Source organism: Mesorhizobium sp. M0633 (genome assembly GCF_040320645.1).
GTDB lineage: Bacteria > Pseudomonadota > Alphaproteobacteria > Rhizobiales > Rhizobiaceae > Mesorhizobium.
Window position 1 is genome coordinate 1 of the sequence record NZ_JAMYQC010000040.1, and the last position, 54793, is coordinate 54793.

At 60.7% G+C, this 54793-nt stretch carries 49 protein-coding genes and 3 pseudogenes; 26 read left to right on the forward strand and 26 right to left on the reverse strand.

Translation table 11 applies throughout. The annotated features are described in order from the left end of the window. Positions 1-200 (reverse strand): annotated as a pseudogene (locus NKI47_RS29665) (GNAT family N-acetyltransferase); the annotation flags it as partial. 675 nt (positions 201-875) lie between these two features. Here NKI47_RS29665 and NKI47_RS29670 point away from each other — a divergent pair. The 6 genes from NKI47_RS29670 to NKI47_RS29695 are packed head-to-tail and all read left to right on the forward strand — an operon-like array spanning position 876 to position 7203. Next, positions 876-1880: an ABC transporter substrate-binding protein gene (locus NKI47_RS29670; RefSeq protein ID WP_352594563.1), complete on the forward strand. Its 1005-nt coding sequence runs from the start codon at positions 876-878 to the stop codon at positions 1878-1880. A gap of 32 nt (positions 1881-1912) precedes the next feature. Further along, complete coding sequence (locus NKI47_RS29675) at positions 1913-3022, forward strand: ABC transporter substrate-binding protein (RefSeq protein ID WP_352594565.1); 1110 nt, start codon at positions 1913-1915, stop codon at positions 3020-3022. 26 nt (positions 3023-3048) lie between these two features. After that, positions 3049-3606, forward strand: a complete 558-nt coding sequence (locus NKI47_RS29680) for an SCO family protein (RefSeq protein WP_352594566.1) — start codon at positions 3049-3051, stop codon at positions 3604-3606. Beyond that, complete coding sequence (locus tag NKI47_RS29685) at positions 3572-5680, forward strand: sensor histidine kinase (RefSeq protein WP_352594568.1); 2109 nt, start codon at positions 3572-3574, stop codon at positions 5678-5680. Before NKI47_RS29680 ends, NKI47_RS29685 begins: the two co-directional genes overlap by 35 nt. Beyond that, positions 5677-6042 carry a response regulator gene (locus NKI47_RS29690; protein ID WP_352594569.1) on the forward strand — a complete coding sequence of 122 codons (366 nt, stop codon included), beginning with the start codon at positions 5677-5679 and terminating at the stop codon, positions 6040-6042. The genes NKI47_RS29685 and NKI47_RS29690 overlap by 4 nt, the downstream gene beginning before the upstream one ends. A gap of 12 nt (positions 6043-6054) precedes the next feature. Continuing rightward, the gene (locus NKI47_RS29695) at positions 6055-7203 is read left to right on the forward strand and encodes a response regulator (protein ID WP_352594571.1); all 1149 of its coding nucleotides are present in this window, start codon (positions 6055-6057) and stop codon (positions 7201-7203) included. Between the two features lie 188 nt (positions 7204-7391). Here the strand turns inward: NKI47_RS29695 and NKI47_RS29700 are convergent, their stop codons facing one another. Both NKI47_RS29700 and NKI47_RS29705 read right to left on the reverse strand, forming a co-directional pair. Further along, entirely contained in the window at positions 7392-7910 is a 519-nt protein-coding gene (locus NKI47_RS29700) for a recombinase family protein (RefSeq protein WP_502898099.1), read from the reverse strand. 34 nt (positions 7911-7944) lie between these two features. Then, complete coding sequence (locus NKI47_RS29705) at positions 7945-8187, reverse strand: hypothetical protein (protein WP_352594572.1); 243 nt, start codon at positions 8185-8187, stop codon at positions 7945-7947. Between the two features lie 155 nt (positions 8188-8342). Here NKI47_RS29705 and NKI47_RS29710 point away from each other — a divergent pair, with 155 nt between their 5' ends. Both NKI47_RS29710 and NKI47_RS29715 read left to right on the forward strand, forming a co-directional pair. Beyond that, complete coding sequence (locus NKI47_RS29710; RefSeq protein WP_352594574.1) at positions 8343-8627, forward strand: hypothetical protein; 285 nt, start codon at positions 8343-8345, stop codon at positions 8625-8627. Between the two features lie 122 nt (positions 8628-8749). After that, positions 8750-9025: a hypothetical protein gene (locus tag NKI47_RS29715; protein ID WP_352594575.1), complete on the forward strand. Its 276-nt coding sequence runs from the start codon at positions 8750-8752 to the stop codon at positions 9023-9025. Between the two features lie 345 nt (positions 9026-9370). Here NKI47_RS29715 and NKI47_RS29720 read toward each other — a convergent pair whose 3' ends face one another. The 13 genes from NKI47_RS29720 to NKI47_RS29785 form a co-directional block, all read right to left on the reverse strand. Then, entirely contained in the window at positions 9371-10588 is a 1218-nt protein-coding gene (locus NKI47_RS29720; protein ID WP_352594577.1) for an OmpP1/FadL family transporter, read from the reverse strand. Between the two features lie 750 nt (positions 10589-11338). Then, positions 11339-11530, reverse strand: coding sequence for a DUF6494 family protein (locus tag NKI47_RS29725; RefSeq protein WP_023679340.1), 192 nt, complete (start codon positions 11528-11530; stop codon positions 11339-11341). Positions 11531-12332: 802 nt separating this feature from the next. Beyond that, complete coding sequence (locus NKI47_RS29730; RefSeq protein ID WP_352594643.1) at positions 12333-13475, reverse strand: MFS transporter; 1143 nt, start codon at positions 13473-13475, stop codon at positions 12333-12335. Between the two features lie 1223 nt (positions 13476-14698). Next, a complete protein-coding gene (locus tag NKI47_RS29735; protein WP_352594579.1) occupies positions 14699-15736 on the reverse strand; it encodes a YncE family protein in 1038 nt (345 codons plus the stop codon). 569 nt (positions 15737-16305) lie between these two features. After that, the gene (locus NKI47_RS29740) at positions 16306-16632 is read right to left on the reverse strand and encodes a MocE family 2Fe-2S type ferredoxin (protein WP_352594581.1); all 327 of its coding nucleotides are present in this window, start codon (positions 16630-16632) and stop codon (positions 16306-16308) included. 68 nt (positions 16633-16700) lie between these two features. After that, on the reverse strand, positions 16701-17642 hold the full coding sequence (locus NKI47_RS29745) for a substrate-binding domain-containing protein (protein WP_352594583.1): 942 nt from the start codon (positions 17640-17642) through the stop codon (positions 16701-16703). 105 nt (positions 17643-17747) lie between these two features. After that, the gene (locus NKI47_RS29750) at positions 17748-18752 is read right to left on the reverse strand and encodes a sterol desaturase family protein (protein WP_352594585.1); all 1005 of its coding nucleotides are present in this window, start codon (positions 18750-18752) and stop codon (positions 17748-17750) included. A 7-nt stretch (positions 18753-18759) separates the two neighbouring features. Continuing rightward, a complete protein-coding gene (locus NKI47_RS29755; RefSeq protein ID WP_352594587.1) occupies positions 18760-19551 on the reverse strand; it encodes a 3-methyl-2-oxobutanoate hydroxymethyltransferase in 792 nt (263 codons plus the stop codon). Positions 19552-19813: 262 nt separating this feature from the next. Then, positions 19814-20821, reverse strand: coding sequence for a LacI family DNA-binding transcriptional regulator (locus tag NKI47_RS29760; protein ID WP_352594645.1), 1008 nt, complete (start codon positions 20819-20821; stop codon positions 19814-19816). Positions 20822-22244: 1423 nt separating this feature from the next. After that, complete coding sequence (locus NKI47_RS29770) at positions 22245-24521, reverse strand: PAS domain S-box protein (RefSeq protein ID WP_352708787.1); 2277 nt, start codon at positions 24519-24521, stop codon at positions 22245-22247. A 306-nt stretch (positions 24522-24827) separates the two neighbouring features. Continuing rightward, positions 24828-25271 carry a hypothetical protein gene (locus NKI47_RS29775; protein WP_502897023.1) on the reverse strand — a complete coding sequence of 148 codons (444 nt, stop codon included), beginning with the start codon at positions 25269-25271 and terminating at the stop codon, positions 24828-24830. A 191-nt stretch (positions 25272-25462) separates the two neighbouring features. Next, entirely contained in the window at positions 25463-26128 is a 666-nt protein-coding gene (otnC, locus tag NKI47_RS29780) for a 3-oxo-tetronate 4-phosphate decarboxylase (protein ID WP_352594593.1), read from the reverse strand. Then, positions 26125-27102: a LacI family DNA-binding transcriptional regulator gene (locus NKI47_RS29785; RefSeq protein WP_352594595.1), complete on the reverse strand. Its 978-nt coding sequence runs from the start codon at positions 27100-27102 to the stop codon at positions 26125-26127. Before NKI47_RS29785 ends, otnC begins: the two co-directional genes overlap by 4 nt. A 250-nt stretch (positions 27103-27352) precedes the next feature. Between NKI47_RS29785 and NKI47_RS29790 the strand changes: the two genes are divergently transcribed. The 6 genes and pseudogenes from NKI47_RS29790 to NKI47_RS29815 all read left to right on the forward strand — a co-directional run bounded on the left by NKI47_RS29790 (position 27353) and on the right by NKI47_RS29815 (position 32567). Continuing rightward, a complete protein-coding gene (locus tag NKI47_RS29790) occupies positions 27353-28666 on the forward strand; it encodes an MFS transporter (protein ID WP_352594597.1) in 1314 nt (437 codons plus the stop codon). A 29-nt stretch (positions 28667-28695) separates the two neighbouring features. After that, the gene (gene ltnD / locus NKI47_RS29795; RefSeq protein WP_352594647.1) at positions 28696-29643 is read left to right on the forward strand and encodes an L-threonate dehydrogenase; all 948 of its coding nucleotides are present in this window, start codon (positions 28696-28698) and stop codon (positions 29641-29643) included. Positions 29644-29659: 16 nt separating this feature from the next. Next, positions 29660-30472 (forward strand): 2-oxo-tetronate isomerase, encoded by an 813-nt coding sequence (gene otnI, locus NKI47_RS29800; protein WP_352594599.1) that lies wholly within the window; start codon positions 29660-29662, stop codon positions 30470-30472. After that, positions 30469-31749, forward strand: a complete 1281-nt coding sequence (gene otnK, locus NKI47_RS29805) for a 3-oxo-tetronate kinase (RefSeq protein ID WP_352594601.1) — start codon at positions 30469-30471, stop codon at positions 31747-31749. The genes otnI and otnK overlap by 4 nt, the downstream gene beginning before the upstream one ends. Positions 31750-31980: 231 nt before the next feature. Then, positions 31981-32280: pseudogene (locus NKI47_RS29810) on the forward strand (alpha/beta hydrolase fold domain-containing protein); the annotation flags it as partial. After that, the gene (locus NKI47_RS29815) at positions 32265-32567 is read left to right on the forward strand and encodes an alpha/beta hydrolase fold domain-containing protein (protein ID WP_352594649.1); all 303 of its coding nucleotides are present in this window, start codon (positions 32265-32267) and stop codon (positions 32565-32567) included. The pseudogene NKI47_RS29810 and the gene NKI47_RS29815, both read left to right, overlap by 16 nt. A gap of 220 nt (positions 32568-32787) precedes the next feature. Here the strand turns inward: NKI47_RS29815 and NKI47_RS29820 are convergent, their stop codons facing one another. Both NKI47_RS29820 and NKI47_RS29825 read right to left on the reverse strand, forming a co-directional pair. After that, the gene (locus NKI47_RS29820) at positions 32788-33366 is read right to left on the reverse strand and encodes a methyltransferase (RefSeq protein ID WP_352594603.1); all 579 of its coding nucleotides are present in this window, start codon (positions 33364-33366) and stop codon (positions 32788-32790) included. Between the two features lie 503 nt (positions 33367-33869). Next, positions 33870-34535, reverse strand: coding sequence for an alpha/beta fold hydrolase (locus NKI47_RS29825; RefSeq protein ID WP_352594605.1), 666 nt, complete (start codon positions 34533-34535; stop codon positions 33870-33872). A 250-nt stretch (positions 34536-34785) separates the two neighbouring features. Between NKI47_RS29825 and NKI47_RS29830 the strand changes: the two genes are divergently transcribed. From NKI47_RS29830 to NKI47_RS29865, 8 genes and pseudogenes are all read left to right on the forward strand, one after another. After that, entirely contained in the window at positions 34786-35835 is a 1050-nt protein-coding gene (locus tag NKI47_RS29830) for a YihY/virulence factor BrkB family protein (RefSeq protein ID WP_352594607.1), read from the forward strand. A gap of 62 nt (positions 35836-35897) precedes the next feature. Continuing rightward, positions 35898-36460: pseudogene (locus NKI47_RS29835) on the forward strand (transposase); the annotation flags it as partial. 241 nt (positions 36461-36701) lie between these two features. Then, positions 36702-37049, forward strand: a complete 348-nt coding sequence (locus NKI47_RS29840) for a hypothetical protein (RefSeq protein ID WP_352594611.1) — start codon at positions 36702-36704, stop codon at positions 37047-37049. 4 nt (positions 37050-37053) lie between these two features. Then, positions 37054-37449, forward strand: coding sequence for a phage holin family protein (locus tag NKI47_RS29845; RefSeq protein WP_352594613.1), 396 nt, complete (start codon positions 37054-37056; stop codon positions 37447-37449). Next, positions 37446-38324 (forward strand): hypothetical protein, encoded by an 879-nt coding sequence (locus tag NKI47_RS29850; RefSeq protein ID WP_352594615.1) that lies wholly within the window; start codon positions 37446-37448, stop codon positions 38322-38324. Before NKI47_RS29845 ends, NKI47_RS29850 begins: the two co-directional genes overlap by 4 nt. Further along, on the forward strand, positions 38321-39091 hold the full coding sequence (locus NKI47_RS29855; protein ID WP_352594617.1) for a hypothetical protein: 771 nt from the start codon (positions 38321-38323) through the stop codon (positions 39089-39091). The genes NKI47_RS29850 and NKI47_RS29855 overlap by 4 nt, the downstream gene beginning before the upstream one ends. Before the next feature lie 438 nt (positions 39092-39529). Then, positions 39530-39913: a hypothetical protein gene (locus tag NKI47_RS29860; RefSeq protein ID WP_352594619.1), complete on the forward strand. Its 384-nt coding sequence runs from the start codon at positions 39530-39532 to the stop codon at positions 39911-39913. Positions 39914-40308: 395 nt separating this feature from the next. Continuing rightward, on the forward strand, positions 40309-40464 hold the full coding sequence (locus tag NKI47_RS29865) for a hypothetical protein (RefSeq protein WP_352594621.1): 156 nt from the start codon (positions 40309-40311) through the stop codon (positions 40462-40464). 934 nt (positions 40465-41398) lie between these two features. On the opposite strand, the gene NKI47_RS29870 is transcribed toward NKI47_RS29865, so the two are convergent. After that, positions 41399-42931 carry a hypothetical protein gene (locus tag NKI47_RS29870; RefSeq protein WP_352594623.1) on the reverse strand — a complete coding sequence of 511 codons (1533 nt, stop codon included), beginning with the start codon at positions 42929-42931 and terminating at the stop codon, positions 41399-41401. Positions 42932-43403: 472 nt separating this feature from the next. Then, positions 43404-43913 carry a ferritin-like domain-containing protein gene (locus tag NKI47_RS29875; RefSeq protein WP_352594625.1) on the reverse strand — a complete coding sequence of 170 codons (510 nt, stop codon included), beginning with the start codon at positions 43911-43913 and terminating at the stop codon, positions 43404-43406. A gap of 282 nt (positions 43914-44195) precedes the next feature. On the opposite strand from NKI47_RS29875, the gene NKI47_RS29880 reads away from it, so the two are divergent. Continuing rightward, on the forward strand, positions 44196-44633 hold the full coding sequence (locus NKI47_RS29880; RefSeq protein ID WP_352594627.1) for a KTSC domain-containing protein: 438 nt from the start codon (positions 44196-44198) through the stop codon (positions 44631-44633). Positions 44634-44946: 313 nt separating this feature from the next. Here NKI47_RS29880 and NKI47_RS29885 read toward each other — a convergent pair whose 3' ends face one another. Continuing rightward, positions 44947-45135: a hypothetical protein gene (locus NKI47_RS29885; RefSeq protein ID WP_352594629.1), complete on the reverse strand. Its 189-nt coding sequence runs from the start codon at positions 45133-45135 to the stop codon at positions 44947-44949. Further along, a complete protein-coding gene (locus NKI47_RS29890) occupies positions 45122-45424 on the reverse strand; it encodes a hypothetical protein (RefSeq protein ID WP_352594631.1) in 303 nt (100 codons plus the stop codon). The genes NKI47_RS29885 and NKI47_RS29890 overlap by 14 nt, the downstream gene beginning before the upstream one ends. A gap of 175 nt (positions 45425-45599) precedes the next feature. On the opposite strand from NKI47_RS29890, the gene NKI47_RS29895 reads away from it, so the two are divergent. After that, entirely contained in the window at positions 45600-45953 is a 354-nt protein-coding gene (locus NKI47_RS29895; RefSeq protein WP_352456137.1) for a hypothetical protein, read from the forward strand. Positions 45954-46630: 677 nt separating this feature from the next. Here the strand turns inward: NKI47_RS29895 and NKI47_RS29900 are convergent. Further along, complete coding sequence (locus NKI47_RS29900) at positions 46631-46828, reverse strand: hypothetical protein (RefSeq protein ID WP_352594633.1); 198 nt, start codon at positions 46826-46828, stop codon at positions 46631-46633. A 653-nt stretch (positions 46829-47481) separates the two neighbouring features. On the opposite strand from NKI47_RS29900, the gene NKI47_RS29905 reads away from it, so the two are divergent. Further along, positions 47482-47775: a hypothetical protein gene (locus NKI47_RS29905; RefSeq protein ID WP_352594651.1), complete on the forward strand. Its 294-nt coding sequence runs from the start codon at positions 47482-47484 to the stop codon at positions 47773-47775. 483 nt (positions 47776-48258) lie between these two features. Here the strand turns inward: NKI47_RS29905 and NKI47_RS29910 are convergent, their stop codons facing one another. Beyond that, positions 48259-49428, reverse strand: coding sequence for an IS110 family RNA-guided transposase (locus NKI47_RS29910; protein ID WP_352594635.1), 1170 nt, complete (start codon positions 49426-49428; stop codon positions 48259-48261). A gap of 569 nt (positions 49429-49997) precedes the next feature. Here NKI47_RS29910 and NKI47_RS29915 point away from each other — a divergent pair. Beyond that, positions 49998-50636, forward strand: coding sequence for a hypothetical protein (locus tag NKI47_RS29915; protein WP_352594637.1), 639 nt, complete (start codon positions 49998-50000; stop codon positions 50634-50636). Positions 50637-50657: 21 nt separating this feature from the next. On the opposite strand, the gene NKI47_RS29920 is transcribed toward NKI47_RS29915, so the two are convergent. Then, positions 50658-52319 (reverse strand): DNA polymerase/3'-5' exonuclease PolX, encoded by a 1662-nt coding sequence (locus tag NKI47_RS29920; protein WP_352594639.1) that lies wholly within the window; start codon positions 52317-52319, stop codon positions 50658-50660. 106 nt (positions 52320-52425) lie between these two features. Beyond that, positions 52426-54324, reverse strand: a complete 1899-nt coding sequence (ligD, locus tag NKI47_RS29925; RefSeq protein ID WP_352594641.1) for a DNA ligase D — start codon at positions 54322-54324, stop codon at positions 52426-52428. Positions 54325-54793 lie beyond the last annotated feature (469 nt).

Consider the following 54793-nt stretch of genomic DNA (forward strand, 5'->3'; position numbering starts at 1 on the left):
TCTGGCCGTTCTGCCACGAACGACATTTTGTTGGTGTCTGTCAGTTCCGCCGCAATCCGCTGCAGCGTGTGATCTTCATCCGAAATGCGGGCCGCGGTCTCGGCACCCATGATTGGCGAGTACGTCCTGCGCCAAGACTCTCCAATGAGCAGCGATACCGACGGCACGTCCTGCTCAGTCATCGCTCTGATTTGCGTCATCGATAACGTCCCCTGCCGGTCAATTATAGCGTTGCCGGACGGGCCGCTCAAATTCGGAGCGGCGGCCTACCGCCGCTTCATCGCATGGGGGTCACGCCGTTCCCTTACACCTACCATCAGGCATGGTCCGCAGGTCGACTCCTACCGATGAGCTAACGTCCGCTCTGGAGAAGCACCGCGAATGTCTGAACATGGCGCAACTTGCTCGTTCCAATTGACGAGGCGAAGGGCAACATTCCACAGCCAAAACAGAAGTTCGTTCGACGGCGGTCGAATTCAAACCCATGATCCGATGCAGACGATTCGACACGCTGTCGAAGGTCCGAAAAAGAGTACGGCGGACGTTCGGGTGTCGGAGGCTGCGGGGCAGCCGATGTGGCGATCTGTGTTCGCGTGGCTCAGGTAGAATGTGGACCCAAAACGGGCCCCGCTGCTCTAGGTTGTGTTTTGGCAGCGATTGAGCTTTACCCTCGCTCCAAACGCAAATCAGGAGTATATTTGCTTATCGCTGGTTGGGACATTCCTGGTCCGGCGACTGAGAGCGCAAGACTCCCACATCTGGACTGGGCGCGCTTTGACTACTCGGCGCGCTCACGAGACTATCCGCTTCTGCCGGAACCTCTTTTGTTCGTTCCGACTGCAATCTGTTTGCAGCTTGTGGGAGAGCAGCATCCGATGCAGATCCAGAATCGCCGCCATTTCTTAGCCGGCGCTGCGGCAGCTGGTCTCGCGCGCCTTCTCGGCAGAGCGACAAGCGCCCGGGCCGAGCCCCCGCCTGAGACCACCTCCATCCGCCTTGCAAAGATCAGTGGCATCTGCATTGCGCCGCAGTACGTAGCAGAGGAACTGCTGCGGGCAGAGGGCTTCACCGACGTCCGTTATGTGGCAGCGGAAGCAGGCGTCGGGCAATCGGAGAAGATCGCGCGCGGCGAGGTGGATTTCAGTCTGAATTTCGCCGCACCACTCGCCCTTGCGATCGATGCCGGAGATCCGATCACGGTGCTGGCGGGCGTGCACCCCGGTTGCTTTGAACTCTTCGGAAAAGAGAATATCCGCAGCATCACAGACCTGAAGGGCAAGAGTGTCGGCATACAAGGACTGGGATCAACCCCGCATGTGTTCGTGACCAGCATGGCAGCTTATGTCGGGCTCGATCCCGACAAGGACATCAGCTGGGTCTCCAGTCCCTCCGCAAAGCCCATGGAGCTTTTCGTAGAAGGAAAGGTCGATGCGTTCCTCGGCTTTCCGCCCGAGCCTCAGGAGCTGCGCGCCCGCAACATCGGCCGTGTGGTCGTAAATAGTGCTATCGATCGTCCCTGGTCGCAGTACTTCTGCTGCATGCTGGCGGGCAATGCGGAGTTCGTTCGGAACAATCCGGCTGCCACCAAGCGCGTATTGCGCGCCATTCTCAGAGCGGCGGACCTTTGTTTCACCGAGCCACGGCGCGTCGCGCAACAGATCGTCGATAACGGGTTCACCGCCAACTATGACTATGCCCTGCAGACGATGAATGACGTGCCTTATGGCAAGTGGCGCGAATACGAGCCCGAGGACACCGTACGGTTTTACGCCCTGCGCCTACATGAAGCCAGCATGATCAAGTCAAGCCCACAGACGATCATCGCCGAGGGCACGGACTGGCGCTTCCTCAACGAGCTGAAGCGCGAGTTGAAGACGTGAGCAACTAGTAAATATATGGCCTGGAGCTCGCCATGCTGGCATGGCCGACGCTCGGGCTTGTCCACCGGTCAGCGTTCTCGGTGTCACACTGGCCAGCATTTGGAAGGGAGGTTCCCATGCATACCCTATACCCCGGACGATTCAGCCGACGGAGGTTCCTGCGTGGGATAACGCTGGCGGGGACAGCGGGGCTACTGGGGTGGCACCCCAGGCGAGCCGCCGCTGCGGAGCCACCGCCTGAGACGACGCGGATCCGGCTCGTCCGGATTCCCAGCATCTGTCAGGCCCCCCAGTATGTAGCCGAAGAACTGCTGCGCAGCGAAGGGTTCACCGAGGTCACTTACCTCCAAAAAGAGGGGACCGCAGATATCGAGACGGCCCTCGCCTCCGGTGAAGCCGACCTCAATAACCATTTCGCCGCCCCGCTCCTTCTCCGCCTGGAGGCGGGGGATCCCATCGTCATCCTGGCAGGACTCCACGTCGGCTGCTTTGAGCTGTTCGGGACCGATCGCGTCCAGGCGATTCGCGACCTCAAGGGGAAGACCGTGGCCGTGCCGGCGCTGGATTCCAGCCGATACGTCTTTCTCGCCACTATGACGGCGTATGTGGGCCTGGACCTCCACAAGGACATACACTTCGTCACGCATCCGGGATCCGAGTCCATCCGGCTCCTAAGTGAGGGGAAGATCGATGCCTACCTAGGCTTTCCCCCCGAACCGCAGGAGATGCGGGAGCAGCAGATCGGCCATGTGGTCATTAGCAGCACCGTGGACCGGCCCTGGTCGCAATACTTCTGCTGCATGCTGGCTGGGAACCGGGAGTTCGTCCGCACGAATCCGGTGGCCACCAAACGCGCCCTCCGCGCCATCTTGAAAGCGGCGGATTTCTGCGCCAGCGAGCCCGAGCAGTCCGCGCAGTTCCTGTTGGACCAGGGCTTTACTAAGCGCTACGACCTTGCCGTCCAGGTCATGAAGGAGATCCCCTACGGTCAGTGGCGCGAGTATAGCGCGGAGGACACCCTGCGCTTCTACGCCCTGCGCCTACACGAGGTCGGGATGCTCAAGAGCGCCCCCCAGAAGCTCCTGGCCCAAGGCACCGACTGGCGTTTCCTCAACGAACTGAAGCGCGAGTTGAAGATATGAGCAGGTGGCTGGCCGGCGCTCTGCTGTTGGCGCTGCTTGTTCCCTGGCCAGCGCACGCGCACGACGCGCCGCACGACCAGCGCCTGCCGAGGATCGGACCGGCCCCCGATTTTACGCTGACGTCGCAGGATGGAGCGCCCGTGTCGCTCCACGACTTTCGCGGCAAGGTGGTCGCCGTCACCTTCATCTATACTTATTGTCCCGACCTCTGCCCGATGCTGACCGCCAACATGGCGCACGTGCAGGACAAGCTAGGTTGTGCGTTCGGGCCCAGTGTTGCCTTCGTTTCGATCACCGTCGATCCGGAGCACGATACGCCCGAAGTGCTGAAGCAATATGCACAGGACTTCGGCGCTGATCTGGACGGTTGGGCGTTTCTCACAGGCGATCCGACAACCATCCGTGAGGTCGGACGCAAGTACGGCATCTTCGCGAGGAAGGTGGCGAAAGGAGACGTCGATCACACATTCCTGACGTCGCTCATAGACCCGACCGGCACCTTGCGCGTACAGTATCTCGGCGTCCGGTTCGACTTGGAGGAGTTCCGGGGTGACCTTCTCAGCCTCTTGGACGAATCCAAATAACATCACAAACCGGCTGGTGGGCTGGGTTGCGCGGCTGCCGGCGCGCGTGCAGACCAAGCTGCTGATCGCCTTTCTGTCGATCGTCGGCCTGCTGATCGTGCTCGGGGCCGTCGGGTTGCAGGTGTTGAGCGGGATCAACGATCAAACAAATGAGTTGATCAAGCTGCAGCGCCGGATCGCAGCCTACCGCCAGGTTCAGCACGACACGACGAACCAACTCTACAGCATCTCTACCGCGCTCTTGCTTCAGGACGACCGGATGCTGGATGCAGCGCTGCGCCAGCTCAGCCAGTTTGGCTACGACCTCGACCGCATGGAGTTCGTGGCCGAAAGTGAGGCGGCAGTGCTCGGCCAGGTCCGGCAAGAGTACGACCGGTTTACGGCGGGGGTGACACAGGTCGTGGAGCTCATCCGCGCCGGCCGCACGGACGAGGCGCGCAAGGTTCAGCAAACTGAGATCATGCCATTGGCCGAGCGCCTCGAACGGCTGACGAACCAGTTGGTCAACATCGCCGAAGCCGACATGGTGACCGCCATCGAAACGACCAAGGGGGCGTACGGCACCTCCCGGCTGATCGTGGTCTCCTTTGCGGTGGGTAGCATTCTGCTGGCGCTGGCGCTTGGCTACATCATCTCCTGGTCGTTGATCGAGCCGGTCAAGAAGATTGAGACGCGTCTGCGCCAGATAGCAGCCGGCGACTTTGCGCAGCAGGTTGCCGTCGTCAATCGGGACGAGCTCGGAGTGCTTGCCGGCAATGTCAACCAGACGTCCGAGCAGCTGGGGCAGCTATATCAAGAGGTGCAGGCGCGCACGGCCGAGCTTGCGCGATCAGTCGGCGAACTGGAGGCGCTCGGGGAAGTCAGCAAGGCGGTCAATTCGACGCTCGATCTCGACACGGTGCTACAGACGATCGTGGCGAAGGCGGTTCAACTCTCGGACACGGATGCGGGCACTATCTATGTGTTCAGCAGCACCAGACAACAATTCCGCTCACGCGCGACTTATGGGATGGGCGATGAGCTCATTGCCGCGATTTCCGACCAGGCCATCGGGCTGAACGATCCCGGGATTGGCGACGCCGCACGGCGCCGTGCGCCTGTCCAGGTACCCGATCTCAGCGAAGGAACGCCCTCTCCCGCTCAGAAGATCGTCCTCGACGCCGGATATCGCGGCGTCCTGGTGGTTCCGCTGCTCAGGCCGAACAAGATCGTCGGCGCGCTCGTCGTCAGGCGACGCAACCCAGGTGAATTCGACCAGCAAATCGTCCATCTGATGGAAACCTTTGCAGCCCAATCGGTGCTCGCCATTCAAAACGCGAAGCTGTTCCGCGAGATCGAAGAAAAAGGCCGGGAGCTAGAGGCGGCCAGCCGCCATAAGTCTCAGTTCCTCGCGAATATGAGCCACGAGCTGAGGACGCCGCTCAATTCGGTTCTGGGCTTTACCGAACTTTTGGTCGACGGGATTTACGGGGAGCTCCCGGACAAAGCAAAGGCAACCGTGGCGCGCGTGCAAGCAAACGGCCGTCATCTCTTGGGGCTCATCAACGACGTGCTCGATCTTTCAAAGATCGAAGCGGGTCAGCTCACGCTGGCGCTCGAGGATTATTCCGTTGGGCAAATTGTTCGATCGACCGTTACAGCTGTGGAGCCGCTGGCGCGTTCAAAAGGGCTTTCGCTCGCTGTGACCGTCGCCGAAAACCTTCCGCTGGGCCGCGGGGACGAACGCCGCCTGACCCAAGTCCTGCTCAACCTTGCCGGCAATGCCGTCAAGTTCACGGAGAGGGGCGCGATCGACATCCTTGCCGACGCGGTCGACGGCCACTTCGAGATAATCGTACGCGACACGGGTCCCGGCATTGCACCCACAGACCAGGCGCTCATTTTCGATGAATTCCAACAGGTCGACAACAGCAGCACCAGGCAGAAGGGTGGCACGGGTCTCGGCCTGGCGATTTCGAAGCGTATCGTCGAAATGCATGGTGGAACCATAAGCGTCGAGTCCGTGCCGGGTTCAGGCTCGACATTCCGCATGAAGATACCGATCCGAGCGGGAGAGGATGTGAAGGCAGCATGAGGAAGAGAATCCTGATGGTGGAAGACACCGAGGACAACCGGCAGATCGTGCGCGATCTCATCGCCACCACCGAATACGAACTGATCGAGGCCGCGGACGGTGCTGCCGGCGTCGCTGCCGCCGCAGCGCAAAAGCCGGACCTGATCCTGATGGATATTCAGCTTCCGGTGATCGACGGGTATGAAGCTGCCAACCGCATAAAGGCTGACCCGGCGCTCCGGCACATTCCGATAATCGCCGTCACCTCCTACGCATTGTCAGGCGACGAGGCGAAGGCCCTTGCTGCAGGGTGCGATGGCTACATTGCCAAGCCATTCAGTCCGCGCCAGCTGCTTGCCAAGATCCGGGAGTTGCTTTCCTGAGGAGACAGGGCCTTGCACGATCCGCCTCGCATTCTCGCCGTCGACGACACGCCGGAAAATCTCGAAATCCTGCGCATGCGCCTCGAGGCGAATGGCTACGAAGTGGTGACTGCAGCGGACGGCGAAGAGGGGCTTGCCATGGTGCGCAGCCTCAAGCCGGACCTGATCCTCCTCGACATCATGATGCCGAAGCTCGACGGGATAAGCGTCGTGCGCACGCTTAAGGCAGACGTTTCCCTGCGATCGATCCCCGTTATCCTTGTGACCGCAAAAGCCGATACACGAGATGTGGTCGAGGGGTTGGATGCCGGCGGCGATGACTATCTAACCAAGCCGTTCGAGCACAGGGCACTAATGGCGCGCGTACGCTCGATGCTGCGCCAGAAGGCGCTATACGATACCGTGGAGAGCCAGACGCGGCTCCTCGAGGATCAGGCAGCGCAATTGGCTGCATGGAATCGCTCTCTTGAACAAACAGTGGCGGAGCAGGTTACGGAGATCGAGCGAATCGGCCGGCTCCGACGCTTTCTTCCCGCGCAGGTCGCCGACCTTGTCGTTGCGGCAGGCAATGGAGACGCGCTTCTTCAAAGCCACCGTCGCGAGGTGACCGTCGTTTTCTGCGACTTGCGCGGCTTTACAGCCTTCGCCGAGACTGCCGAGCCCGAGGAGGTAATGATGGTCCTTGGCGAGTACCATTCCTGTCTCGGCAAACAAATCGTCCGTCACGAGGGGACTTTGGAGCGGTTCGTGGGCGACGGTATCGTTGTTGTTTTCAATGATCCGCTGCCCTGTGCCGATCACACCGAGAGGGCTGTCTCAATGGCTGCGGCGATGCGTGACGCAATTGACGAGCATTCAGAGCGATGGCGCAAACGGGACTACTTGCTTGGCTTCGGAATCGGTATCGCCCGGGGCCACGCCACCATAGGGCGGATCGGTTTCGATCAGCGCGCGGACTATGCGGTGATTGGCACTGTGTCGAATCATGCGGCTCGATTGTGCGAGGAGGCCAAGTCTCGCCAGATTCTCGTCAGCCAACGGGTTCTTGGTGCCGTTGAATCATTGGTCGAATCCGTTCCAGTTGGCGAACTGAGGCTGAAGGGGTTTCGCCGCCCTATGCTGGCTTACGAAGTTGTCCGGTGGCTTGGCCGGTCAAGTTAGTGATGAACGCAGCCCAATGAGTGACCCGCGGGCGAACCGAGCGACGGCATGAAATGACCGGTGTGGAAAGCGGTCGTTCGTCGGCAGCAAGCGAACGGCAGCAATTGGCGCTTTTTTCTCGTTCCGATCGAGGGAGCTACGGAAGAAAACCACCTCTCGCGACCTTCCCTAGTCGCGAAAACTCCCGATCAAGGCAACGGTTTTGCATGGGACTTTTGCACAGTCGCAGAACTCAACTTTTGCGACAACATTTCCTGCTTCCCGCTTTCCTTCTGATGTCGAGCCCAGACGCGCTTCACCTGCGCTTCGCTGCAGCCGGTCAGCTTCGCCGTCCTGCTGATACTGTTGCCGCCAGACCGGAAGACAATAATGCGTTCGTGTGTCACCAGGTCAGCTTGGCGTCCAGCATATTTCCCGCCCGCCTTTGCCAATTCGATGCCTTGCCTCTGGCGTTCTCGGCGATCCTCGAAGTCGTCTCGAGCCATTTGCAGGGCGAGCTTCAGCAACATTTCCTGAATGGACTCGAGCACGATCTTGGCGACGCCGTCGGCGCTGGCCGCGATGTCGCTAAGATCCACCACACCAGGTACGGTAAAACGAGCACCCTTATTCCGAATTGTTTCGATCAGCTTTTCAGCTTCAGGCAAAGGTAGACGACTGATGCGGTCTATCTTCCAAGACTGGGTCGACATCTGGGCGAAGGCCATACCGGAGAATGGAGGCCGCGCTGGGAGGTTGTTGCTACCAACTCAAAGTGATTGTCCGGGAGAGTTCGGCGATGTCGCCATAGATCATCGAACCTGTGACGAGAAAACATTTATCACCGAGGACTTCGAAGAGTGAGCTTGACGCGGTACAAACCGGCAGGTTCTTCGAATTGGCGTACGTGCCGAGCGTCGCGGTTTCGACCTTACGGTCCTTGGCTTCGGCACAGCCGACACTGATCGCGAGGATTGCGATAGCAATGAGAGTCGCCTTGCTCATATTTTGCCCCTGGAGCCAACTCTTGTCGGGTAAGTCGCGAGATGCATCAAAGTAGCACCGGCCCACGATCGGTTTCATCCATCGATTGGAGGAAGCGGGCTCATCCATAATTAGCAATATCTTGAGTAAGGCGCCGAGCGCACCAGACTCATGGAATGGCGCGGGGCATAGGTATTGGTGACGTGGTGGCGATCACAGCCACAGTCCGCAGACGGATCACTGAGGACCACGTCAGCGTTTCCATCCCGAGCTATAGCTTTCCGCATTCGATCATCGATCATACCAAGGTGAAGAAGGGGCAGCAGATCGAGCTTACCGGACAGATCACGCGCATAGACGAGGAAGGCGGCAGGGTGACCGTCGATCTGGGACCGCTGGTGACGATCGACATCGACAAGGTCAGGCTGGTCGAGAAGTACAGGACGCCAAAGCGCAAGTAGCCGCTGCGCGACATGGTGGATTAGCTCGCGGACCGCCGCTTATCCACGCGACATCGGTACCACTCAAACGAATGGCAATTTTCTGCCTGAATGCGTTTAGGGTCCATGCTCGGAGACCACGCATGGGTATCGCGCGGGAGACAGGTGACTCCCCGTTTCAAGGCGTCGAGATGCTACGAGCACTGAACAGTCAGTTCCTTAGACCTAAAGATCGGGCGATCTGCCAGCGGGTTGTCGACCAGGTAACCGCCGACGCCAAATGGTACAGCACCCCGATAGATGGTCAGATTCTGGCCTCGACCACGCTGAATCTCTTTCAATCAGGGGTCGTAAACGAAACGAATTTGCTGGCACATGTTCGCGCGCGGCGCCACGACTTCACTAAACTGATAGGCTAGTTCTTCACCCTCGCGACATGGGCGCGAAATGCGGCTCCTCGTAGTCCGCCGGCCTATTGTTAAGCAGATTGAGCGCCCGCTTTATGTCCCGATGCAGATGGTCGATCGCTTCCCAATGCTCGCCAAATGGCTTGAGCGACAACTGCGCGTCGCGGAGTTCAGCTAGCTATTACCTTGCCGGAAGTTCTTGGACTTGATCGACTCCTCCGGCGGTGAGCCAAAGGTATTTTTCTGAAGGCTCGCGGAGGCTGCCTGCAAGCGCCTGAAGGCCGAGGCTGCCATCAAAGGACGGCGCGGACCTTGTTCCTGCAGCCCTGCCGAACTGCGCGCCAAGGGATTGAACTCCTATCCGCCGAATTTGTAACGCACGCCGAGCGAGATGATGTCGACGCGGCCGTCGGCCGCACCGGCATAACGAATGTTTGCCGTCGTTTCGTCGACCGGCGCATCGTCTACGAAGAGGTGTGTATAGGCGGCGTTGATCGAAAGCCGCTCGTTCCAGTTGTAGCTCGCGCCAATGCTGGCCCAGACGCGGTCTGCATCCGGCAGGCGCATGGAGCGGTGCTCGTCCGTGGTTGGTGCGATCTCATAGCCGAGACCGGCCCGGAACGTCCAATTGGGATTGTATTTGTACTCGCCACCGAGCGAGAAGAACCATCCATCGTCGAAATCGAGTGCCAAGCTCGTGCGGGCCGGCGAACCGCCGAACGGCACGGTCTGAATGCGGCTCCAATTGGCCCACTCCATGCCGGCCATGACCGTGAAAGCGTCGTTGATGCGCTGACGCACGCCGATCGATACAGTTTCAGGTAGCGTGATGTCGGCGGAGACCGGATAGGTTCCCGCGGGTATCGTGCCGATCGGCGTAACGACGGGGATGCCGAAGGACTGGCTGCCGTTCAGCGAATGCTTGACCATCGAACGGTAGCCGATGCCGATGGTAGTGCCGTCGAAAGGCGTCAACGTCACGCCGGCAACGAAACCGGCATTGACGTCATCGCCCTTAAGCTGTTGCCGTGGCGGCGTGGCGGTCGGTGCGAGCGCCGTTTCGATGTCGACGTCGAAATACTCGATCTGCATGCCGATGCCGACGCTGATCATGTCATTGAGCTTGAAGCCGAGCACCGGAGTCGCGTTGACCGACACCACCTTCGCGTCGAGATGGCTGAACATCCCGACCCATGGCGCGTGCGAAGTCGTAGCGAGGCCATAGGGCGCGGTGACGCTCAAGCCGATATAGAACTCGTCGGTGACCGGCACTGCAAAATAGCCCGCCGGCACGATGCCGGTCTCGCCAACGTTGCCGCCATTGCCTGTAATGCCCAACGCCGTAAGCGTTGAACGCGTGGGGTCGACATCAAGCTCCGAGCGCGGGAAAATGGCTGTCAGATTGCCCTCGATGGTCGGATTGGTCACCGTGGTCACCGCCGCCGGATTCCAGAACATCGAGCTGATCGAATCGCCCGGCGCTGCCATGCCGGCAAAGCTCGAGCCCTGTCCGTAGGCGGATTGCTCGCGGACCGCAAAGCCCCCGGCCTCCGCTGTCGCGACCTCCGCTACCATCGCCACTATCGTCGAAACAAAGGGTATTGAGCGCATCTCGCTACTCTCGATGGCCGCCGGCGCATCGAGGCGACGGCAGTGTCAAGTCAGAAGAAGTAGAAGATCGGAAGCTGTTGTTGGTGTCGACGGCAGGCGGCCAGCACTTCTGGCACGTCAATGATGGAATGAGAGCAAATCTAGGTGCCCTACTTGCCAAACCGTCACGGACAAAATGGCTCAGGCGCATTCAGAGGTCCCCCTCTGCATCATCCAGCCAAGCCCACCTTGATATGAAGGTGAATTATCATTGCGTACCAATCAATTGCTTTTTGACCCGAACCGGCATTGCGTCTTGCTGTGTGACACATCGGCCACAGAGCCACCAACTGATGAGAGTTCGCCGAAGTCATCTTTGCCTGAAAAACCTCCCCGGCCATCCCCTAAGAGAACGGCAGGAGACCAAAAGCTGTGCATTTGAACGCGAAAAGCGGAGCAACTGGTAAATCGGTACGTGCGCTTTTGATGCGGGGTGGCCATCCTGATCAACGGCGCCAGCGGCCTGAAATGGCGCCTCCACGACCTCGCCTGGGCGAATGAGCGTCCGCTTGGGGTCATGGCCGTGAATTGACCCGGAGCGAGCCGTTCCCTCAGAATCGCAAGAGCGTAGGGTGAGCGGTACTACATCGACCCGGCCAAACGCCATTCCAACCGCTGATCCGTCTCGACCGCTTTCGGCCGCGTCGGACGTTTCGCTAGGTCGCTTCGCCCGGCTTATGGAAGTTCGATCTCGCCGTCCACCACGTGGTTGAGGCCGGTGCCTTCCGCCGTCAGCGTCATGCGGACCTTCAGCTTCTTGCCGCCGATTTGCCCTTCGCGCACCGTCTCCTCGATCTTGCGCTGGGAGGTGACGCCGACTTCCTTCAGGAACTTGCGGATCGACATGTTGACGGCGTCTTCGCTCATGGCGGAACTCCTCTGTGTCCGGAAGGGATTGTAAGGGAAGGCAAGGGATCAAGGAAGCAGGACGGTGACCTACGGTTTTATTGAAATAGACCTCGAGCCGGGAGGAGACGTCGGGTCCTTAAACTTGATCGACCCCTGGCAGGAGGAGTGGAACCGATCGACGTCTTGCGCAGAAGGAGCACGATGACGGCCATCTCGGCCTTGATCTGACCGATCAGGAAAAGAGTGATCTGATCGAGTACCTCAAATCGATCTGATCAGCACTCGGCGCTTCTTTGGGTTCGATTGAGAGGAAAGATCATTAAAGAAGATCGTGGTGAGATAAATTGCGGGTCGGCACAACGTGAGCCAGGGCAAGCGCTGTCTCGCCGGAAATTTCTTAAGGTGTCGATGACCGGCGCGGCGATTTGCCGGTGCAGGTGTCCTTCCTGCATGACAGGTCAGCCTGCGGCGCGCGGCGCCGAAACAACCCCAAAGCCTGTGGCGCTTTATTAGGATGTTCCAAACAAAGGTCGCCGCTGTGCCGGGTGCACCCATTTCCTGAAGCCGAATGCATCCGAGATTGTCGCGGGTGAAATCAGCCCCGATGGTTGGTGCCGCTTTTACAAAGCACGGCCTACCTGATCGGCAGAGCCCAGCGGAGACTTTCGTTGTCTGCTGCGCAGCGGGTGATGGTCTGCAGGCATCGCGTCGAGGATGTCGGGTCACATTAGGCATTCGACAAGTCCGGAGTCAGAGCCGAAGTGATCGACGACCTTTCCAACATTTGCCTTCGCGATTGACCCCTCCCGCTCAAGAAATATCAGCGTTCCTCTGGCGGCTTGACGTTCTGGAACTGCATCAGCAGCAGCAGATCATAAATGATTTTGAGTGTGCCGCAGATGAGGAGGGGCCATGCCCGGAACGAGGCAGCGAACAGAGCGCCCGCCAGGGCGGGACTGGCTGCGGCAGCCAAACTGCGCGGGACCGATGTGAAGCTCGCGGCGGCTGCCCGCTCCGCCTCCGTGACGACCGCCATGACGTAAGATGAGCGCGTCGGGACGTCCATCTGCGAAAGCGCGGCACGGATCAGCAGCAGGGCGAGCGCCAGAGGGAGCGTCGGCGCAAGCGCCGCCAGCATCAGGGCGATGCTGGACGGAATGTGTGTGAACACCATCGTGTTGATGAGTCCGATGTGCCGCGACAGCCAGGCGGCAACGGGGAATGAGAACGCCGAAAGGACGCCGGACCAGAAGAAGAAAAAGCCCGCTTCCGAAAGCGACAGGTCGAATTTTTCGAAAAGCCACAGGGCAAGCAGCGACTGGACGAGGAAGCCGCCGGCAAAGGCATCAAGGCTAAAAAGGGCCGCAAGCTTGAAAACGATATTCCGCGAGGGGCCAAGCGCGGACGTGCTGCCAGGGTCCGACGTTGGACGGCGCTGCGGGATCTGCGCGTAAAGGAGACCGCCGAGCAGGCCCAGCAACGCATAGAGCACGAACATCGCCTTGATGCCGGTGAGTTGATCGAGGCCGGCTGGAGCCAGAAGATCAGGTGTCGCCGAAGCGAGCGCGCCAACCGCGGCTGCGAGCGCACCCACAAGGCTGTAGCGCGCGAACATCTTGGTCCGCGCGGCGTGGGTGACTTCGCGTGTGAGCACGGCATGCTCTAAGGGCACGAATACGCTGACGCTGCCGGCCGACGGATTGATGGTGCCTGCGAAGGCGATCACCAAAAGCAGCGCGTAGTCGTGGACCACAGCAAAGGCCACACCCGTGGCGACCATCAGACTGGCGGCGGCAAGCAGGAGTTGGCGGTGATCGTGTCGGGCACCAAGGAGTCCGACGGCGATGGTCAAGAGCGCTGAACCGAGCAGCGATGCGGTTGCAATGATGCCGACCTGCAGAGGCGCGAAGCCTAATGCGAGGAGATAGACCGGCAACAGAACGGCCACGAAGCCGTCGCCCATGTCGCGCAAGGCTCGGGCCGCGAAAAGATAAGTCGCCGGGCGGATCTGCTGCACTGATCTAGCCTGCCCTCATCACCTGCGTTGGCGTCAACGGCTTTGGCAGCGTCGCTCGACAGGGCCGGAAGATCATGACGGAGTCGCGTTAGACTTCCAACGAGGTGAATATCGGTTTCAATCCTCAGGCTGCTGCCCAACAATGCTGAATCATATCGTGTCAACGGCTTGCAACGACCGAAGACGCAACTGGCGCATATTGCGCTTGGCTGTCAAGGTCGGGAATAGGGGCAGAACCTGCCCGTGACCTTGCATACAGGGCGTGCGGACACCAAGCTCCACCCACTTCACCGTGCCGATCGTCATATACACCAACGCGCGTCGCCCCGGTTGTCCTCAGGTCGTCCTCGAGTTGGCCCGCGTGAATTCGCGGCGCGGGACGGTCGGCAACGGAGATGGCGGCGCGCTCTGTCTCGAAGAGGTCCTGCGTCTGTCGCAACTTGAAAAGAAGGCTGCCATCGCGGAAGAAGTTCCGTCAGATCGCGGTCTCGGAAGCGGACGTTGCGTCGCAGTCATGACCAATTGAACCGGACAATCCAACCTACCCACGTCTTACCAAGTTAGGACCGGTGATCCCAGCAGCGCCCTCCGCAACAAATTCGAACCTGGCTATCAAGCGTCACCGCCCTGCGCGGCAGGGAAGATTCGTCACCTGATGCGCGAACACGATCTACAGCCGAGGATCAGGCGGCCCTTCGTCCTCACGACCGGACAGCGATCACGACCGCCCTTCCGCAGTCCCTGTACGACTCACTTGCGAAACGCAGCCGGTGCACGTCTTCACCTCCAGCCTGATGATGCCCTTCAAAGGCTTCGGTGATTTTCTCGTATTCCGATTGCGACATCTCTGGAAGACGTCGGGTAAAGGCCACCATCGCCCATAGCTCTTCCTGGTTGTGCGTTGGACCAAACGCAGGCATCCCGGTCATTTTATGCCGTTTTGCATGATCCAATAGAGCTCAGCATCATCCAACAAGGCGTAATCGAGTCGACCGTCGGCATGTACGGCGATTTGCAAGGTATCGCTGGAAACGTGATGCAAGAAATTGAGGGCTTAGAGGTCCTGGCCATTGAAGCATCTCCGCCCGGTGCCGAATAGGCAATCGGTGTGCAGCTCAACAGGAAAACGATTGGCAATCTGGAGCGTGTCGTCCACACGGGTGCGCACCTCAAGGTGTTGGACGAAACGCCCAGATTGCCGGCAGCTGCTCTCCGCTCGCTCGAACCGCGAGAAGAAGCAGGTCAAGCGCGGGAACAAAGAGCGAAGTGCGTGCACCGGACACAGTCGGAATATGCGCGATGCGTCGATATGGCGGGTCCCAGGTATCCATCACGTCAATGAATCCGTCTCCGCAGCTGATGTAGGCTCGCTGCCGTTTCGAATCGACGAAAACATCGTCGGCATCACCGCAAATCTTCGCAGTCGCGACGAGCGAACCGTCTCCCATGGAGAAGATGCCGAGCCACGCAGGGTGGCGAAAAGCTATAAGGACGTGCTGGTGAGGGTCGTCCAACGCCATCGGAAAATTACCGGCTAAACCGGCGGTCGGCCAGGTTGCGATTTGAGCCAGTGATGTGCGGTCGACGACCGCGATTGAATGTATGTCCGGCAGGTTCACAAAGGCGTGGCTCGTCCTCGCGTCGAGCTGAAAACTTTCGGGATGCGCCTTTAGCGGCACATCGCCGGTTTTCCGGTTAGTCGTGGGATTGATGACAGCCAGCGCACCGCTGCCATACCCTACAAAGACCCGATTGGTCGCGCTATCCACGCGAACATTGTCGGCATCTTCCCCTAGGTCGACTTTCCCGATAGCGGCATAATCGGCTCCTCGAAACAATCGAACCGAGCCGTCGCCGGCATTCGCGACATACAGGGTGTCGGTCCCTTGCAGGTAGGCGACACCTTGTGGTTCCCGTAATCCCTTGATTGTGCGAAGCACGGTTCGATGGGTGAGATCGACCACCGCCATGCTGTTGTTGCCGAGTTCTGCAACGAACAAGCGCCGCCTCTTTAAATCGATCGCCATGTGATCGATGCGGCCGCGCACATCTCCGAGTGGGATTCTGGCCTCGAGCCGTAATGGCGGCTCCGTGCCTTGGCCCGCAGCGTCAAACGTCGCAACCGGCAGGTTTGCCGCAGCCATCAAAGCAGTTGCGACAATTCGCGACAATAAGTGAGGTGCAATCGAAAGGAACGTACCATTCACGCGCGCCATCCCTCAATAGGATCTTGCGCAGTGCTTGGACGGAAGCCGTCTGACGGGGAGACTGCTCATCCCCTCAGTTCAGATTAGGCCAATGACCTCTTGATTACAAGCGACGGGCAATTGGATAGTGTCGCGGATAGAACTTCGGCTTTGGGTGGTCGACTCCGACCGTTCGACCTCTGATGTCCAGCATCAGATTTTTACCATGACGTAACCAAGCGATAGCGGCACTGATTACTGATAGCGCGGAGCCAAGGACGCAGCCATGCCCGCTGATGGTCGTATCAGGCTGTAGCGCGAACGGCAGGTTTGGAGAAACGCAATGAAGGTCGGCAAATGGCGCCACCATGACCTCCAGTGGGGTCGCCTGCGATGTCAGTTTTCAGGAAACGGCAAAGCTGATCTCAAAGTGCGATATCAGGCGCGTTGCCGCCTGGCGGTTTTGGGCCGAATAGCGGACCGGCAGTTTTCAGGCAGAAATAGTCGGAAGCGCACATTTAGGCACGCCGCTTGCATAGTAGTTAACTGACCGAAGCGGTACGGGAGCAGGTCGACTGCCCCACCAAGCCTCAGGCTCCTGTCACTGGCATCGCAACCAGGATGGAGCCCTCTTCGACCCTCGCAGGATAGGTCCTGAGATTGACACAAGGCGGCAGCCGCTTTGCCGCGCCGGTGCGATAGTCAAAGGCGCCCGCGTGCTTGGGGCATTCGACCTCGTAATCCATGACCAGTCCGTCGGCGATGTGTACCGCTTCGTGCGTGCATAGGCCGTCGGTGCAGAACACTTCATCATAGGGCGAGCGGAAGATGGCGTAGGTACGGCCTTCATGGTCAAAACGGCGGGCACCTTCCTGTTCGATATCGTCGAGGCCGCAGACCGTGATCCAGCTGGACATTTTTTCCTCTATGAGTTGCGGTCGGGCCTCCGGAACGGCAATGCCGCCCGGAGGCTCCGGTCCTGGGATCAGTTCTTGTCGAGGTAGTCGGCGGCGTTGGCCGAGGTCACCAGTTCGAACGGCACGTAGACGACGCGTTCGACCTTCTCGCCCTTGGCCAGCGCGAGTGCGGCGTCGACGCCGCCGCCACCCTGGCCCTTGGCGTTCTGGAACACGGTGACCGCGAGATCGCCGGCCTTCATCGCCTGCAAGCCGTCCTGTGTGGCGTCGATGCCGCCGACGACGACGTTCTTCATGTCGACGCCGTTGGCCTTGAGCGCCAGGATGGCACCGATGGCGGATTCGTCATTGTTGGCGATGACGGCGTCCGGCGCGCCGCCGGCGGTCAACCAGTTGGTCATCAGGGTCTGGGCATTGTCGCGCGACCATTCGGACGACTGCTTGTCGACGATCTTGATGAAGTTGCACATGTCGGTGCCGAAGATCTGCTCGACATCCTTGGTCCGCTGCAGGGCCGCCTGGTGGACGAGGCTGCCCATGACGATGTAGGCTTTGGCACCTGCCGACTTGCCCTTGGCGCGCAGCATCTTGCACACCTCGAACGCTTCCAGCGTGCCGGACTCCACCTCGTTAGAGCCGACATAGACCTGTTTCTCCGGCAGATTCGCCATGTCTGACGGTTCGAGGTTGACGAAGACCAGTGGGATGCCGGCCTTGGCAGCTTCCTCGCTGAGCGTCCTTGACGCATTGGTGTCGACCAGCGTGACGATGATGGCGTCTACACCGGTGGCGATGAAGTTCTTCACCTGGTCGAGTTGCTTGGCGACGTCATTCTGCGCGTCCTCGACCTGGATGCCGGCGCCCTTCTCCTTGGCGCGGGCCTGCATGCCGTCCCTCAGCAACGTCTGAAAATTGTTGTCGAAGTTGACGATGCTGACGCCAATTTTTGCAGCCATCGCATTGGTCGACATCAAGGCCGCCAACGCGGTCGAAATGAAAAGCTTCTTCACGGTTTTCCTCCCTTGTGGATGGAGTGCCGGTTCACCCCTCCTTCGACTTCCGGCCCTTGCGGGATGGCTTGCGCGGACGCCTCGCTCGGCTGTCTGATCGGGCTGTCATTGGGCGGCGTTGGCGCGCGCCTTCTTCTTCTCGTAGCGGGCCTGCATGCGGGCCTCGCCTTCCTTGCTGCCGTCGTGGAAAGTGCCCAACCATCGGTCGAACGGGATGAGGCCGTCGCCGTAGTTCACCTCGAAATATTTGTGATGGAGGTAATGGATGTAGGCGTGGCTATCGATGCTGGTGTCCTCGCCGAGTTCGACCTTGTCGAAGCCGACATGACCGGGAATGGCGCCGAAGCCGGCATAGTGGAGCTGGTAGAGCGCAAGCAGCGGGTTCGACGGGATGACCAGGTGCCAGAGTGCAACGCCGAGATAACCGAACTGCTCGACGGGATGCATCGACAGCGACGACCAGGGCGACGGGTTGACGGAGTTGTGGTGCACCGAATGCACCCATTTGTAGAGCGGCGGCCAGTGGATTGCCCGGTGCAGCAAGAAGAAATGCGTCTCGTGGATGATTGGCACTACCAGCGCCAGGCAAAACAGGTAGACGGGATGCTCGGCGACTGTCAGCCACGGCGCGTAGCCATTGGCATAGGCGTAGAGGATCGCGACCTCGATCGCCGTCCAGATCGGCATGCCGGTGCCGAAGGTACGCAGCATGTTGTCGAGGTTCTGGTTCTCGAAGAAGAAAGCCTTGCTCTTCTGCTCGGAGGGCCATTTGCCGTTGTATTTGAAGCGATTGCCCTGGACTCTCAAAATGTAGAGCCGGAGCTCGAAGACGCCGAAGAAGACAAGCAGCGCCGCGCAGTTGACGAGGAAGAGCCTGAAGATCCATCCGACGCTCAGCGTCTTCATGACCTCGACGTCGGGCAGCACGTAGTGCCACCACGCGACCGCCGAGAGCGCGAACAGCAGATTGTAGGGCAGGAAATAGTGCGGCAGCCATTTCAGCAGCGCCAGCGGACGAGGCGGAAAGGCGAACAGCGGCGCGGTGCCTGCCGGCTCGCTCGGAGCCCAGTCGCCTCTTTTGTTGCGCGTGCCGTATTTCAGGTCGTCCATGTCGATCTCACAGGGATTGGGAAAGGGTGAGGAAGCGGTCATAGGCGGCATCGTCCATGTCGACCTGGTGCTTCGCTTCGGGATAGGCGCCGGCTGTCACATCGCGGCCGAAGGCGCGGAAGGCGGCGATGCGCTTTTCCTGCAGGTCGGCGTCTAGTGTCACGAAATCGGCATAGCGTTTGGCGTGGCGCGGATAGTGACCGGTGTGGGTGCCGAGCACGTCACTGGAAAACAGGTACTGCGTGTCGCAGGCGCTGCCGCAGCCCATGCCCATGGTGATCAGTGGGGTCGAGCGCGTGATGTGATCGGCAAGCCGCACCGGCACGACCTCGACCTCGATGCAGGCGGCACCGGCATTCTCAAGGTCCTTGGCCGCGCGGAGCACCTTGAAGGCTTCTTCGGCGGTCTTTCCAACGGCGCGAAAATTCGTCCAAGTAGCGCGGTTCGGCACCAGGCCGACATGGCCGGTAACCGGAATGCCCTCCGCCGCCATCGCCTCGATGAAGCGCGGTGAATGCGAGCAATAGACGGCGTCGGCGCCGCGCTCGATCATGTCAAAGCCGAGCCGTACCGCCTCGTCGGGCGAGGCGACCGCGCCATGCGGCATGCCGACCGACAAGAAGGCGAAAGGCGCCGCCTCACGGATCAATTCCAGATTGTGGTCGGACTCGCTGGAGAGGATTACGATATTGCAGGCGACAGCCGCGGCGGCCTCAGCCGGCGTGTCGACGTGAAGCTGCAGCCATTTGCGGCTGCCCTTGGCGCTCCTCAGATCGTAGGCCGTCAGCCGTCTCGTCACTAGTCGTCCTCCCTTCGCGGAGCGCCATTGCATGTGAAAGAATGCCCCCTCACCCGGATTGCCATCCGATTTGTGGCAATCCGACCTTTCCTCGAGGGGAAAGGGAGATCGTCTACGCTTGGCGCCAGCCTCTTCTCCCAACGGGGAAGGCGGATGCAAAGCGGCTGGATGAGGGGGCGAACTTCATATGCGATCCCCGTCCGTTCGCAGGGAGTTAGCACCGTGACGGAGGCGAAGCTCGCTCTATCTTGATCAAATCAGATCAAAGGTTCTCGGCAGTGAAGGTGACGAAGCGGATCGGCGGGTTTTCGACTTGCAGGTCGTGCAGGTTCAATGTCGCCAGCACGAGGTCCATGGCTCGCCTCGCCTGCGCCTCGGGTGCCTGGTCGAGCACGACATCCATCGTACCCTCGCGAAGTGCAACGGCGCTGCGCTCGGTGAGCTCGTGGCCGACGAAGAAGACCTGGCGTCCGAGCGGATTTCGGCGCAGGACATCGTTGAGCGCCGAATTGGCGCCGCCTGCATTATAGAGGCCGGCAAGGTCCGGCCAGCGCTTCAAGGCTTCAAGAAGCTGCTCAGCGTTGCGGTCTCCATCGTCATGGCCGAACAGCGCCCCGATCGGTTCGAAATGTTCGGTCGCCGTCTCCATCAGGTAGTCGAAGAAGCCGCGCACGCGGTCGCGGTGCACGCGGTAGATCTGGCTGTGGCAGACCGCCACCACCTTGCCTGGCCGCCTTTGCATGCGCGACAACAACAGCCCTGCCATGCGCCCGGCGGCATAATTGTCGATACCGACATAGGCCCCGCTGGTGCCGGAAATCTCAGTGACAATCTGCACGGTCGGGATGTTTTCGGCCTCGAGTTTCCTCAAGGCGGCGCCAACCAGCGGGTGGTCGGGAACTGCGAGGATCAGGCCGGCGCGGCGCATGTCCGGATCAAGGATGCGCCTGGCGATCGCCGCCGGGTCCGCCTCGTCGAGAAAGGTGCGGTGGACGGCGATGGAACGATCGAGCGTCGCGGCGATGCGCTCGAAAGCGCGAGACAGTCGGGCAAAGAAGGTGGCGTCCGGACGCACCAGGATGACCTCGATCCTGATCACCCCGTGATGAGCTTCCGGCAAGCGGCGAGGATAGTCGAGCGAGCGAGCGGCGGCGACGACCTTCTCGACAGTGGCAGGCGTGACGCCACCCCTGCCGTTCAGCACGCGCTCAACCGTCGCCGTGCCAACCCCGGCGCGGCGGGCGATGTCAAGAAAGGTGGGCTTTGGAATCTGGTCACCTCCCAGTCACGAAGCCGAAGCCTAGCCAGCCGAGTCCGCTTTTCCAAGACCGATGATTTGCCGACTCCTCAAAGGGCCCATCCCAGGGATCTACGTCATCGAATGCACCGGTCCGGCTGTCGGTTGCTCCTGAGCTTTGAGAATGTCGGCTTCTGGGTTACCCGTGCATTCCGGGAACGAGAAAATTGAAGCCCGGCCACTCTGCGGGGCGCGACAATCATCGAAGCACACCGTCAGTCCAAGGCCGCTCGCGGAGATAGCCAGCCATCATGCCCATATCTATTAAAGGGGTCGGAACTCGGTCGTTTTAGAGTGATTTGGGTTTTGGCGGCTAGAGCGGCCCGGCATGAGGTGGTCCGGACTGTGAACGAGGGGGTCGGCAGAGCGCGTCTCATAGGAGGCCCACCCCCGCCGAACAAACCGCGGCGGGCGGGTCCTCGGGGACACGATGGTAGATCGCCAATGCGTTTATGGGTGTGGCCTTAAGTCGCAAACTATTGGCTTCAGAAGCAGGGCGTCGGGCTTCATTGACGGTGCTGCCAACACCATATGGTGATCCATAGCCTCCCAAACGAGAGAAGCTCGCCCCTGACGGGTCGCACTGCGGCCGTCAGCCGGCAATTGCTGTGAACTAGGAAACCATCATGATGCCTGAAAATATCAGACTAACTTCGCGAGACGTCCCCCTCATTCAGCTAGGCCTCTATCAGTGCCGCTTCCCGGTGAGCGAAGACCCTTCTGTACCCGGCGGTTATCGTTTTTGTGCTGGGCCAACTTCGCCGGATCGCGTCTACTGCGATCACCACCACAACATTGTGACCGCCGTGGACCCTCGTCGAGCCCGTTCGGGTCTTCACCTCGCTCAACGACGCGCCGCGTAAGTCTGACTGGCGGCGGCCTCCCGGCCAGGCGCTATCCGCTCCAACGCCTTGGCTACGACCTTTCCGTCGGCTCGGTCTGGCCCATCCTCCCTTATGCCGTCTTCGCCGATGTATCCCCATCGCCCGATTGAGAACGACGACTTCTCACCGAAGCGATCGCTTCGGAATGCCGTCGTAGCCCGACCGGAAGCTTAGTGTGCTTTTGTAGAGGTCGAGGGTCCAATGCAACGTCTGGACTCCACTGGAGTGCCTGCACTCGAGAGCGATTGGCTCTCCGGCAGCCGATAAGGACCCAAATGCGCCAGGAGCTGCCATTCCCGGCGCTTCTCCAAACCTGACCTTCGCGCTAGGGCTTGAGTCGACCCGATTGAGACGTAGGACGCTCCATCGCGGTATAATCAGAGCCCATGCGCCAACGCAGTGTCGATGATGAAGGCTTTATGCGGTATTGCGCGAGCAAGCTGGACTGCGATGCGTGTTCGCTGAAGCTGCGGTGTTGTCCGAAGGCGCCAGCGCGCAAAGAGGGTCGTTGGCTAGCGCGGAACGTCTGCCAACGAGCTTAGTGCCCGGCGGATGGAATCGCGCGAAAACGGCTTCTCGACAACTGGTCGACCGGCCCGTTCAAGGAAGCGCGCCGCAGCGCCGCCGAGCGTGTCGCCGGTAACGAAAACGAATCGCTCCGCTATGCCCGGGCTTGCCTGACAGGCCCAGTCGAACAAGGCGGGGCCGTCGATGTTCGGCATCCGCAGATCGCAAAAGATCACATCGAAAACAGCACTCATCAGCGCTGCCTTGGCGCCGGCGCCGTCCTCGACGATCCTGACGGCAAAACCTTCAGCCTGTAGTAGTTCTGCCATCGTTTCTCCAACCTCCCGCTCGTCATCGACCACAAGGGCGGTGCAACCGATGCCCGCGACCGAGTGCGCCGCAACACCTTCGACTGAATCTGACGAAGTGCAGGCCTCCACCGGCAAAAGCAATCGGAAATGCGCGCCGTCCGCACGGTCAAGCAGGGCCAGCCGTCCATTGTGCGACTGCACCACGCCGAGCGAGAAAGCGAGCCCGATCCCGGTGCCCGCACCCTGAGCCTTGGTGGTAAAAAACGGATCGAAAATGCGATTCCGGATCTCGGCGGGCACACCGGGGCCATTGTCGGCGATCACGATCTGGAGGTCATTGCCTTCAAGCGCCGTTTCGATCTCGATCCGCCGCGGTCCCGGTATCTCCTGCAGGGCGTGTTGCGCGTTGACGATCAGGTTGTAGAACACCTGATGCATCTGGTCAGGGTCAAGTTCCAGAGGCGGCAGGCCCTCGGCGAGCCGGCATTGCACCTCGATGCCTGCCGTGCGCAAACCGTAGCCGGCGATATCCAGAACCGCGCGGATCAGATCGTTGACGTCGATACTGCGGCGCTCCGGCTGGCGTTGTCGCGCCATTGCCAGGAAGGTCTTCACGATGCGCGCGCAGCGCTCGGCGGCGAGCCTGATCTTGCCGGCCCGCTGTGCGTGGGCGGTTCCGGCTACAAATTCTTCCAGCAACTGGGCCTGCGCGACGACGACCGCCAGGGGGTTGTTGAGTTCGTGCGAGACGCCGGCAAGCAGCGAACCAAGTGCGTTGAGCCGCTCGCTCTGCGCCAATGCCTCGCGCGACCGCGCCAGTTCGGCTTCAGCCGCCTTGGTTGCGGTGAGATCAAGAATGCTGCCGACGATCACCGGTCGGTCGTCCATCTCGATGTGGCGCCAACTCAGCGACACGGGAAACGCGGAGCCGTCCAGACGCCGAAGTTGAGCCTCCACGCCGTCGGCGCGCGGCTGCTGACGTGACAGGGCTTTGAGGCGCCGATAGTCTTCCCGTGTGGCGAACCAGCGGTGCTGCCGGAAGCGGTCCTCGTCATCCGGGCCTATGCCCATGATCTCGCGGAAGGCGGGATTGGCGCTAATCAGCTGCCTCGTTCGCGAGTCTATGAACACGACCGGAACCGGATGATGGTGAGTGAGGTCTCGGAAGCGCCGCTCGCTTCGCAGCAGGCGCTCGGCCGCGCGCTTCTGCTCGGAAATGTCAATATCGAAGCCGCCGATGCGCGCCTGCTGCTGATCGGCCCCCAGAACGGGAAAGCGGACGACAAGGCTCCAGGCATAGTCGACCGCGTTGTTTAGAAATTCCTCGATTGCAATCGCCTGTCCCGATTCCAGGACGCGGCGATCGTTTTCCGCGATCATCGCGGCCTCCTGGGGTCCGAAAATGTCGGCCGCGCTTAATCCGATCGCGCTCTCGGCCGGCCGGCCGAAGACCTTTCCCATTTCGGGATTGGCGATCAGATAGCGCCCGTCGGTATCCTTCAGGTACATGCCTACGGGAGCATGCTTCATGAACGCCGCCAACCGGGCTTCGCTGGCACGCAGAGCGGCGTCGGCAGCGTGGCGCTGCGACAGGTCGCGCAAGCTCGCCGTGAAGAAACGACGTTTGCCGCTCCGGGCTTCGGTGATCGTTAGTTCCACCGGAAACTCGGTGCCGTTCGCTCGCATGGCAGTCTGCTCTGTTCGACGCCCGAGCAACCGCGGGGCGCCACCCGCAAGATATGCCGCAAGCCCGTTTGCGTGCGCCTTGCGCAGATGCGGCGGGACGATGAGCTCCGAGATCTGTCTGCCGACCGCTTCAGCGCGCGAATAGCCGAAGGTCGCCTCGGCCGCTGGGTTGAATTCCACAACCAATCCGGCTTCGTCCGTGACGATCACGCAGTCGAGCGATGAGCGAACCACCGAAGCGAGGATCGCCTCTTGGAATGCGTTTTCGGCGTCGTCTTCTTGCAAGGGCGGGCGCTCCGTGACGACCCGTCGGAACGCTGGCCGTCGGGCAGGCAAGAATGTCGATTATCGTGAGTTCCGGCAAGATGCTGAATCCGACCGCAGTACGGTGCGGAGGTGGGGAAGCGCTTGCACCAGCAGGACGAGGAGCGCCAAGCCTTGCCGTTTGAATCGGTCGTCGGCAACGAGCACAGAGCGCCATTTGCTGCCAGTCATTGTGCGGCTGAACAGCGGAAGTCGGACTCATACGGGCCATTCGCCAAGGGCAAGCCGAGCGACCAAAGTTGGCGCTGCGACCGCACGGCAATTGGCTCACCCAACCCCAGCGTCCAGCTCCAAAGTGTGGAGAAGTGTTCTGGCGGCCCGTAGATCGGCTGTGTCGAAGTCCTCGATAAACCAAGATTGGACCGGCGAGAGGACTTCGAGGGCCTGAGCCTTATCTCCTCGCTCGGCGTGTAGCCGTGCAAGGCTTGTGGCGGCGCGGAGCTCCCACGACTTCGCCTTTTGAGCCCGCGCGATCTCAACCGCTCTGCAGAACTCGATCTCTGCTTCCTTGACTGCGCCCCTTTGCCAGAGCAAGTCGCCGCGGAGGCGGTGAAGCTCCACCTCGTACGCTTTCTCGCCGTACTGGTCGACGGCCCGGAATGCCTTCGAGAGTACGTCCATCGCCTCCCCGACTTTACCCGCCGACGCAAGCGCCCAGGCGAGGTGGCCGAGATGAGCCGTCCAAAGGATCCGAAAGTTGATCTTGTCCATGCCGGACATCCCGGCTCGCATCAGGTCGAGTCCGTTGTGGTGTTCTCCATGGCGCACTTGCGCCAAGCCGCAGTAGAATTGTCCCCATGAGATGTATGATCTGAGGTCGTGCTCCATGCAGAACTCGAGGGCGAATTTTTCGGCCCGCTACCTCGCTCGAACCATCCTCGGCATCCGACAAGACGGCTTGCTTAATGGCCATGCTCGTCATGCCTCGGCAAAGTCAGCCCAAAAACCCGAACGAGATCGCTGACCTGCTCCGGCGAAAGGTAGCGGGGGTTTAGGCCGCGCAACAGCAGATAGAGTTTTGCAGTCTCCTCCAGCTCTTCGGTGGCGAATACGGCCGCCTCGAGCGTTACGCCCGCGACCACGGGACCGTGGTTTGCCAGCAGCACTGAGGAGTAGCGTCCGGCAAGGCCCTTGATCGCATCCGCGACAGCCGGGTCTCCGGGGCGGAAGTAGGGAACCAGCGCCGTCTGGCCGGCCCGCATCAGATAATAGGGCGTCATCGGCGGCAATACCGCCTTGGGATCGATTTCGGGCAGCATGGTGATGGCCACTGCATGGGTCGAATGCAAATGAACTATGGCGCGGGCCCCTGCCCGCGTCTCATAGAGAGCCGTGTGCAAGGGAATTTCCTTGGTCGGAGCATCGCCCGAGACAAGTTTTCCCTGTGCGTCGAGGCGGGCAATGCGGGCGGGATCGAGAAATCCCAGCGAAGCATTGGTGGGCGTGACCAGCCAGCCACCGTCATCCAGCCGCAGGCTGATATTGCCTGACGATCCCGGCGTCAGACCGCGCTCGAACAGCGAACGCCCGAACCGGCAGATCTCTTCCCTCAACCTCACGTCGGTCATGTCGTGTCTCCCTCGACCAGTTCGAACCCGAGATCGACCACCGTCGGTGGTCCGTCAGAGCACACCAGCCGCGCGCCCATCTCCCCTATGGCGACGCGGGGCGTGAGAATAGTCGACAGCGGCTGCGGGGCGCTGCGCGCCACGTCGAGACCATTATAGCCGAAGATCGCCAGCCGGTCGGGGATGGTGATGCCGCGGGTGAGGCAGTGGAAATAGCCGCCGATCGCCATGTCGTCGTTGGAAAAGTAGACAGCGTCCAAATTCGTGCTGCACTCCAGGAGGCGCGCCAGCCCGTCGCGCCCAGCTTGGATCGAAGACGAGGCAGGAATGATTTCTTCTCCGGCGAGATCGAGGCCTGCCTCGACAAGTGCCGAGCGAAATCCTGCGAAGCGCTTGGCGGCGCGCAGGTCGCGGTTAAGGTCGTGGCCGACATAGCCGATCTGCCGGTAGCCGCGCGAAACCAGATGGCCCGCGGTGGCGCGTCCCGCCTCGCGGTTGGAAAAGCCGACGACGATGTCGATACCGTCGCCGTCGGTATCGAGCAGTTCGGCGACGCGGATACCAGAGTTGCGCAGCATTGCGCCCGCGCGCTCGGTGTGTTCGAGCCCCGCTACCATGACGCCGGCGGGGCGCCAGCTCAGCAGCGACTCGATGAGGCTCTCCTCACGTCCTAATTCATAGTCGGTTACCGCGATGACGGGTTGAAAGCCGGCGCCGACGAGGACTGTGTTCGCCCCCCGCAGCATGTCGGGAAAGACGATGTTGCTGAGCGAGGGGATGACAATCCCTACGAGCCTGGAACCGGTGGAAGCCAGCGTTCCGGCAATGCGGTTCGGCACATAGCCGAGGCTTGTCGCGGCATTGAGAACGCTCTCGCGCGTCTTTGCCGAGAAGGATCCATGCCCCCGTAGCACGCGCGAGGCGGTGCTCTCGCCAACGCCGGCTGCGCGCGCGACGTCGGTGAGGGTAATCATCGGCACCGCTCCCATCCCTCGGCTATTTGGTCGACCATTTCCGAGCCCCTAATCCACCGCCGCCTCTGAGCTGTCTGGCCGCCCCATTTTGGCACGTCGCAGTGGCCAACTCAACAAACTTTTGGCAGCGCTGCCACTTTTCTGTTGGCAGCGCTGCCAATCCATGTTATCCGTCAATGCAAGCGCTGCCAAAAGTGAGGATGAGTGGCGCGAAACTAGCGACGAACGCCCTCAATCAGGGAGGAATGAAATGACGGTGCTCACCCCAACGCTGCCAGCTGAAACAGTGGCAGGAATCGAGACCCGAAGAATCGCCTACAGCAAGGTCTTCTGGCGAATCGTGCCGTTTCTGATGCTGTGTTACGTCGTCGCCTATCTAGACCGCGTCAATGTCGGCTTCGCCAAGCTCGACATGTCCGCCGAACTCGGCTTCAGCGAAACGGTCTACGGCCTCGGCGCCGGCATCTTTTTCATCGGCTATTTTCTGTTTGAGGTGCCGAGCAACATCATCCTGCACAAGGTTGGTGCGCGCATGTGGATCGCGCGCATCATGATCACCTGGGGTCTGATCTCGGCAGGCTTCATGTTCGTCGAATCGGCTCCGATGTTCTATTTGCTGCGCTTCCTGTTGGGCGTTGCCGAGGCAGGCTTCTATCCGGGGATAATTCTTTTCCTGACCTATTGGTATCCTTCGCACCGCCGCGCCAAGATCATCGCTGTCTTCATGTCCGCAATTCCGATATCCGGCATCTTCGGCAACCCGCTTTCCGGCTGGATCATGGATTCGTTCCACGGCGATAGCGGTCTTGCCGGCTGGCAGTGGATGTTCCTCATCGAGGCGGTTCCCGCTGTGCTGCTCGGCATCGCCGTCTTCTTCTTCCTCGACAATGGCATCCGTGACGCCAAGTGGCTGAGCGAAGCGGAAAAGCGGGTGCTCGAAGAAGAGATCGAGCGCGAGGAACGCCGCAAGGAGGAAGCGCATTCGGTCGCCGGGGTATTCCGCGACGGCCGCATCTGGCTGATGTGCCTGATCTATTTCTGCTTCGTGATGGGCCAATACGGGCTGACGTTCTGGATGCCGACCCTGGTCAAGGCGACCGGCGTCACCGGCAATCTCAACATCGGGCTGATCAGCGCCATCCCATTCATCTGTGCCGTCGTCACCATGAACCTGTTCGGTCGCAGCGCCGACTGGCACCGCGAGCGCCGCTGGCACCTGGTCGTGCCGGCGCTGCTCGGAGCCGTCGGCTTTATCGTCGCCGCAACGTCCTCGAACCCGACGATCGCCATCGCCTTCCTGTCGCTGGCAGCGGCTGGAGCAATCACCTGCGCGCCGCTCTTCTGGTCTTTGCCGACAGCCTTTCTGGGGGGAACCGGCGCCGCAGCGGGCATTGCGCTGATCAATTCGGTAGGCAATCTGGCCGGCTTCGCCAGTCCCTACCTTGTGGGCTACCTCAAGGACCTGACCGGGACGACGCACGTCGCCATGTACGCGCTCGCCGCCATCCTCGTGGCCGGCGCGATCCTGGTGCTGACGACGCCCGCCAAGCTGGTCAACAAGTGATGACACCGACGGAAAATGGAGTTTCCATGATGACTGTTCAGGCTGTGCAAAGGGAAAACCCCGCGGTGACCAAAGCGACCAGGGTCGCCGTGATCGGCCTCGGCTCGATGGGGTTCGGGATGGCCCAGTCGCTGCAGCGCGCAGCATTCGAGGTGACCGGCTTCGACGTCGATGAAGCTGCGGTTACGCGTTTCGTCGCCCAAGGCGGGCGGGGTGCTTCGACCCCCGCCCAGGCGGCTCAGGATGCGGATGTCGTGGTTTCGGTCGTCGTCAACGCGGCACAAACCGAAGCCATCCTTTTTGGTGAGCATGGCGTTGGCGAGACACTGCCCGAAGGAGCGGTCTTCGTCTCCTCGGCCACGATGGACCCCGATCTCGCACGCAAGTTCGCGGCCCGCCTGGAAGAGACGGGGCGGCTCTATCTCGACGCGCCAATCAGTGGCGGCTCGGTCCGGGCCGCGGAAGGCGCCCTCACCATTCTCGCGTCCGGCAGCCCTGCCGCGTTCGCAAAGGCGCGCCCGTTGCTCGATGCCATGGCAGCCAAACTCTATGAACTGGGGGACGAACCGGGCACCGGCGCCGCATTCAAGATGATTAATCAGTTGCTCGCTGGCGTACATATCGCCGCAGCGAGCGAAGCCATCGTGTTTGCCGCCCGCCAGGGGCTAGACCTCCGCAAGGTCTACGAGGTGATTACGGCCTCGGCCGGCAACTCCTGGATGTTCGAGAACCGGATGCCGCACGTGCTCGACGGAGACTACACGCAGCGCAGCGCGGTCGATATCTTCGTCAAGGATCTCGGCATCATCCAGGACATGGCCCGCAGCGCCAAATACCCGGTGCCGGTTGCAGCCGCCGCGCTGCAGATGTTCCTGATGACGTCGGCTGGCGGAATGGGACGCGACGACGATGCCTCGGTCGCCCGGGTCTACGCCCGCATCACCGGCATCGATCTGCCCGGCACAACGCAACCCTGACCAGGAACGCATGATCATGCCTCGCTTCGCCGCCAATCTGACCATGATGTTCAACGAATGGCCATTCCTCGACCGGTTTGAAGCGGCCGCGGCCGCCGGCTTCACGGCGGTAGAGTTCCTGTTCCCTTACGAGCACACGCCGGAAGCGATCGGCGAGCGCCTGGCGCGGAACGGTCTGACCCAGGCCCTGTTCAATCTCCCGTCTGGCGATTGGGCCGCAGGTGAACGCGGCCTTGCCGCGTTGCCCGAGCGCTTCGATGAGCTAAAGGCCGGCGTGGAGACCGCGCTCTCTTACGCCGAAGCCACCGCCGCACAGCGCCTCCATCTGATGTCCGGGCTCGGCTCGCGCGAGGACAAGGGCGCCGTCGATGCCTATCGAGAAGCGTTGACCTGGACCGCCGAAAAACTGGCGGATCGCGGCATGGACCTGGTGATCGAACCGATCAATGGCCGCGACATGCCGGGCTATTTTCTGAACGATTTCGCCTTTGCGGAATCGCTGATCCACGACCTTGCGCTGCCCAATCTCAAGCTTCAGTTCGACATCTACCACCGTCAGATCCTGCATGGGGATGTCACCATGGCTCTGCGGAGCCTGTTGCCGATTATTGGCCACATCCAGATCGCAAGCGTGCCCTCTAGGCACGAACCCACCTGTGAAGAACTTGACGATCGATTCATCTTCGCGGAGTTGGACCGGCTGGGCTATGGCGGTTTTGTTGGCTGCGAATATCGTCCCAAGGCCAAGACGCTTGACGGGCTCGGCTGGTTCGCCTCCTTTGCCGTGGAGCAGGACCGGGTCTCAAAAGCTGTTGGATCTCTTCTATGACCCTCGCCCTTGGTTGCATAGCGGACGACTATACCGGCGCGTCAGACTTGGCGAACACCCTGGCGAAACAAGGCTTACGTACGGTTCAGACCATCGGGATTCCATCGGCTGACCTGCCGCTACCCGAAGTCGATGCTATCGTCATCTCGCTGAAAATCCGTTCGGTTGGCGCATCTGATGCGGTTGAACGAGCCCGCGCTGCCCAAGATTGGCTCCGCACCCGCGGCGCGGCGCACGTGATGTACAAGATCTGCTCGACCTTCGATTCTACCGATGCAGGCAATATCGGCCCGGTTCTCGATGCCTTGCGCGCTGATGCCCTTGAAACATCCGTCCTTGTAACACCGGCCTTTCCTGAAACCGATCGCACCGTCTACAAGGGCAATCTATTCGTCGGTGCGGTTCCGCTGAATGAGAGCTCGCTCAGGGATCATCCTCTCAATCCCATGCGCGATGCCAATCTGGTCCGCGTGCTGGCTCGGCAGAGCACCGCGGCAGTTGGACTTGTCGAGCTCGCTACAGTTGCTCAGGGCGCGGATGCAATCCGCACTAGACTAGAGCTGCTTTCTACCAGCGGGACCGGAGCGGCTATTGCCGACGCCGTCTTCGAGACGGACCTCGAAGCAATCGGCACGGCAGCGTTAGCCCAGCGCCTGTCGGTCGGAGCGTCCGGGCTGGGATTGGGCCTCGCTCGCGGCCTGATCGCCGCCGGCACCGCACGGCGCCAACAAAGGGTAACCATTCGTGAACAACCGATCGGAGGTCCGGCAGCGTGCCTTGCCGGCAGCTGCTCACGGGCGACGCTGGCGCAGATTGCCAAAGCCGAGCAGACCATGCCTGTACTGAGGCTTGATCCGGAAAAGCTGGTAACCGATCCTTCGGAGACAGTAGAACGTGCCCTCACTTGGGCGACGGAGCACCTTACCAAAGGTCCTATTCTGATCTCCAGCAGCGCGCCCCCGGATGAGGTTTCCAGGCTCCAGGAGCGCCATGGACGGGAGGCGGCCGGCCACACTATCGAGCGCACCCTCGCGATGATTGCAGGGGGGCTGGTCGAGCTGGGAGTCCGCAGGCTGGTCGTTGCCGGTGGCGAGACATCTGGCGCGGTCGTCGATCGCCTGGCGATTCCGGCGTTCGAATTAGGCACGGAAATCGCGGCGGGCGTACCCGTGTTGCGAACATTGGGAACTCAGTACGGCGAAATGGCGCTGGCCCTCAAATCAGGCAATTTCGGTGGCGAAGGCTTCTTTGCGGACGCCTTGGCCATCATTGCGTAAGCGCCAAATCGCGCAATTGGCTGTCCCGCTTGTCGGACCTCCCCCTAGCCTGTAGTGAATGCCGACGCGGTGGGTGATCAGCCCGCTGACGTCCAGATCATCCTCACGATCGGCGGGGCACCTCCGGACGAAGCACACGGTCCGTCTGAATGTGCTACAGAGTTCAGCGGCAAGCAAGTTGGGAGCGACAGCCTCGGCCTGGGCGGATGTGCCGGCCGCCAAGCATCAAAGATGCGCGATCGCCGGCCGTCCAGATGCGGTCCACAGACGTCCTGCTCATTTGCCGCAGGTGCAGCTGGGCTACCCGACATCGACCCCGCACGCATCGCCATCGGTGCCGCCAGCGCCGGCGGCGGTCTGGCCGCCGCGCTGGCGCTGCTGGCGAAGGAACGTGGCGTGATCCATCCGGTTCTGCAACTGCTGTCCTACCCAATGCTGGATGACCGGACCACCACCCGCACCGACATCGACCCGCGGCGGCTCCGCCTCTGGAGCCCGGCCAGCAACCGGTTCGGCTGGCGCTCCTACCTCGGCCCCACCACCGCGGACGGCAACGTGCCCCCGCTGGCCGCCCGGCCCGCTACGACGACCTCTCCGGCCTGCCGCCCGCATGGATCGGCGTCGGCACCAACGACCTGTTCCACGACGAGGACGTCACCTACGCCCGGCGACTGCAGCAGGCCGGCGTCGCCAGCACCCTGCACGTAGTGCCCGGCGCCTACCACAACTTCGACTCCATCGAAGCGAAAGCCGCCATCTCCCGGGCCTTCGTCAACGCCCAGACGACGGCACTGGACGAAGCACTCAAGGACGGCTGAACGGACGCACGCGACAGGTCAGCCGCCCGCGCCTACCTCGCGCGGCTGAAGGAACGCACGACAGGGCGCGACAAGCCGACCAGCCCCGGGGACGTACCGCGCGAGATATGGCTCTCTCCGGGTTGACGCAGGACAAGCAATGCTCTCGACGCTGAGGTTGTGGGCTGCCCGGATAGGGTCGGGGCGCCTCGGAGATCCAAAACCAACTGTTCAGCCACGATCAGCCCGTGAGGCGCGCACGAAACAACGTGGAGCCGTCCGTCAGGCGCGACCTGGAGATATCCCGGAATCCAGCCTCGGTCATCCATGCGCGATATTGACCTTCAGTGTACGATTCACCGTGGCGGTAGAGGTTCAAGAAGGTGAGATTCAGAAAGACACCCTCAGGCGGGCCAAGGCGGTCGTCATCGACGACGCCCGGCCCCGCAATTGCGATCTCGCCTCCGAGTGTTAGGCAACGCGCCGCGTTCAGGATCGAACTGCGCGCCTGGTCCGGCGGAAGGACCTGGACGACGGCCTTCAGGATCGCCAGATCGTGCCGACCGATCGATGGCGCGACAGTTATGTCCCCCTCTTCGACAACCACGTCGTCGGCACCGTATTCTGACAGGATATCTGGCGCGACCGCTGCGACCGTTGGCAGTTCCATCAGCGTCGCCGCAATCTGCGGCCGCTGCTCGCGAAGTCCGACGAGAATGGTCCCGCGGCCCCCGCCGATGTCGATCACCGAACCGATCGCCGAGAGGTCCATCGCCCGGGCCAGATGTCGGCCGAAAATCACCCCGCCCGGTGCGAGCATGCGGCTGAAGGCCGCCGCGGCCTCGGGCCCCGCTTCGGAAAAGTCGTGCAGCGCAGCCGGCCGGTTCTGTCGCAGCGACTCCGCGGTCAGTAGATCGGCTCGCCAGAGCTCGAGCAGGAGCGCATGATCGCCGGCGCGATATGTCGGCTTGGACGCGTCGAGGAAGGCTGACGCTTCGGCTCCGTTGCGAATTGACCATCCTTGACTTCGAGGAGACCAATGCTGGCGAGCGCGTAGAGGGCGCGGCCCCAAGGCTGTCAGCAGTCATCGCGCTGCCACCGAGCCCGGTGAAGATGCCGAGGTCCAGCCCGGCGCGAAGCGCCAAGGCGGGGGGCACCGCTGCGATCAGGTTGTCGATCCGATCAGAATCCACCATACCATATCCCTTCCACGATCCAGGACCGGCGATCAGAAGTTTGTCACGGAACCGACGAGCGTTTGAAGTAGCATGGTCGACCAGACCGATATACGTGCCCAGTTGGTATTCGACGTCGAAACCGTGACTAGCTGGCTGACTGTTGATCAAGCCCTGCGTAAATCCAGGCACGCGTCTGTTCCAGCACCTCATCGGAAAACGCAGGGTCGTCAACCGCCCGGGCGAGGATCACTGCCCGACCATCGCGGCTGGATGTCCTGAGTGCTCGTGCGAGCAAGGCCGAGCGGCGCGCACCCAAAACGGCTTCGGGCAGCAAGGGGATCTGGAAGAAAACCGCGTAACTGCTCCGCAGAAACTGCGTCGGAGATCGTAGGGCATGGGTAAACAGCACCTCGGGATGTGGCGCATTCAGGATGACGAGCTTGTCCAGGCGATGAGTCAACTTTGCCCCGGCGGCCCAAGCGACGATGCCGCCCCAGTCATGGCCGACGAGGTGAAACCTTCCGATGCCGAGCGCGTCGGCCAGGGCGACGACATCGCCGAGGAGCTTGGGGAGCGTGTACTCGCGGATGCCCTCTGGCTTGTCGCTGGTGTTGTAGCCCCTCTGGTCGGGAACGATGACCCGATATCCGGCGGAAGCGAGCGTACCGATCTGCCGTCTCCAGCCGATCCAGAAGTCCGGGAAGCCGTGCAGGAGCATGACCGGCTTACCCCCGGCAGGCCCGGCCTGAACGACATGAAGCCGAATGCTTCCGGCGTCGACGAACTGATGTTCAGGCGCGAGTGAGATCATGGCTGGAAACGCGGGTGTCCTAAAACTGATCCAGCGCAATGAGGATTTAGATCAGGCTGCGTCGTCCCGACAACATGCACGCTCAGCCGTCGCATCCCCCCGGCAGATGGGCATGGGAGCCGAAGGTCCAAGTGGGATGACGCCAGTGTTTCTGCAGCCGGGATGTTATTTTGCAAGCGCAGGTCTGCACCTGCATCCTTTGGCGCTATTATACGTTTCCCCGCGACGAAGGTGCTCCGGACCGGCGGCCATGTCGAAGAAAACAACCGAGGACCCTTACGAAGGTAAAGTGCAACTTGAGCGGCCGCCCGACCCGGAGGGCCGCGGACGCAATGCCGAATGGCCGTCAGAGATTCCTGGCCGCGGCTGGAAGGACGTGCTGTGGCGGGTCTTCGCTGAGCTCACAGAGGACCGTGTTATGCTTATCGCGGCCGGGGCCGCATTCTATCTGCTTCTTGCCCTCTTTCCAGCGCTTGCCGCCTTCGTGTCCATCTACGGTTTCGTCGCCGATCCTCAGACCATCGCTGAGCACGTTGCGTTCCTTGGCGGCGTACTGCCCTCGGGAGGTCTGGATATCATCAGATCTCAGCTTGCGTCCTTAGCCGCTCAGAAGACTGGCGCGCTCAGCTTCGGCTTCATCTTCGGCCTTGCCGTCACACTGTGGAGCGCCAGTAACGGCATAAAGACGCTATTCGAAGCCATGAACATCGCCTACGAGGAGAGAGAAAAGCGCGGCTTCATCCACCTGAATCTCCTGGCCTTGGGCTTCACACTTGGCGCCATCCTCATTGGCATCGGCTTTATCGTCTCGGTGGGGATTGTGCCGGCCGTGCTTGCGCTGCTGAACCTCGGCGGCTGGATCGAAGCCCTTGTGCGGATCCTTCGGTGGCCGATGATGCTCATCATGGTTGGCGTCGGGACCACGCTGATTTACCGCTACGGGCCCAGCCGTGAAAGGGCAAAGTGGAAATGGGCGACATGGGGCGCCTTCCTCGCGGCTGTGGTCTGGATCGCAGTCTCGATAGGATTCTCCTACTATCTTGAAAACTTCGCCAACTACAACGCGACGTATGGAGCCCTTGGGGCAGTCATCGGCTTGATGATGTGGACTTGGATTTCTGTGATTATCCTGGTTGTAGGTGCGGAGCTAAATTCAGAGATGGAGCATCAGACAGCGATGGACACCACCACAGGTGCGCAGCAGCCGATGGGTGCGCGAGGTGCCACGGTCGCCGACACGCTGGGCGGATCGGCCGATGCCGCCGACCAGCAGTCGCGTTTTGACGAGCGCAACGCGTAGCGCGCAGATCACTTTGCACGCCATGGTCAAGCGGCTGTAACCAACGCCGCGGAGCGTGGCCAGAACGGCTCAAGGCGCTGATCGCCCGGCTTGCCCAGGTGACTGGCGATCTCACCATCCAGAAGCAACGCAAAAGCGCCGTCGCCGATGCCGAACCCCTCGCCAGCCTCGACGAGGTCATTGTTCTGCTCAAGCGTCAGAGCCGCCGACTTGAAGGGCGAGATCGCCTCGCTAATCGACGACGACCCGCTGTGGGCCTGTCTCGATTAGGTCTTCCGTTCGGTCAAGGGTGTCGCCCGATACTCCTGATGGCCGAGTTGCCCGAGATTGGCACCCTTTCCAATAAGGCCATCGCCAAACTGGTAGGCTTGGCGCCGATCGCCAGTGACAGCGGCAGGCGCAGCGGTCGAAGACCGGTGCGCGGCGGCCGTGAAGGTCCGCGCTCCAGCCTCTCCCTCGTCGCGCTCACCGTCGCCAGATATGGTCCCCACCCCGGCGCCTTCCATCAGAGTTGAAGCAGGCAGGAAAGGAAAAGATGGTGATTCGCATTGCGCTCGCCCGCAAGCTACTCGTCATTCCGAATGCAAAGGCACGCGATGCGCGCACCGAGTTGGAAAATGCAACTTGGACACCCCAGCCAGTCGCTCATTGGGAACCAACGGGCCTTACCTCCGTTTGCTCCTCGAATGGAGGAAACCATGAACAACCGGAATTCTGAACGGCGTCCCCCGACTGCGGTAAGAGCTGGTGACGGTACCTCGGAAGACATAGGAGCGACCGTAAGCGGCGCGTTATCCAAAGCGTCGGACATAGCACAAGGGGCAGCGGGAACCGCCAAACGGGCGGCCGCTGGTGGCGCGTCGACCGTGACCAATCAGGTGAAGGAGATGTTGGACCGTCAGGTCGGCAGCGGCGCCGAGGTGATCGGCCAGCTGGCGAGCTCGACCAAACGTGCGGCCGAGGACCTCGACACAAATGCACCGATAGTCGCTGGGGTCGTGCGCACCTTCGCGAATAGGCTTGATGGATACGCAGACGACCTGCGAGACAGATCCGTCGATCAACTGGTTCTTGCAGCGTCCGATTTGGCCAGGCGCAAGCCGGGTTTGGTGTTTGGGCTGGCCGCCGTAGCGGGTTTTTTGACATTCCGCACACTGAAGAGCGCGCCTCCCGCTCCAGAATCCATCAAGGAAAGGCGGCAGGGAGCGAACTGATCTGATGGCACAGGAACAACTGAAGAATTCGCCTCTCCCTCAAGCACTGTCGGCAGTGTTGGCGGACGTCGCGGACCTCTTTCAGAAAGAGTTGCGCCTGGCGCATGCGGAGCTGTCCGCCAACGTCTCAACGAAGCTCCAAGCAGGTGTGTGGATGTCTGCTGCTGGCGCGCTGGGAGTGGTCGCCGCTCTGCTTCTAATGCAAGCCCTCGTACTTGGAATCGCGAGCTTAGGGATAGCTCTGCACTGGTCGTGTCTGATCGTCGCGGCCGCAACGGCGGCTGCCGCTGCTTTCGCCTACTATAGGGGCCGCGCTGATGCGCAAAAAGAACTTCTGCCGACACACTCCATAAGCCAGATAAAGCAGGATATTGCGACAACCAAGGAGCAACTAACATGAGCCGCAATTCACAGGTCCAGGATTTTGGAACGAAAGAATGGCTTCTCAGCTCCGCTAGGAACAATCCCGAAGGCCTTCTGCTCGTCGCAGCAGGGTGCGCGCTGCTAATGCGCAGCCGCGGTTCAAGTGCCGGGCATCGCGAGCAATCCCGTGGAACCAACGGGCGCCAAAATGCTCCGCACGTACGCACCGCCAGCGGCGGGGCGTCAAAAACGCAGGAAGAGGCTAGCGAGACAGCAGAGGCCATGCGCGACAATTTAGCCGGCATTGGGGAGAAGGTGAGTGAAACCGCAAGTCACTACGCATCATCGGCCGCGGCATACGCAGAACAGGCCGGTCGCACCGTATCCGAGAAGTCAGGGCGCGTGGTGCAGCAAGCCCAATCAACGTTCCAGGACACGATTGGCCGCATGGTGGAAGAACAACCATTGGCTTTTGTCCTGGCCGGCTTCGCAGCCGGTGCCGCTATAGCTGCTGCTTTACCGGCCAGCGATGTCGAGAGGCGCACGCTCGGCCCAGTAGGAGAGCGATTGACGGATGCTGCTGAAAAAGCTGGGGACCGATTGAAGTCGTCGACAGCAAAGGCGGGCGAACGGCTCAAGAGCGCAGCCGAGGAACGTGGGCTGAATTCGGACGGCCTCAAGGAGGTCGCAAGGGACGTTGCGGGCGCCTTTGGAAGCGCCTTATCAGAAGAGCAATCAAGTGAACCCGTGCAGCCGTCTTCGCCAAGCCCAAGTGGATCGAGCGGTCCATCCACCGCCAAGCTGCAACCGGGCAGCGCCACCCCTTCGGAAGGAATAACGGCCAAATCGCAGCGGTCGGACAACACTCGGTCGAGCAAACCTGCCCGCCCCGGTGGCAAGAGAGATTTATGATGGCCGATCCGCAACTTGAGCATCTTGAATACGAAGTTGAGGCTGCCCGGGCTAAGCTCGCCGAGGATTTGTCGACACTTCGGTCGCCAAACATGCTCTCCGAGTTTACCGACGATTTGAAACACGAAGCGCTTGAGGCAAAGGATGCGCTAGTGGAGAAAGCAAGAGCCTCAATGCAATCGGTGGCGCAGGCGATTATTGACGATCTCAAGGCAAAGGCGGCTGCCAATCCGAGCGCTGCTTTGGCGATTGGGGCCGGTTTGGGGTGGCGTTTCCTCCGCCGTCCGCCGATCGCAACCGCACTTGTCGGAGCGGGATTGTTCAGCTTATTGCGGACCAATTCAGCCCGGCCACCCGGCGAGCAGCAGGTGGATCACCTATCGTACGCCAAGGAGCGCCTGAAGGAGCAATCTAGTGATTTGGCGGAAAGCGTCAGTGATTTCGCTCTTGAAACGGCTGGTAAAATAAAACGCGAAGCTGCCGAGTTGACCGGCGGGGCCACGGAAACTGTTAAAGAGAAGACAGAACGCCTGGCTGCGGGTATCCGCCATAGCGGCGTTGGGCCGCACGAGGGCGAGACTGCCGCAAGAGCATCCGCACCCTTCGATGAAGCTTCGTTAGCTGTTCAAGACGCATCGGGCGATGAGCATACCGAGGACAAACTCCTTCTGGCGGCGGCAGGTTTAGCAGTCGCCGCGGCTGTCGGCTTTGCCTATCAACGACGTCTGAATGAGCAGATGGACACCGACCGAACTGGAAGAGCGTAGACAGAGGTCATTGCAGAGAAACAGTCGTCCTGAAGGCAAAGTATGATGCCGCGCTCACATTTATCGAGTCCCGACGAGTTCAGCCATCGGATTGCATATTCTGGAACCACGAACGGCGCAATGACGTTGCGCACGGCGGAGAAGATCGGACAAAGCGGTCAACCCCTTCGAGCATGATGATCGTCGGCCGGTCGGTCACGGCTTTCAGCGAAACCGCCGAAAGCGTTTGACACGTCTCTGGCTTGTTTTTCTTTCTCGGTAGCCAACTTCCTACACTCCGATGTGCCAGCACGGTCGGCTGTCGGCGACCACGGTCGCCATACCGTGTTCCACGCCAACAGAAAAAACCCGCCTCGACTGCCGCTGAGCGCGCGCATCCCCGCGTCTGGAACGCTTCAAATACTTTGCCGTTGTTAAAGGCACTTGCAGGAGCCGGGCATGAGAGTATTCCAACGAATTTTGCCGCTCGCCGTGTTCGCGTTGCAACTCTTTGCCGTGCAGTCATTTGCTCAGACCGAGCAGCAAGATCTGCCGGGGCAAGGCGCATCATCGACAACCGAAGATGCCGAGGATGTCGGCGTCGACGTTTCGCTTGGCAGGCACGAAGTGAAACAGCAGGTCGCAAGGGAGCTTGGAATATCCGAGGTAGAAGTGCCTCTGGCAGTTCATGTGCCTATCGAGCTCGCCAAGCGGGTCTGCGAGAAAGAGGTATTCGACGCACGCGCCAATGTGAACCGAAGCTGCACGGCGACGAAATACATCCCGGAAATTGCCGAAGCAGCACGAAATCGTCCGCAAACCTCTGCCGTTCCGGAGCAATAGGCGAAGACGAATACTATGGGATAGAGAAGGGGTGCTTGGCTACTCTGGGCGATCGAGAAAGCGCCGCCCCGAGAGTGTGGAGCGCTTGCGCGTAAGTTTTCAGGCAGCGTCGATATTCGCTTGGCTTCCCCAGAGGATGAACCAGGCTTCGACAAAAGGCGCACACCAGATTGGGAAGGCAACCTTCGACCGGCAGGGCGGAGACTGCTTGTTAGCAGCATCTTGATGATCGCCAGACTGACGAGATTCTCTGGTCAGCATAGTAGCTTTTTGAGACTCCCCGCCTTTTAGGTATACTTTCCCTGACTGTCGACAATTTGTTTGGGCGTCGTCAGCTGTGAGCGACCATCGCGCTTCCGCCCTGATCGGGAGACAGCGCAGATGGAAACGAACTGTTGCGGCGCCTGAGCGCGCCGGATCTGGCGTTGCTGCAGCCTCACCTCGAAGCCCGTCACTTGGGACTGAGGACGCACCTGGAGCAGGCCTCGGTCCCGATCGACACCGTCTATTTCTTCAAGAGCGGCCTCGGCTGGGGCCTGCCGGCGAAATAGGATCGAACTCCCGCTCGAGCGGAATTGTTCCCTAGTATTCATGCAGGACAGGCGCGCCCTCATGCGATTTCGTGTGCAATGATGGGTCAAAATGTTTGGTAGAGACTTTTGAGCGGGGATTGGATAACTGGCTCGCGCGAAGCCCCCGTACCCCTTCATTCCGGCACACGCCACCCTCAGGAACGCTTCTGGAATACCTTGCCGCGAATGGGGCTCGGGTATTTGATAGAGAACGCGTCTCGGTTTGCCGGTGACGTGCCGTGCAGTTGCCAAGCCATAAGCTTCTCCAAACCTGCGAGTTGATCCAGTCGACGCACCCGGTCGCTTCACAGACGATACGCCCGCGCTCCAAGCCGCGTAGCTCTCGGCGGTCGCTACATCCAACTGCAGATGTACTCGAGAATCCCTGAGCCTCCAATTTCGTCGAAGCACCGTTACGAAGCATTGGACCGCGGGATCGCTTCCAGCATGTCTGCTCTGTGTGAGAGGATCGCCAGGGAATGAGTTCGATGTGGAGGTCGAACTTCCCTGGCACCAGCCGTGGCTCGATGCCGCCGTCGAGCCGACCCAGCCGGATCAGCCCACTCGAATACCGATAGTTCCCATGAAAAGTCCTCGCCGGAAATCTGCGCCCAGATCAAGGGTCCCGCCCCCAATAGCGGGCGCAGCCTGCAGGATGTGGCGCTGCATGTGCGCGACGACAAATTGGTTACCTGCGGCTGGGCCCCCGGAGCGGATCGGGATCCCGCGCCAATCTCGGCGGAGGAGACATACGAGTCAATCGACAACTGGATGGCGGCGGGCGCGCCTTGTCCGGCAAAATCCATGAAAGGCAAAGTCAGTTTGGCTCGGCGGTGGTCGAGCGACGACTGGCAGCTCAAGCCGGCGGCGATGCTGGCGCTTCGCCGTGGACCCGAATGCCTTTGGCAACCTTTCAGAGCTCTTTGGCCCGTGCGCGTGAGACGTCGTTCCGGTCAACAATGGCCAAGCCCCCGAAGAGGACAACGAAACCGACGATTGCGATCCAGCCGATGATCTGTCGTATCCGCTCCTGCCCCTCGGGCATTTGAAGCGCCTCGACCTTCGGCCACATCACGTTGATATACCCATCCGGCTCTGCGATTAGGCCTTGGTCCTCCGTGTCGATTTCGAGCATTACGCCTTTGATGGGGCCCTTCGTCATCACCATGACATGGGCAGGAGCTTCTCGTGCGATCACTTCCCCGTTGCGGCTCACCTGTGCCCAGCCCCAAAGGGCGATTTCCGGCCGTACCTTCGGCAGCTTGCCCGTGCCGATGCCAGTGTTGCCGTGCATCTCGTGTTCATACGCTACGCCTGACCATGTCGTATATTTTCCGAGCGGGTGGCGCGGCATTGGCTTGTCAATGCTGACCGTATAGGCGACGTCGCCGGAGGTGAACCCGGCCGAGACTCGCAAACCATCCGTGTTCTGAACGTGCGACCAGCGGTTGCCCATTTCCACGGTTTGGATTGCAATGGTGCCGTTCATAGGCACGGTGCTGTTCATTGCGTACGGATCGGCCCCGGTCACCCGCATGCCCTCGCCTGAAGCCCGTGCGGTTGCGATCAAACCGTCGGTGCCCCTCGATTGGGCGTGGGCAGGTTCGGCAGGGACACCCAGCAGGACGGCTAGCGTGCCGATCCCAGCCAGGCCGATTACGCGTCGCTTCTTCATCAGCCAACCGCCGACCCACCAGCCGATAAGTGCCGAAACGAAACCGCCTGGAAACGACAGCCACCAAAGATCCCTGTAGCCGGAATAATGAGGCTGATCGAGCGGCAGGCCACGTGGGCCCAGATACATGCTGTAAGTGGTCCAGACGAAGGCGAGCATGAGCGCGCCGATGGTCCAGCCCAGCCGGCCGGCACCGGCGTAAGCAGTCCAGACACAGACAAAAACGAAGCTGATCAAAAGGTGCTGGACGAAGAAGGTGATGCCTGGGAAGTCGCGCAATAGCACCGTCTGGGTCAAAACACCGTCTGCCGCAACGATGATCACAGCAGTAACGAGCCCGTAGACAACGAACCGCCACGTCTCCCCACGTTCGGTCTCAGCAACAACATGGTTTCGCCGCCAAAGCCACAGCGCCATCAGATAACCACCTAGGATCGCTAAGAAGTGCACCGGCACGCCGGTAATCCACAGGTGATTGAAGTCGAGCCATTCGGGTTCCTGCGGCAGCCCCACGGGCGCAAGCCATTGATAGTAAATCTCCAGAATGAGCGTGTGGACCGCCGTCAGGACCAAGCCTGGAATGATCCCGATGCCGAGAAAAGCCGTACCAAATAGAAAGACGGTTGCGATCAGGAAAGTCTTGGTTATCCAATAGGTCCAGTATGGATCATTCTCCCAAAGCAGGCCGTGCGCGATGGACGCATCGACGAATATGGCCGAAAGCGCCACAAGAATGCTGAACTTAATTGTATCTTTTGCGAGCAAAAACATCTGCACGCTCCCGCATTGCGCGATATTAACGCCAGTTTTCCATGTAAGTTCCCTGGTTGGGCTGGGCTGACAGGGACCTCTGCCCGTCGCTGGCGCCCTCTGTCCGCGCTCGGGACGAACTTTCTCCGATCCGGCTTGGCGTTCATCGGTGCCCGCCCACGCAACTGCTCAGTCATTTTCTCGGGCATCTCCGCTCGCGACCTCGTTCCGAACGTTTTAACACGCCCATTCGAGCTTGATCTCGCCGAGCGCGGCGCTAGCCCTTCCGATCTGGCTATTGCCATGCGTATTTGACCAGGCTTGCGCAGACGAACGCTTTACGCCGCAAGTCGCTCGTCGTAGCAATTTCTCGAAATGCAGCTCGACGACCGCCTGCTACAGTCAGCCTTGTTCGTCGCCCAGCGTTCACGAAGGGGACTCGCTAGCGGACGAATCCCCATCACCCAGTTCACGATCCTACGTTCCCACCCGCTCACCGCTTGGCGCTGTCGCTGTCCGCTTCGGCCCGCGCAAGGAACTGCTCGGTCGTGGAGGGAAGATGGCTTTTCAGCCAATCCGCCATCGCGACTTCCTCTCGCAGATTCTCTTCGCAAGCCCGAAGGACCTCGGTTTCGCCGAGCGATCGAGCAGCGGCGATCAGGATCGTGTAGGAGGCGATTTCCATGTGCTCGAACGTGTAGCTCGCCAGCGATCCTTTCATCACCTCGTCTCCGGCGAAGACGCCGCTCAGCGATTGCGCCATCGCCGTCAGCTTACCGCCAGCGTCCTTCATCGTGGATGAACCCTCGTCCATCTGATCGAGACAGGTCTTCAGCCGGGCAGCCTGCTGCTTCGTTTCGTCGAGGTGCTGTCGGATCCGGTCGCTCAGTTCGGGATAATTCTCGATACGGCTCAACTGCCCGTTCAACATCGTTTCGGCCTGCTCTTCCATGGCATGAGCATCTCTAAGCCATTGGACAAACCATTCGCGGCTTTCTGACATTTCGAATCTCCTTTGCGGCCTAAGGAAAAAACTTTCAGAAGAGGACATTGTTCCGGAGCAGAGCCCGCCGAACGGCTCTTGACAGTCGTGGCAGGTCTCAATTCACCTCGCGAAAATCCTGCAGCGATGCGTGGGAAACGCCAAGATCGCGGAAGACCGGCGCAAGGAAAACGGCCCGTGGACGCTCGCCGCTGCGCCGCTCCATTACAAAGTCCAACTGGCACTGGCCGCTTCCTGGCCATCCGACGCGGCGACATACGGCGACATATTGAAGGTCCCCGCATGGCATACTGCGACCGCTGCATGTCGTTCCTGGCAAGTAAGAACGGCAAGCAGATGAAGCTACCAGCGCTCGGCGAAGCTGAAGTGGATTCTCGACGAGGCGCTTATCGCGGCGGCTGGCGCTCCGCATTGAGCCTTGTGCCTCACCGCACCACCGCAGTCACAAGGAACGCGACGGCCTCTCCGCTCGTTGATTGGTTTTCGAATGGAGCCGCCGTCATGCCCTCCACATCGATCCGCAAGATGGAATATGATCTGGATAGAAGGACCCTCTCGGTGTGGTTCGTCGCCAGCGGCAAGCGGTACGAGTTTGAGGGGGTACCGCCGGAAACCTTTGCCGCGTTCCGGGCCGCGTTCGCCAAGGGCCGCTATTTCAACGACCAGATCCGCAACAATTTCCGCTACCGTGTGGTTGCGAGCGATAGCGACCCGGGATGACCTGACCTGCCGGCGGCTCAATCGTCCTGTCGCTCCAACCGGCGGTTGGTGGACGCGTTGCCGCTGTTGCGCTTAGGGTTGGTTACGGTCCGCGCTCACTTGGCAAGCCCAACCCCCCGCATCCCCCCGCCTGGTGCAAAGCGTTTGATCGGTCCCGCCGTTCTGGCAGTGCGGCGGGACTTTTTTGCGGTCCAGGTGGAACATCGGCGCGCGGGGAAGGCGCGGTGCACGCAGCACCCTTTTCTCATCCAACGTACGTCGGTGGCGCGCTGAAGGGTCTCAACGTCGGTCTGCCGGAGCTCAACTAGCTGGACTATTGCTCGACCGGAAGCGGCTCGTGCTGCGGCTCAGCGTGGTGGAACACCTGTCCAAGATCGCGCGCGTCGAACGTTTGGCCGCAGACTGGGCAGTAGACCATGTGCTTCGACTCGTCCTCTACCGGCCCGTCATGCGGCCTGCCCTCATAGCCGGTCGCGATGTTGTCGGTTCTAACCCGGGGCATCTGCAAGTGCCTTTGGTCGTTTTGGCGGCCGATACTTCTCCACCAACCGGACCTTCTCACGGTCGACCGTGACCAATGGCCCGAGGTCGATCGTCACAGTGTTCTCGTCGATGCGCGTGACCTCGCCTTTTAGGTCGATTTGCTGGCCTCGGTTCACCTTGGTGTGATCGATGATGGAATGTGGGAAGTCGTAACCTGGGATCGAGACCCTTACGCGGTCCTCTGTTACCCGCGTCAGAACCCTGGCCGTAATCGCCACCTGGTCACCAATGCCTATTCTCCGAGCCATGCCATGGATTCTGGTGCGGGCAGTGTCTTCTTCAAGAGGCTTCTAATATACGCCAGCCATCCTAAGGCTGACCTACGACCAGAGTTACAAAAGTTGAACTTGATCGGGGAACACTCCTTCTGTCTGCCTGTTGGATTTGCCAGCGCACCCCGCGCATTCAGACAGGAGAAAGAAGATGAAACGCATCCTTTTGGCTTCGGCCGTGCTGGCGGTGTCGGCCGGGCTTTCCTTTGCCCAGACGACCAGCGGAACTTCGAGCGGAACCTCAACGAGCGGAACCTCGACCACGACGACCATGCCCAGCACGACGGATCAGGGCACCGGCACGACGAGCAGCGGGACCAACATGTCCGGCGATCAAGGCACCGACACGACCACCACCAGCGGCACCACAAATCCGAACTCGGCCAGAGACTGCGCGCCCGGCCAGCAGACTGGCAGCGCTCAGCAGGCGGCGCCTGGTCAGCAGGACACGACAGCCAACACCGCCGCGCCAGGCCAGGTGAAAAAGACCGACGAAGGTTGCTGATTGGCACATCGGCACAGGTTGGGATCACCAGCGTGTGGCTGGCCAGCCTCCCCTGACCACCGCCTGAACTCACTCGGCTGGCGAGCAAGTTGCCGCCAGCCGAGCATCAGTCCAGGAACCTTTGCGCATGCGGCTTCTGTTTGCTTTGGGTCAGATAGATATCCGTCTGCTCGCGCATCTTGCCTGAAGGGAGCTGCAGCCGCGCTCAGAGGAGAGGCTAACAGGTGATTTCGATCGACGCGCCGTATTGCCGATAGCGCTAGAGCGATTCGACCCCCTACATCGGACAAACGTTTTCGGGGTTGATCGTTGCGGCCGGCTTTGCAGTGGTTCCGGAGGAACGGAGCTTCCGCCGATTTGCCCGGCGGGCTCAACCCACTAACTGACTGCTGCGAGCCAAAGTCGGCGATCTCAACTCGTAGAAGTGAGCGGACCGTCTCGCCAGCTCCCAAAATTCCGTGGGTGTCAGACCTGTAAAACGGCGGAACTCATGAACGGCCTGCGATTGATCAAAGTAGGCCTCATCGACAAGCTGCGTATGACAGGTTCCTCGCCGAGCACCAGGCCGCGCACGATGAGCCGCGCTCGCCGTCTGTCGACCTGGTTGCCCCCGTGCTTGAGCGCGAGTCGTGGCGCCGGTGGCCTGAAGGTCGCGACGAATGAAACGCCGGCCCAGTTCAACCCGCGCGACGTCCTTCAAAGCTCGGGGGATCGATCTTCACCAAGCGGTCTGCGGCCTCGACCGCAGTTCGTATCCTGCTGCACAGCGCGAGATTTTCGGCCAGCATTTCTTCAGTGCGTTGAAGCGCGACCTCAGTCCGGTGGATGCGCTGCCTGGCATTGGCAACTTCCGATGTCAAAAGATCGGCCGCCATCCCGTGGGGTTCCGTAGTGTCCATAGGTTTCTAATACATGGGGGGCGATATCGTTCCCTGATATCGGGCCAGAAAAGCGCGATGGGCCGAATCAATGCGCGCCCTGTCAAAACAGCGCCGGAAAGAGGCGAACGGCTTCGGCCGCTCTACATCCCACGGCAGAGGCGATCACGGTCCAGAGGGCCATTGATCTGTTCAGGTACGACTACAACGTAAGCGAAGACACACTCAGGCGGCTGGTGATCAAGCACCGTCTTCACAACCAGACAATGCCCGGTGCTCCGTGGAGAATAACGCTCCTGGTTTGGCTATGGCGCTCGTCGGGGATGATGACGCGCTTGCGCGGTTGAGGCGGGACGATCGCGAGCATCCGGAGGTAACTCGGTATTTCAAGCAGCTCGGCATCCCGCGACCCTGACCTGTTATCAAAAGTTAGGTCGCGGCGACTGTCTAAAATAGACATTAAGTACTATCCAAGTCGCAGGTAATGGCTGGATCCTCCCGGTTGAAGCTCTTCCCCTTGCGATTGCAGAGACCAATCCCTTCGCGAGTCACTGCTTCGCTATGCCCACGCGTTCCTCATCCAGTCGTCCCGGACGGCACTGGTCAACGGCCACTCCAAAATCGAGGAGCGGCTGGCCCGCTGGTTGCTGATGGTCCAAGACCGGGTCGAAGGAAACAAGATTTACGTGACGCATGAGTTTCTGGCGACCATGGTTGGCACTCGGCGCCCGGGCGTTACCACCGCCCTCCAAATGCTGAGTATCGGGGGCTGGTTCACGCCAGGCGCGGCGAGATCACAATTGTCGACCGGTTGGAATGATACAACTCACACATGGTGCCTACGGCGACGAGGAGCAAAGTCACTTCGGCCTCGCCTCCGCCTAACTGTTCGGAATCGGACAAACTCTTGCAGGCGGCCGAATTGGTGCCATAAATCGTGTTGATTTGGGTTTCAGGGAGGAACTCACATCACTAACACTTTTCACACCGTCACGGTTGAAAGAGCCGCCGAAGCCTATGTCCTCTCCAGGAGGAGCTATTGGCGGCGGCATCCATAATTCACGGTGTGCCCGTCGCTTTCGATGCAAAAACAGCCGATGTCGTAGAACCACGGCTCCATTCGTAGGCCATATATGCCTCACATGGGGATTACATGGTCAAGTGTGATTTTCCTCCTTCGCAGTTTCGGTCCAAGGTCTGAGCCCGATCACGTGACGCGGCCCGGTCGCCGGGCCTCATCCACCTCACATGCGGTCGCCGCTCCTGGCGGCAGCACCAATATCCCGCTTGCGGCGGGCGCAGGCTCAGGAAGACGAAACCATTCTGCCGATCGGCTGTTGAGGCCATGCATATTTTCGGTTCGCCCACCTGGATCCGAAAGGCTGATCAGGCCTTTGCGGAATGGAGGAAAAGGGTGGTGGAAGCGGTCATGCGGTTTTCATGAGCGCTCCCTGGATGATGACGCCGGCGGTCGCGTATTTCCACAGCGCCACCAGCAGCTTGCGGGCGAGCGCGACGATCATCGCCTTCTTGAGGCGGCCGCCGTTGCGCGCCACCCGTTCGCTGAACCAGCGGGCCAGGCCCGAGGCCGGCTGATGGCGCAGCCACAGCCAGGCAAGCTCGACCATCGTCGTTCGCAGCCGCGGATTGCCTGCCTTCGACACGCCTTGTTCGTGATCGATCGTGCCGCTCTTCCATGGGGAAGGTGCCAGTCCCGCGTAGGCGGCCACCTGCCTGCGGTTGTTGAAATGCCGGAACAGCCCTTCGGCGTGGAGGATCGTCGCGAATTCCGGCCCGATGCCCTTCAGCTTGAGCAACATCGCCGCCGGCGTCGAGGCGTCCACCGCCATCGCGGCGAGCAGCGCGTCGCGCTCGGCCTCCACCGCCTTGATCTGGCCGAGCAGCAATTCGAGACGGTCAAGTTCGCGGCCGATCTGGGCCTTCATGCGGGCCGGCAGGGCGCGGCCATCGCCGGTCCGCAGTTCTTCCAGGCGATCGCGGCGGTCGCGGCGCAAAGGCTCGTAGTCGCGGATGCCCTGGCTGAAGAGCAGGCCTTTGATGCGGTTGACGTGCTCGACCCGTTCGGCGACCAGCACCTTGCGCTCGCGGTTGGTCCGGCGGCGATCCTCATTCTCGGGCGTCGGCACCCGGACCATCGAGCAGACGCGCGGCTCACCCCGCTTGACGGCCAGCAGGGCGCGGATCAGCGCCTCGCCATCAAGCCGATCCGTCTTGGCGCGACGGTGGCGGCGCGACACTGCGATCGATGCCGCATCGACGATGTGACTTTCGATCCAGTCCTCGCGGTTCAGCACCCGGTCGATCCAGAAGCCGTCCAGCCCCGCCTCCTGGATCACCACCAACGGATAAAGCGTGCCCGTGCGCGCCTCGGCCTTGCTGCGCAGCCCGGTGAGGCAGACGAGCAGCCCGGCACTGTCACCGCCGGCGACCATGTGGCGTGACATCTTCTCGCTGCCCGGTACAATCGAGGTGACTAGCCAGGTCGATCTGGACAGCTCCAGCGAGACGAAGATTGCGCCAAGATCCACGCGGACAGCGGCTTGTAGCTCGGATTGATCGGTGGTCGAAAGATGCATGAAAGGGCCTCCAAAGAGCGAGTTGCGATGGCCCACTCTGCCAGAGTGCGGGCCACGATCCACTCCCCATGGGATCTGCGCTCGCGCAGATGCCCACCTGTCGGACGTTTGTCCGTTACCTGATCGACAATGTCGGCAGGCCGTGCATTTCGATATCCGAGGTTAGCCACGCTGTAATATTTCCGCTTTGCGACCTCACGGATTGGGAACTTGGGGATCTCATTGCGCGAAGCGCGATCGACGCGGGATTTGCGATTGAATTCGAACGCCGCGGGTGCCTAGGACGCCTGTCAAGACTCAATAGCCGAACAGCTGCTTTAGTCATGTGGCTCCCAATCACGGACGGTCAGGTTGCGGCCCCCAAAAAGCCGCCAGGCGGCAACGCGCCTGATATCGCACTTTGAGATTAACTCTGCCGCTTCCTGTTAGCCGAAGTTGCAAGCGGCCCCGCTAACAATCGTGGTTGCGCCTTTAGTGCATCGTGGTTCAGACCGCTGGCGGATTAGAACTCATGTTGGCTTTGCGATCGGCTCGTCGCTGCCGACAATCGGTGACCTATATAAAGGGGCATGTCCACGCGCCGAAAAATCAATGCAACAGCGAAGCTGATTGGAGAGTGGCCTTTAACCCCGGCTGCAACGTTTGGATCGTCCGTCAGAGCGAGGGGTATTTTTCTCGAAATACGCGCCCGCCTTCCAACGGAGTTCAGGAAATTGCTCAATATCGAGTCCCGCGTGCTTACCCTGCGCCTGTCTGAGGGCGCCGAGAATGATGTGCAGGTGGTATTCGGGATCGTATCCAAAGCACTGCAGAATATCGAAGACCTGCCCGTAATCCCCCGTGAAATCGAGGACATTCTGACGATCTCGACGGCCGAACGGCACCGCTGGCTGAAAGATGGTCGCTTGCAGAGCGCCGGGACGAAAACCGTGAAACTCCGCGGGCGGGCAAGGAACATCACCTTTCACGTGTTCGACCCGGAGCACGTGGAGGATGTGCTTGACCGCGACCTGGTTACGGTCTGGCGCGAACAGGACGCAGCGACAGCTGCAGAGAACAGGCGGCGAGCCGCGGGGAAGGCCGCTATGAAACGTGCTCAAAGAAGCGGTCGCGGAACTGCAGCTTCAACTGGCTACGGCCCCGACGAGAACGCGCACTCCAGTTTGCGCGGCTGGGAAGATTTTGAGAATGACGGACTCCTGCGCTGATAGGCCGGGCGCACAAGCAGTTTAGGACGTTTGCCTGCGCCGTGCGAGATGCGCAAGAAGGGCCGTCAAACGCATCGCGTTCAGGACCCGCTTCGCAGGAACACCGCCCTTGCGCGCCATCTCGACACCCCAATGCATGTGGTCGAGCTCGCGGATCGAATGAGCGTCCGGATTGATGCTGAAGATGCAGCCCTGATCGAGTGCCTTTTGATGCCAGCGCCAGTCGAGGTCGAGTCGCCACGGATGTGCGTTGATTTCGACAGCGACGCCGTGTTTCGCACACGCTTTGAGGACTTTGTCGACGTCGAGATCATAACCGGGCCGGCGCAACAGCTGGCGACCGGTCATGTGCCCGATAATTGTCGTCCGAGGATTTCCGATCGCCTCAATGATACGCTCCGTCTGTTCCTTCTTGGGCAACTTGAAGCGGCTGTGCACGCTCGCGACGACGAAATCGAACTGCTCCAAGATATGATTCGGGTAATCGAGCGAGCCATCCGCCAGGATGTCCGCCTCGATGCCCTTCAATATGCGAAATTTTCCATTGTATGCCTTGTTCAGCCGGTCAGCTTCGCGGTGCTGTTCAGCAATCTCCTGCAACGAAAGGCCGCCTGCGTAGTGAGCGGACTGCGAATGATCGGCGACACCATAGTATTCGAAACCGCGCCTACGCGTGGCTTCAGCCATTGCCTCAAGCGTTTCGGTGCCATCGGATGCGGTCGTGTGAGAATGCAGGATGCCATGCAGATCTTCATCCCGAATGAGGGCGGGTAGCTTCTGCTTTGCCGCTCGCTCAATCTCGTCCCTGCCTTCGCGCAATTCAGGTTCGATAAACTGCAAGTCTAGAGCTTGGTAGATTTCTTCTTCTGTCGCTGACGCGATCAGCTTTCTCCCGCGATGGAGCCCGTCGGCGTTTAGGGTGAATCCCTTGTCGGCCGCGAACGTCTTCAGTTGCTCAAGGTGGTCTGCCGAACCGGTTGCTTCGAGCAGGCTCGCGCCAAAGTGCTTCCTGTCCGTGACAACAAGCCTGAGGGTCGTATCCTCGATTCCAGTCGACTTTCTGGCCTGTGCTACCAGGGCGAAGTCGGAAACGAGCTCGCAACCGCGTCGGAAGTCACCTGCAATTTCCACGCGCGAAAACTCTGGATGCTGTTGCTTTACCGATATGACCGCATGGTGGAGAAGAGCGGCGGCCTTGTGCAGGTGAAGTTGCGTTTCGCCGCTTCGCACGATGGCCAGGTTCTGCAGCAGCTTTGTCTGAAGCGCGGCGCCGAGGCCTTTGACAGGGCGGATGCGGTCTTCTCTTGCTGCGGCCTCGAGCTCCGCCAGCGAGTTCACGCCGAGCGCCTGATGAAGCTTCAGTATCTTATCGGGACGAAGCCCGGGTATGGCAAACAGCTCCATCACGCCAGCTGGAACATCCTCGCGCAGCTTCTCAAGGCTTGGGTGCGTGCCGGTTTGGTAAAGCTTGGTCACGATGTCTGCGATCGCGTCACCGATCCCCGGGATCTTGGTGAGGGCGCCGGCGGCGATGATCCGATCAAGCGGCTGCGACAGCGCCGTCAGACTGTCTGCCGCGCGCAAGTATGCCTTTGTGCGATAGGGATTGTCGCCGCGCATAGACGCCCGTTGCGCGTATTCCCTCAAAAGACTGGCGACGGTCCTCGGATCGCTTTTTGCCATGGCTTCAGCCCAACGAGGCCGATCTCCGCAGGTTCCAATCAGGCAAGACCATGAGCGCCGCGTTGCCCTTTAAATCCCGGCTTTACTGCCTCTTCCCGCGTCGGCGCTACAGATTGGGCAAGGATTGGTCAGCGCGACCCCATCCCGCCAGAGCTTTGGAGGCGGCGCGTTTCTTTAATTCAGGAGCGTCGCCCACGTGGAAATGAGAGGGCGCATCTATTGTCTTCATCTCCGCCCACGTGATCGGTGCCGCGACAGGAGCGCCCGGACGTGATCTTGCGCTGTAGGGCATGATCGCGGTCGCCCCGCGCTGATTGCGTAGATAGTCCACAAAGATGCGACCCTTGCGGCGCGCCTTTGACAACACAGCCGTGAAATGGGCCGGATCGCTCTGGGCGACCGCCTGCGCCAGGCGAGACGCGAAGTCCTTCACCTCTGGCCACTCGGCGCCAGGGGTGAGGGGCGCGATGACGTGCACTCCTTTGCCTCCCGTCAGCATCGGGAAAGTCGTAAGCCCCAGAGATTTAAGGATAGCGCGGAACTGAAAGGCAGCGGCGCGGACGGCCTCAAAATCGAGGCCTTCATCGGGGTCGAGGTCGAACACGAGGCGGTCGGCCTTTTCGACATCCTCGATCCGAGCCCCCCATCCATGCAGCTCGATCGTTCCCATCTGGACGCAAGTCATGAGTCCGTCGGCATCGTCGACATAGAGATATGGTTCCTCGTGCCCGTCCTTCTCCGTGATGCCGACGTGGTGGACTTTGTCGCCAAAGCTGCCGGCGTCGTGTTTTTGGAAGAAGCACTTCTTCGCGCGGCCCTGTGGGCATCGAACCAGACTGATCGGCCGGCTGCCAACCCAAGGAAGCATGATCGCCGCGACCGCTGCGTAATGGTCGGCAAGCTGTCCCTTGGTGATGTTGGACTCCGGATAGATGACGCGGTCACGGTTACTTATCGCGATGGCGGTTGTCGCAGACGCGGCGAGATCGGCTGCATGACGTTCCGTCTCGAGCACGACCGCCTCCGGCTTCTTGTCTTCACGGAGACCAAGATAGCTCGGATGTCGTAACGTCCCTTCATTTGTCATTTCGGTGAAGGCAATCTCAGCGACCAGTTTCGGACGGAGCCAGTGTGCGCCGCGCACTTCGGCGCGTGGTGCGTCGACGGTGGCGGCCTTCTGCTCAAGCGGCGCCATGATCTTCAAGAGACGAAGAAGTTCAGCGGTATCGAAGCCGGTGCCGACTTTCCCGGCGTAACGCAGCTTGCCGCGGTCATGAACGCCAAGGATCAAGGACCGAAACGCGCGGACCTTGTCGGACGGCGTCCAGCCGACAATCACAAATTCCTGCCGCCTGATGCATTTGATCTTCAGCCAGCTTGCGCCGCGGGCCGCCACATAACTCGAATCCGCGAGCTTTGAGATGACGCCCTCAAGGCCGGCAGCGCAGAAGCGATCGAGCAGCTCTTCTCCGCGGCCGAGGATATGGTCGGAGTAACGAAGGACCGGATTTTTCGCAGGCAAGATCGCCTCCAGCTTCGCCTTGCGCTCAACAAGAGGAAGCCTTGTCAGATCTTCGCCGTCGAGCTGCAGCAGATCGAACGCATAAAAGTCGATAGTCGCCGGGGCACCCTTCAATGCATTTTGAAGCGCTTGGAAGTTAGATCTTCCTTCGGCATCGACAACCACGGCCTCGCCGTCAATCAGGGCGGAGCGCACCTTGAGCTTGCGAGCCTCGGAGAGGACCGAGGGAAAACGGCTAGACCAGTCCAGACCAGATCGTGTGTAGGCTCGCGCCTCGCCTCCGCCGACCGCAACGAGAATACGATAGCCGTCGTATTTCATTTCATGGATCCAACGATCGCCGGCAGGGACCGTGTCCACGAGCGTTGCGAGCTGGACCGGCCGGAAAGCGGGCGGCGCTAAAGTGACCTCGTCACGAGCGGGCGACTTCGCTTGACTAGCGCTCGACGCATTGATTGCCTTACGCGACGTTGGCTTGACCACCCTGACCTAAACCATACTCAGAGACGAAACAGCGTTATTTGCCGTCCAACGCGCGACTACTTCTTTAGTTTCGCTGGCGGCCGTGTTGAGCTTTTCGCGATCATTGCCGACCCGCTTGATTAGCGCCTCGGCCTGAGGCCGTGCTTCCTGCCTCCGGCCCTTCCATTCCCGATTTTCGCGCACAGCTCACAGGCAATAATCAAGAGCAGGAACGGGCCCTCAAATGCCGCCACAGCGTATCCGGTTTCTGCCATCGGCTTTAGAAGCCTGACATCCGGTTCCGGTCCCCTGTGCGTACGGTTTTGATCTTCTCGTCGAACCCTATGTTCGATTGATGATTACTCGACGTGCCCCATTGACGCCAACTACCTCGCCCAGAGCAGCTCCGATGCGAGTTTCAAGAAGTGCAAAATGGCCCATAAATGCGCCGACCAGAGAGAACGCTCTCGTATCGGGGTCTATTTCGAGC

Excerpts from the sequence above, each read along its gene's own strand:
- NKI47_RS29890 (WP_352594631.1), bottom strand. The coding sequence starts at position 45,424 with ATGGCTCGGAGAATAGGCATTGGTGACCAGGTGGCGATTACGGCCAGG.
- otnC (WP_352594593.1), bottom strand. The coding sequence starts at position 26,128 with ATGACCGACGTGAGGTTGAGGGAAGAGATCTGCCGGTTCGGGCGTTCG.
- NKI47_RS29705 (WP_352594572.1), bottom strand. The coding sequence starts at position 8,187 with ATGAGCAAGGCGACTCTCATTGCTATCGCAATCCTCGCGATCAGTGTC.
- NKI47_RS29880 (WP_352594627.1), top strand. The coding sequence starts at position 44,196 with ATGGCATACTGCGACCGCTGCATGTCGTTCCTGGCAAGTAAGAACGGC.
- NKI47_RS29885 (WP_352594629.1), bottom strand. The coding sequence starts at position 45,135 with ATGCCCCGGGTTAGAACCGACAACATCGCGACCGGCTATGAGGGCAGG.
- NKI47_RS29785 (WP_352594595.1), bottom strand. The coding sequence starts at position 27,102 with ATGATTACCCTCACCGACGTCGCGCGCGCAGCCGGCGTTGGCGAGAGC.
- NKI47_RS29790 (WP_352594597.1), top strand. The coding sequence starts at position 27,353 with ATGACGGTGCTCACCCCAACGCTGCCAGCTGAAACAGTGGCAGGAATC.
- NKI47_RS29740 (WP_352594581.1), bottom strand. The coding sequence starts at position 16,632 with ATGTCCAGCTGGATCACGGTCTGCGGCCTCGACGATATCGAACAGGAA.
- NKI47_RS29730 (WP_352594643.1), bottom strand. The coding sequence starts at position 13,475 with ATGGGCGACGGCTTCGTGGCCGTTCTGTTGCCGGTCTATCTCCTCGCA.
- NKI47_RS29910 (WP_352594635.1), bottom strand. The coding sequence starts at position 49,428 with ATGCATCTTTCGACCACCGATCAATCCGAGCTACAAGCCGCTGTCCGC.
- ltnD (WP_352594647.1), top strand. The coding sequence starts at position 28,696 with ATGACTGTTCAGGCTGTGCAAAGGGAAAACCCCGCGGTGACCAAAGCG.
- NKI47_RS29820 (WP_352594603.1), bottom strand. The coding sequence starts at position 33,366 with ATGCTCGCACCGGGCGGGGTGATTTTCGGCCGACATCTGGCCCGGGCG.
- NKI47_RS29750 (WP_352594585.1), bottom strand. The coding sequence starts at position 18,752 with ATGGACGACCTGAAATACGGCACGCGCAACAAAAGAGGCGACTGGGCT.
- NKI47_RS29875 (WP_352594625.1), bottom strand. The coding sequence starts at position 43,913 with ATGTCAGAAAGCCGCGAATGGTTTGTCCAATGGCTTAGAGATGCTCAT.
- NKI47_RS29725 (WP_023679340.1), bottom strand. The coding sequence starts at position 11,530 with ATGAGCGAAGACGCCGTCAACATGTCGATCCGCAAGTTCCTGAAGGAA.
- NKI47_RS29920 (WP_352594639.1), bottom strand. The coding sequence starts at position 52,319 with ATGGCAAAAAGCGATCCGAGGACCGTCGCCAGTCTTTTGAGGGAATAC.
- otnK (WP_352594601.1), top strand. The coding sequence starts at position 30,469 with ATGACCCTCGCCCTTGGTTGCATAGCGGACGACTATACCGGCGCGTCA.
- NKI47_RS29895 (WP_352456137.1), top strand. The coding sequence starts at position 45,600 with ATGAAACGCATCCTTTTGGCTTCGGCCGTGCTGGCGGTGTCGGCCGGG.
- NKI47_RS29860 (WP_352594619.1), top strand. The coding sequence starts at position 39,530 with ATGAGAGTATTCCAACGAATTTTGCCGCTCGCCGTGTTCGCGTTGCAA.
- NKI47_RS29850 (WP_352594615.1), top strand. The coding sequence starts at position 37,446 with ATGAGCCGCAATTCACAGGTCCAGGATTTTGGAACGAAAGAATGGCTT.
- NKI47_RS29675 (WP_352594565.1), top strand. The coding sequence starts at position 1,913 with ATGCTGGCATGGCCGACGCTCGGGCTTGTCCACCGGTCAGCGTTCTCG.
- NKI47_RS29700 (WP_502898099.1), bottom strand. The coding sequence starts at position 7,910 with ATGGCCTTCGCCCAGATGTCGACCCAGTCTTGGAAGATAGACCGCATC.
- NKI47_RS29775 (WP_502897023.1), bottom strand. The coding sequence starts at position 25,271 with ATGGACAAGATCAACTTTCGGATCCTTTGGACGGCTCATCTCGGCCAC.
- NKI47_RS29710 (WP_352594574.1), top strand. The coding sequence starts at position 8,343 with ATGGCGCGGGGCATAGGTATTGGTGACGTGGTGGCGATCACAGCCACA.
- NKI47_RS29845 (WP_352594613.1), top strand. The coding sequence starts at position 37,054 with ATGGCACAGGAACAACTGAAGAATTCGCCTCTCCCTCAAGCACTGTCG.
- NKI47_RS29715 (WP_352594575.1), top strand. The coding sequence starts at position 8,750 with ATGGGTATCGCGCGGGAGACAGGTGACTCCCCGTTTCAAGGCGTCGAG.
- NKI47_RS29720 (WP_352594577.1), bottom strand. The coding sequence starts at position 10,588 with ATGGTAGCGGAGGTCGCGACAGCGGAGGCCGGGGGCTTTGCGGTCCGC.
- NKI47_RS29870 (WP_352594623.1), bottom strand. The coding sequence starts at position 42,931 with ATGTTTTTGCTCGCAAAAGATACAATTAAGTTCAGCATTCTTGTGGCG.
- NKI47_RS29825 (WP_352594605.1), bottom strand. The coding sequence starts at position 34,535 with ATGATCTCACTCGCGCCTGAACATCAGTTCGTCGACGCCGGAAGCATT.
- NKI47_RS29830 (WP_352594607.1), top strand. The coding sequence starts at position 34,786 with ATGTCGAAGAAAACAACCGAGGACCCTTACGAAGGTAAAGTGCAACTT.
- otnI (WP_352594599.1), top strand. The coding sequence starts at position 29,660 with ATGCCTCGCTTCGCCGCCAATCTGACCATGATGTTCAACGAATGGCCA.
- NKI47_RS29855 (WP_352594617.1), top strand. The coding sequence starts at position 38,321 with ATGATGGCCGATCCGCAACTTGAGCATCTTGAATACGAAGTTGAGGCT.
- NKI47_RS29905 (WP_352594651.1), top strand. The coding sequence starts at position 47,482 with ATGGTCCAAGACCGGGTCGAAGGAAACAAGATTTACGTGACGCATGAG.
- NKI47_RS29900 (WP_352594633.1), bottom strand. The coding sequence starts at position 46,828 with ATGGCGGCCGATCTTTTGACATCGGAAGTTGCCAATGCCAGGCAGCGC.
- NKI47_RS29670 (WP_352594563.1), top strand. The coding sequence starts at position 876 with ATGCAGATCCAGAATCGCCGCCATTTCTTAGCCGGCGCTGCGGCAGCT.
- NKI47_RS29690 (WP_352594569.1), top strand. The coding sequence starts at position 5,677 with ATGAGGAAGAGAATCCTGATGGTGGAAGACACCGAGGACAACCGGCAG.
- NKI47_RS29915 (WP_352594637.1), top strand. The coding sequence starts at position 49,998 with ATGTCCACGCGCCGAAAAATCAATGCAACAGCGAAGCTGATTGGAGAG.